Here is a 55,246-nt window from a genome sequence, read left to right as displayed (position 1 = left end):
TGCCGGTGGTCCCCGTCATCGACGCCGGTCTCACGCCCCTGCTGCAATGGATCATCGTCCCGACCCTGGCATATTGGGCTGCCACAAGAGTGCCCTTGCGCAAGCTATTCAGGGGTGAACGTGGTTCATGGTAGATATCTCGCTTCTGGGGCTCACCGCCGCGCTCTTGGCCGGTACGATATCGTTTCTGTCTCCCTGCGTGCTGCCTCTTGTGCCAGGATATGTCTCTTACGTGGCCGGGCGCACAGCCGCTGAAGGCGGGGCGGCTGCGGCCTCGCCGTCGCGCGCGGTCTGGCTGAGCCTGTGTTTTGTCCTCGGCTTCTCCACCATTTTCATGGGGCTTGGCGCATCCGCGACAGCATTGGGTCAGGCCCTTCTTCGGTGGCGGTATGAACTCAACCTCGTTGGGGGCGGCATCATCATTGTCTTCGGGCTTTTCATGATCGGGGCCGCGCGTGTTTCAGTGATGGAACGCGATTTCCGGTTCAATCTCAACATCCCCGGGGGCCAACCCGCTGCGTCCTATGTCCTCGGTCTTGCTTTCGGTTTCGGTTGGACGCCGTGTATCGGCCCGATCCTCGGCGCAATCCTGACAGCCAGTGCGGCGAGCGCCACGATGGGCGAAGGCGTCATGCTGCTTGCCGTCTATTCCGCAGGCCTCGGGATACCGTTTCTGATCGTGGCCGGATTCACCGATCAGATTGCGGGACGGTTGCGGGCCATCGGCCGGGTTGGCCGCCGCCTCCACCAGATTGCAGGCGTCGTGATGATCCTTATGGGACTGGCGATGATGACTGGACAGTTGAGCGCGCTGTCATACTGGATGCTCGATGCATTTCCGGTTCTTGGACGAATAGGGTAACAGCTCGTGCGGTTCTACGAAAAACATATACTTCCTGGCCTCACGCATCTCACCATGGGTCAGGAACAGCTTCTTCCCTACCGAAGGCGCGCGGTCTCAGGTGCGAAGGGCCGCGTGCTGGAGATCGGGATCGGCTCGGGCCTGAACCTCGCGCTCTACCCCGACGCCGTGGATCAGATCGTCGGTGTGGACCCGTCGCCGGAACTCCTTCATCGGGCCGCGCAGGCTTCTCAGGGCTTGACGCCGACAACGGAGATGATCGAGGGCGTGGCCGAAGCATTGCCGCTGGAAAATCGCAGCGTTGACTGCGTGGTTGCCACCTGGACGCTCTGCAGCGTGTCGGAACCGGAGAAGGTGCTGGCCGAGATCCGGCGCGTTCTCAAGCCGGATGGCGCCTTCCGCTTCGTCGAGCATGGAACAGCGCCCGAACCCGGTGTCCAGCGTTGGCAGCGCTGGCTCACGCCTGCCTGGAAGCATTGTGCCGGAAACTGTCACCTTGACCGCCAGACAGACACTCTGGTCGAGCAGAACGGCTTCCGCATGGAGCGGCTCGACACCGGCTACGCGAAAGGTCCGAAACCCTTTGTTTTCATGTATGAGGGGCAAGCTCGCCTTTATTGAGGCAGCTTAGAAGGAGAACAATGTCGGCTTCCAAATGGCGAGATACTGATGACAAGGTAACCAACTCTCGGCGGGAACTTATAGAAGATATCAGGGGTTACCGCATCATGAGCAAGCAGAAAAATGATAGACAAACCAATCTGACACGCGGCATCCGCGTCGAGATCGCCAGCCTTGTCTACAACCTCATCGAGGTCGTCGTATCCGTCACCGTTGGACTTCTGACCGGCAGCGCCGCACTAGTGAGTTGGGGCCTCGACAGCACGGTCGAAGCCACCTCAGCCGGGACGCTGATCTGGCGCTTGAAGGCCGAGAAGGACGGTGGCGACAAGCGCACGGTCCTGCATCGCAAGAAGGTCGCGCTCTATGTGGTCGCCTGTGCTTTCTGGATCGTCGTCGCCGCGATCCTCTACGAGGCGGTGTCCGCCTTCATCTCGCAGGAGGCACCGGGCTTCAATTGGTGGGGGATCGCGATCCTGTTTGTCTCTTTAGTGGTCAATCCGCTATTGGCCTGGGGCAAGTATCGCTACGGCAAGCGGCTCGATTCACCCGCCCTGAAATACGATGCCAAGGATACCATGATCTGCGAATACCAGACCGTGGTAGTCTTAGCCGGAATTGGTCTGACACAATGGATGGGCTGGTGGTGGGCCGATCCGGTCGCGGCGCTTCTGATCGTGCCCTACGTTGCGTGGGAGGCGTTCGAGGCCACGAAGGATGCGTGGTCGGTCGATCCGGACGAGGCCGAAGCTACTGCCGACGCCTGACGTTGCGCATGATGAACCGGTTCTCGGGCAGGGGTGGCAGCTCTCCCGTGTCCAGCTCCAAATCCTGATCCCACACATCGTAGTCGATGTCGTTCACAAGATATCTGCAAAACGCCTTCATCTGGCTGATCGCGATCCACTCGCCCGGACAGCGGTGGTTCGTGTAGTGGTCGCCGCCGCCCTGTGAAATAAAGTCGTAGGGGCTCTCGACGCGTCCCTGAAACCGTTCGGGCCGAAACTTAAGCGGCTCATCCCATGAACGCGGATCGGTGTTCGTGCCATAGAGGTCCAGCAGAACCCGGTGTCCTTTGGGAAAGCGATACCCTTGCCACTCGAAAGTACTTTTGACTCGTGCCGCGACCGCAGGAAAGAATGGATAGAGGCGACGGACCTCCTGAACGAAGGGTTCAAGCAGTCCTTCGTCGTTCCGCAGTTTCTCCTGCCATTCTAGGTACCTGTGCAGGGCGTGCGCCGTCTGAACGATGAATACCGACACCGCCACGGTCGGACGCAAGACGTTCAGCAGCTCTACGGCGGCCACCCTGGGGGTCAACAACTCCCCACCGAGATCGCGCCATGTCGCGATGACATGAAGGGCGCTTTCCTGCGTCGGCTGAAGCTCGCCATCGCGGACCTGTTGGATCATCCGTGCTGCCCATTTTTCCAGGCGGTGGCGCGCCAGACGTGCAGCCCAGTGTTTGGGGCCAAAGGCCCCGGCGTCCTGAAAAAGCGCTGTAAGCTGCGCCGTTCGGGTCGCTACCTCAGCTTCTTCAAGCAGCACCCCGGCCCAGGCGCAGGCAGCTCTTGTGAGCATTTCGCGCACTTCGTCATAGAGGACGACCTCGTTCCTCGCCTCCCAGTCCGGCGCATATTTGTCCAACATGTGAAGCGACGTGCCCTGAAGCGCGGCGATCCGCTCGGTCCCCATGAGTGACATGAACATCTTCTTGCGGTGCTGGTGGGCAGCGCCGTCCAATCCCTGAACGCCGCCTTCGCCCAGCAGGGTCTTCTGTATGCGGCCCGGCATCGAGCCCGCGCGGATCAGTTTATCCTCGGAATAGAAAACTTTCGCTGCCGCCGCGCCGGTCATGCAGATCGTCTCTTGAAGGAGGATGCGGGTTTCGAACAGGTCTGTGTCGAGTGCGCGGCAGGTCTCCGAGATGAACCCATATGGGTTGCGCAGCAGGGCCAGTGTGCTGTCAAAGCCTTTCGCAGATGGTATGCCGAACATGGGTTACACCCCCGTTGTGTTTTCCTTGCGTTCACTCTGACCAGGCTTGTCCTTCGCAGAGCGGAAGCTGTCCCAGAACAGCAGGGCCGCACCGCAGAAAATCGTTACGTCCGCGAGATTGAAGGACGGCCAGTGGTATGATCCGTAATGGAAGTCGAGAAAGTCAGGAACGGCCTGATAGCGTACGCGGTCAAGAATATTGCCGAGTGCGCCGCCGATGATCAGACCGAGAGCGGCAGCTGTCAGCCTGTCCGGCGCGCGCCATAACCAGATCAATAGCCATGCCACGATCACGCCAGCAAGCGCGATGAGACCCCACCACGGTACGAACCCGCCGAGCATACCGAAGCTGACCCCATCGTTCAGAACCCGCACGAGGTTAAGAAAGGGTAAAACCTCGACCCCGCTCTCGAGCGCCGGTGTGGTCAGGGCGAGCGCCTTGGTGCCCTGATCGAGACCGAGCGCTGCGATTGCGCAGAGCCCACCGAGAACGCGACCGTTCATGCCGTCGCCTTCAGATCGCCCCGCGCGTCGCGGATGATGGCCCAAGCGGAGTGCAGGAACAGTCCGGCGATACCGAAGGCGACGATAAGGTCGGGCCACGCGCTGCCCAGCCACGCCACGAGACCGGCGGCGATGACGACCGCCGCATTGCCGATAGCGTCGTTGCGCGAGAACAGCCAGACAGCCCGCATGTTCGCGTCGCCCTTGCGGAATCGCAGCAGCGGCAGAACGGAGACGACGTTCACGACAAGGGCGATCATACCGAGCAGGCCCATGAGACCTGCATCCGGCGTCGTCTGTTCGAAGACCCGAACGATGGTTGTGCCGAGGACGCCAAGACCGAGGAGCCCGAGGAAGATGCCTTGGATCAGAGCCGACCGTGCCCGCCAAGCGAGGCTCCAGCCGATGGCCAGCAGGCCGAGGAAGGTGATCGCGCCATCGCCGATGAAATCGAGCGCATCGGCCTTCACGGCCTGCGATCCGGAAATGAAACCGCCGATCATTTCGAGGACCCCGTATCCCACGTTCAGGATCACGACGATCCAGAGGGCACGGCGGTAGGCCGGGTCCTGATGGGCCGGATTTGGCGGAATGTCTGCATTGTCCTCGATCCGGTCGAAGCTGTAACCAGTCACCGCAACGGCCTTTTCGATGTCCGGCAGGCGCCCTTCGGGTGCAGCCAGTGTCATGATGTGGGTTGCGGCCGACACTTTCACATCGCCGGGCGCTACCCCGGCCGACTGTGCCGCCCGCTCGATCTGTGCAGCATCCTTCGCGCAATCCATGCCGGAAACCCGGTATCGAAACAATGGCGCATCTGCTATCTCGTTGTCTGTGTTGGCCATGATCGCGGCTTTCCTGCTAAAGTGGATAGAAGATTCCATATATCAGCGAGAAATGATATGGCGCAAATCGTTATGGACAACAAGACCACCACTATTGAACAGCGCGCGAAATTGCTTCGCGGCTTCGCAGATACCAGTCGTTTGACGATTTTGGACGCCTTGGCAAAAAGTCCGTTCGTCGTTCAGGAGCTCGTCGCGCACACGGGACTAACTCAGCCCAATATCTCCAATCATTTGCGATGCCTGCTGGAGTGCGGGCTTGTCGCCAGCGATCGAGATGGACGGTTTGTTCGCTACCGTATCAGCAATTCACGTATCATAACGCTATTGAGCGATGTAGATGCTCTTCTTGATGTCGTCGCAGAAGGGGTTGAGGCTTGTGACAACTATCGCGAGACGTGATTCAAGATGTCGCGGCCTTCGGCCAGGTCGTTACATCGCTCCGGTTTGGTCGTTCTTTAGATGTAGTTCTTTCGACGTGAGACACAGTCGAGATGTTACCGCGAAGGTTTTTTCAACCAATGGCGAACATCGGCCCCGCACCCAGAATATCGGATAGTCCTGCGGTGACGGGCCACGACCGAATTGCTGGCGGACTGGTCTGTTCTTGTCTAAGTAAGAACACGAAAGCCCCGGTTCGACCTCAATATTTTTCTTGAACCTATAGTAGCTTTAGGAGTTAGGACCGCAGGCGAAGAACGGCATTCGATTCAAACAGGCCATACTGCTTCAGGCTTTCCTTAATGAACGGCAGAGCGGTTTTGTTTGAGCTTAGTTTGCCTACCTAACGTTGAAGGAATAAGAATGATGCTGACAAGACGACATTTTCTCCAAACCAGCGGTGCGCTGTTTTCTACTCCAATCGCTGGCCCGCTACTGGCAGCCACCCGGCCCACCAAGGAGGAGAAGGCCGCCTGGGACGCGCAGGTCACACCTCCCGCTTTTGATCCAACTACGTCAAACCCGTGGGGCCTGCACCCGCGCTTTTTGCCCCAGCGGGTGGACGCTAAGGACGGGCTTGTTCCGGGAGACGTCCACGTTGATGCCGTAGCGCGCTACATCTATCACATCGAAGAAGGGGGAACTGCGATGCGTTACGGTGTGGCGATCGCCCGTGGTAACCTGTACGAGCCCGGCACGTATACGATCCAGCGAAAAGTGGAATGGCCAAACTGGACGCCGACCCAAAACATGATCGCACGCGATCCCGAGCTCTATGGCCCGGTTGCCGACGGTGTTGACCCTGGCCCAGAAAACCCTCTTGGCTCGCGGGCGCTTTACCTTTTTGAAGGCAACCGAGACACCTATCTTCGCATTCACGGGACGCCCGAACCAAGAAGCATCGGCGGGCGCGCGAGTTCGGGGTGTGTCCGCATGGTCATGGCACATATCAACCATCTATACCCGAACGTCAAAACTGGTTCGACGGCGTTCCTGTATTCGGCAGAAGAAAGCGTGACCCCGCGAACGTGATCTACGCCCAACCCGTCTGCACTGGTCAATTAGTCACGCCGAGCGCGTGGTGCAGATCGGGTTGCCACCTATTGAGCGGAGCGGCACCAGTGTCGTTTCTACTGGACCGCTGTGCTCATACCAGTAGCACCCATCCTCGGAACGAAGCCGAGCTGTTGTGAGGTCCTGACCAGGTGCAGCTAGGTTAACGATTTGTTCGGGAAGGTTTCCAACCGCGTCTACCGGCGCGCGGGAGTTAGCCATTGGTGCGGCACATCCGCTTGCGAGCAGCAGGGCCGCTCCAATCATCATATGTCGTGTTTGCATTCAGTCCTCTGACCTGTCCTACTTTGGTTTTCACCAACAATCTTGCATACCGGGCACAGGTCCACAAGAACCACCCTGGGGCGGTCGGAGCGCGGCATCTTCAAAAGAGTTCATAAAAAGAAACGCAATTTTTCTATTGAACCTCTAGTAACTGTAGGGGCTATGTCAGAGTTGAATCAATCTAATCCTAGGGTCAATCTATGTCTATCCATGACCACCGCCGCGACCACAAACACAAATCTGACCGCGATCGCGAGCACAGTGATTATCAAGAGCATCCGAAAGGAGTTTCCCACTCTCATGGAGAAGGTGGTACGTGCTGCGGTGCTGGAGCCGACACGGAACCAGCACAACCCATCCCCGCGACCGGACGAAGTTTCCAGGTCTCTGGTCTGGATTGTGCCGAAGAGGTGGCGATCCTGAATAGGGCTGTCGGTCCAACAGTTGGCGGGACAGAGCATCTGGCGTTTGATGTCATTAATGGACGAATGACGATTCTGGATACTGCGGATAAGATTTCAGATGATGAGGTCGCTGAGTTGGTCGCGAGCACGGGGATGAGCGCGAAACCGTGGGATGCCGACAACGCGGCCGAAAATCAGGCAGCGCATTTGGCACGTCAAAAGCGTTTTACCACGCTGAGCGGCGGGTTTTGGGCGGCAGGATTTCTCTACCATATCGTCGAAACGGGCATGGGTGGTGCGCTTGGTCTGTTTGCAGGGCATGGCACGGCGCCGATGCCCATCGCGGAAGCCGGGCTGTTTGCCGTCGCAATCCTTTTTGGCGTCTGGCTCGTTGCACCAAAGGCCTGGTCTTCAGCACGCAGAATTAGCCCTGACATGAATCTATTGATGGTGGTGGCCGTGGCGGGTGCTATCGGGCTGGGCGAATTCTTCGAGGCAGCGACAGTTGCGTTTTTCTTTTCACTGTCGCTCTACCTTGAGAGCTGGAGTGTGGGGCGGGCGCGCAATGCGGTGTCGGCCCTTCTGGATTTAGCACCGCCGACAGCCAGGATCATTCGGCCGGATGGTAGCGAGGCGAATGTTCCAGCGGCAGAAGTTGCCGTGGATGATCGTTTCATCGTGCGCGGCGGCGATCGCATCCCACTTGATGGCGAGGTCGTAGAGGGGGCCGGGGCTGTTGACCAGGCCCCGATCACTGGCGAAAGCGCACTGGTTCCGAAGGAACTCGGCGACGAGGTTTATGCCGGCACAATCAATGGTGAGGGCACACTGACGGTGCGCGCTACGAAGGCCGCCTCGGACACGGTGCTCGCGAAAATCATTCGCATGGTCGGCGATGCCCATGCCCGTCGCGCCCCGGTCGAGCAATGGGTCGCGAAGTTTGCACGCATCTACACCCCCATAGTGATGGCGCTGGCGGTCGCCCTTGCGCTGGTGCCGCCGCTCCTCCTGGGCGGTGCCTGGGACTATTGGTTCTACAATGCGTTGGTGCTGCTGGTAATCGCCTGCCCCTGTGCCCTTGTCATCTCAACACCAGTTTCGATCGTGGCAGCGCTGACCGCGTCGGCGCGAGCAGGGGTGCTTATCAAGGGGGGCGCTTATGTTGAGGCGCCAGGTCGCACCACTGCGCTGGCGATGGATAAGACGGGAACGATCACTATGGGCGAACCCGAGGTTGCAGCAGTTCACGCATTGGGCGAAGCCTCCGCGGGCGATCTCATAACGCTGGCAGCGAGTTTGGAGGCACGGTCTTCGCACCCGCTGGCACGGGCCATTCTCGCGCGCGCGCAAACTGATGGTGTTTCCATAACTGCTGCAGAGGATACACGCACCGTGCCTGGACGCGGGCTGGAAGGGCGCGCCGACGGGCGTGTAATCTGGCTCGGCTCGGATCGGTTCGCTGAGGAGAAGGGGTTTGGCAATCACATTCCGACAGATTTGAGAGATCGAATAGAAGGAGCAGGGAGCACCTTAGTTGTAGTGGGTGACGAGACTGCCGTGGTCGGCATACTAGAGCTGCGCGACCGCATCCGCCCTGATGCTAAGGGGGTCGTTGAAAAGTTGTATGCGCAGGGTGTGGAGACGATCGTGATGTTGACGGGCGACAACGAACGCACCGCGCGTGCCGTCGCGGCCGAAGTTGGGATCGACGAAGTGCGCGCCGAACTTTTGCCAGAAGATAAGGTGACGGCAATCGAAGAACTGGTGGAAATCCACGACATGGTGGCGATGATTGGTGACGGCGTGAACGACGCACCGGCCATGGCGCGGGCGCATTATGCCATTGCCATGGGGGCTGTCGGATCTGATGCGGCCATCGAGACGGCCGACATTGCGCTGATGACTGACGATATCGGCAAGGTGCCCTGGCTTATTGGTCATTCACGCCGGACCATGTCGATCATCCACCAGAATATTGGTATATCGTTGGCGACCAAAGCGCTGTTCGTCGGGCTGACCGCGTTCGGCATGGCCTCTATGTGGGGCGCCATCGCTGCGGATGTGGGCGTATCCCTGTTGGTGGTCGCCAATGCACTGCGGCTTTTGAACGGCTATCAGATCAAGGGCGGGCCTTCGGGCGGTGAACCGGTGGGCGAGAATATGGCAAAGGGAGCACTGGCGCACGGTCATTGATCCGGCATTTGCGGTTAAGTAACGCCTAAAACACATCAGACCTCACGAAAGGGGCATCAAGCAGTAATGACTACCAATTTTCCACGACGGGTCTTTATTCTAAGTGGGTTGGCTGCCTTCCTGTCAGGCTGTGCAGATAAGTTCCGGACCTACAACGGACCCAAAGTAACCCGTCTTCGCATGTACAAGGCACAGCGGTTGCTCGTCCTTGACGGGAAGGCTGGCGTTTTGCGTACATTTCCCATCGGATTGGGCTTCGCGCCCCAGGGTCACAAACAGTTCGAGGGAGACGGCCGTACGCCAGAAGGCACCTACGTGATTGACCGACGCAACCCGGACAGCCTCTTCCACCTCTCCATCGGCATCTCATATCCCAACGCGGCGGATATTGCCTTTGCTGAGTCCCAAGGAAAGTCGCCGGGTGGCGATATTTTTATTCACGGTGGGCCACGCAAGGGGATCGACCCGATGAACAAGCGTGACTGGACCGCAGGATGCATCGCCGTAACGGACCGTCAGATCGAGGAAATCTACGCAATGGTGAAAAATGGAACACCGATCGACATTTATGCTTGATGGTTAGGTAAATCGACGACGCAGCGTGATGTTGATCGCCTCGATGACGATGACTAGGCCGACGACGGCAATCGTGACGCTGGCCGCCTTGTCATACTGAAAAGAGCGGATGTAGGTCTGGATGTAAAAGCCGATCCCGCCCGCGCCGACGATGCCGAGGACCAACGACTCACGCAGGTTCAGTTCGAACCGGAAAATCGTGTCGCGGGCGATGACTGGGGCCATCTGTGGCCAAATCGCATGTCTGAGCCGCACGAGCGGTCCAGCCCCTGCACTTTCAAGTGCTGCGATGGGGGCGCGAGATACGCCGTCGATCGCCTCGGCATAGAATTTAGCGAGCATCCCAGTGGCATGAAAGGCAACTGCGATGATGCCGGGCAGCGGCCCGAGCCCGACCGCGCCCACCATGAGCATGGCCACGAGGATCAGCGGTACCGCCCGGATAAAGGCCAGCAGCGCGCGGACCGGCCCGAACACCGCACGCGAAACCATGGTTTCGGACGCGAGAATAGCCAGAGGGGTCGACAGCAGCACTGCGCCGAGGGAGCCGAGGATTGCTATTCTTAGTGTCTCTGCGCTGCCTTTTTTTGATCTCGGTCATCACTGTCGGATCGGGCGGGAACATCCGGCCGATAAAGTCGGTAATCCGTGGACCGGCCGAAGCAAGACGCGACAACTCGACATCGGTTGTGACGAGGGACCATAGGATGGCAATAGCGATCAGCGAACTGGTGACGAAGCCGCCGAAGTCGCGGGGGGCCATCATAACACCGCCCGGGGACCGAGTTCCGGCGTCGGTCCTGACCCCCGATAGAGTTCGGCAGTCGCATCGTCTTTCAACTCGGACGTTGGCACGTTAAACGCGATCCGCCCCTCTCGTATGCCGATGATGCGCCCTGCAAAACGCCGCGCCAGATCGGGTTGGTGCGAGGAGAATAGCGCTGTTGCATCACGCGCTCGCGCCGCCTTGGTCATCAACCCCAGAACCTCTCCAGCGCGGGCGGGGTCGAGGTTGCTCACTGGCTCGTCGGCGAGGATCAGCCGTGGTTCCTGCGCCAGACATCGCGCAATAGCCACGCGCTGTCGCTGTCCTCCGCTGAGACTGTCGACACGGCGTTCCGCGAGTTCTGCGATGCCGCAATCGGCGAGTGCTGTGCGGGCAATATCGAGATCGTGAGCCATTGGCGATCCCAGTACTGCTTGGAAAGGTGACATCCGCCCCAGGCGGCCGTTGAGCACGTTGCGTAGTGCCGTGGAGCGTTCTACGAGGGCGAATTCCTGAAACACGAAACCGGTATCAGGACGGCGAGCTCGGGGTGGTGGGCGGTCGGGATTGAGCGGCGCACCCAAGACAGAAACGCGCCCGCGCCATCCCTGAATCCTACCGTCGAGCAGCGCCAGCAACGTCGTTTTGCCCGCCCCGGATGGGCCCAGTAAAGCGACACACTCGCCCGCCGGGATCCGAAATGAGACTCGTTCCAACGCTGGTAGCTGTGCGCCCTTATGGACATAACTCAGATCGTCTATTTCGATAGCCATGCTCATCGTAACAGCCCGTATTTCTTTGCCATATCGCGTACGCCTTCATACGCGGTGCCGTCTGCCCTGACGTAGCCATCTGGTCCGTAAAGATAGCTCAATTTGTCGCGGTGCTTCGGTTCGTTGAGCTTCAGCATGACGTCAACAAAACGGGCTTGCAGGGCGGCATCGAGTTCTGGGCGTGCGATCACAAGGTGACTTGGAATCGGCGCGCTTTCTACGAGCCAAGTCACCTCGGCCTGCTGTTGTGGGGTCAACAACAAATCCGCATACTGACTGGCACCGGCGGCATCGACCAGACCTTCGGCCATAGCCTGCATGGCTTGCTGGTAGCCTCCCGCAAAGAACACGCGGCCGAAGAATTTCTCCGCTGCGCCAGGACCCTCAATTAGCCCGGCCTTAACGAATTCGGAAAGAGGATAAAGATAACCTGATTCAGAGATCGGGTCGGCAAAGGCGATATCGCGCCCGCGCAGGTCTGCCAGCGTATCGATACCGCTGTTGCGGCGGACAAAAATGCGTCCTGTGTAACTTGACGCGCCCCGGTAGACCTCAGACAAGAGAGGTACCGCGCCAATTTCCGCCTCCGCCAGAACGAAAGGCAACGCGCCCATGAAGGAGACGTCTGCATCTCCGTTGCGAAGTGCCTCGACAGCCGCAGCATGGTCGATGGTGACGAAGCCTTCCACGGGAACGCCAATCTGTTCGGATAGCCATCTTGTGATGGCCTCAATGTCGCCTAAGAGCTTGTCGGGATTCTCCTGCGGAATGAAAGCAAGCCGCAAGGGAGTGTCTTGTGCGATCAGCGGGGAGGCCAGCGAGATCGCGCCTGCACTGGCCAAGGCCAGCATATTTCTGCGGGTTAGGTAGAATTCCATCAGAATGCCCTCTCTTCGATCGCGTCGGCTTCGGTCTTGAACGCGGTCCAACTTGCTTCGGCGGCCTCCCAGTCGTCGTCACGGGCTGCATCGCCGACTGCGGCAAGACGCTCGGCCAAGGCATAGACTTCGGGCCGTGCGGTCAGGTTCGACATGGTGCTCGCGTCTGCGGCGAGGTCCGCAGCGACAGTATCGGTCAGCAGCAGGATGTGCTCTGCGTCACGTCGGGGCAGAAGCGTGTCGAGCGTCGATGCAAATGTCGCCAATTCGGCAAATGTCAGGCGAAAGGCGGTGTTCTCTGCGTCGAACTTCTCGTAAGGCTCGTCTGCCGACCCTACAGTCTCCAGATACGCGGTCAGTTCAGTCCGTTCCGTCTCTGATAGCCCGAGCGATTTCGTCTCATCGAACCACTCAACAACGGCGGCCAACGTCGACAGCGAACCGTCGTGAAAATAGGGGGCGGTATATGCGGTTCCCAGCAAGGACGGCGTATCCAGCGCGCCTGCGCGCGCGCCACTATATGCCGGCGAGACCGATCCAATGTCATGGGCTTGCCGATCGAGGAAATTTGCGTCAGGCACGTGGCAACTAGCGCAGGAGCGATCGCCTAGCCCAGCGAAAGGCCGATTAAAAATAGCCTCGCCTCGGTGCGCCGCGTCCGGGTTTGCCTCGGACAGCGTACCATCCGCATTCAGCTTAGAGTTTGGTAGGAAGTCGAACTCGAGCATGTATCCTACCAGCGCGTCGAGCATCAAGGGCGTCGGCTCCGCGCCGCCAAATTCATTGACGATCACGTTCCGGCTGAAGTCGCGCAGAGAGGCAAAGCGCCCATCGCGACCATAAGGCCCGGTGAAGCGCAGCCCGCGCAGGCTCGGAATGTCGATCGGGTCGTCGCGCCGGTCGTTGAAGATAGGATTAAAGAACGCGCCATGACGTCGATGGCACCGGGTTGGTGGCTGGCGCCCGGGATGAAGAGGCGCTGGTTCACATCCGAGCGATTGTGACAGGTCGAACAGGCGATCCCGAGGTTTCGCGCAGGATTTCCGAATATCTGCGGGCTGTCGAAAAGCATGTCGCCATAAGCCACCAAGGGCAGATCGGTCTCGTCGATACCTTGTTCCTCGAAGTTGAGGACAAGCAATGGCAGCGGGTCCTGATCGAAGATGTCGGAGCCAGGCGGCAAGCTTGGCGGCACCTCGATAGTGCGTCGGCTGAACACAGCGGTTTCGGGCAGGGCACTCAGTGTCTGACGTGGAGCATAGTTGGCTAAGAGGTAATTTTCCGCGAGATAGCTGGAAATGACTGCGCGCGCGGCCTCCAGCGTGTCGCGATCCGCGGAAAAGGCGCCAGCGCCGAGAAGACCAGCGGACCCCGTGCTGCTGTTAAGTTCCAGCCAAGCGAGGCCGATACGTCTTGCTGCTTCGGGGTCGGCTGCCGCGATACCATCCTCAAACGCACGGTAGAGCTCGCCTGCCGTTCGCAGAGCCTGGCGCGCCTTTGCAGGTTCTTCGGCTGCGAGAGCCCGGTCCAATTCCTCTTCGATCCTAAGCGCTACAAGACGAGTGGCCTCTGTGAAAACTGCTTGCCGGTCTTCACGTGCCACGGCGTCAAGGATACCATCCGGCTTGATACCGCTTTTGCGGTCCACCCACTCCAACGCGCCGGTCGAGAATTCCGAACCCCGGTGAGGTTCTGTCCAAGCGGTCTCGATGTCGTCCCAAGGCACTGGCGCGAGATTCCCAAGAAAAAGTGTCAGCCGATAGGCTGCCGCCTCAGGAAGCCACGGAGCCTCTTTGACAGGCGTCGTCCCCCCGGGTCCGGACAGCAGGACCGCGCTTGCAGCGGTTAGCAGCAGCCTCGAAAGATTTTTTATCACCATAGCCTCCAGCGCTAAAACTTAGACTCGTCTAACTTAGGTATTCTAGGCTAATTAGATTGTCAATTTTAGTTATTCGTTGCAATGTCCGGACATGTCGAAGCTACAATCATACGAACGCGAGGCGTTCGAGACTGTCGAGAGAGCTCCCGAAGCGCAGGCTAAGGGTTTCGCGACTGTGCGCCGAGCACATGAAAGCGAAATGGCGGAGGATTATGTGGAACTGATCGCAGAGCTGATCGAGTTGCGGGGGGAGGCTAGGCCGGTCGAAATCGCCGAGCGGCTTGGCGTGAAATCTCCAACAGTGACCAAGAACATCTCCCGACTCAAGGCTGCTGGTTTGGTGCGGCGGGAGCGTTACCGCGCAATATTTCTAACCGATGCGGGCCGAGAATTGGCCGAGGCCTGTCGCCGCCGTCATAGAGTCGTTGTCGCGTTTCTCCTCAGCCTGGGAATCGACGAAGAGACTGCAGAACGCGATGCGGAGGGGATCGAGCATCACGTCAGCACGACCACGCTGGAGGCCTTCGAACACGCCCTCCTGCAATCTCAGAGCGGCAAGTAGCGCAGCATCAAGTTCTCGCGAAATTCAGAAAAGCAAGACTCAGGAGGCGGCGGCGTCAGCAGTCAAAGGCTGGTGGGTCTGTTCTGATGGTCAACTTTAGTGCAGAAAATCGTTCGTGTCCTCTGAGCTTGGCCAGCCCGAGATAGTGTGCCCAAAATCTCTGACTGCGACGACGGTGCAGCGAAAATGTCGATCGCGGGAAAAGACGTGGGTACAACCTTTGATTTGCTCCTCTGTTCAAAGCGCATAGACAATAGTCACCACCGTCGTCATGACGATGAAGAACATGACCAAGGCGCCTATGGCGAGCGTCCGGCCCATGTCGCGGTTTGGCTTTGCCACTTTCAGACGCAATTCTTCGGCCGTTTCCGGAAACTCGAGCGCCGCGGAGTTCGAGCCTCGCACCAACTCGTATCGTGAATTCCAGCGACGCACCTCGGCCGCGTTCCACCCGTTCAAGACCAGAATGATCGCGGCGATCATCAGCATCGAGGACGGGACCCAGATCGTATAGCCACCCATGGTTTCGTCGGACAGGGGATCAAGCAACCCGGTTGCCGCCGTTTGGTAGGAGGCATAGAGGCTCACCTCTTTGAGTGTCGTCAGGGAACCCAGAAAAATGTTTGAAACGATCACCGCAAAACCAGAGATCAGCCTTGCGCCGCGCCTCGCGCCCTCAGGGGGATCTCTCGGGTCGAAGAGCATGCCGAAATACCAGATCCCTGCCAGAACCATCGCAAAATGGGCGAACATCTCGATCGCCGCGATGCGCTGCGCAAGTCCGTAAAGCAGTGGAATCTGCCAGATAAAGAGCGACGTGATGAGCGCGGCAGTGGCGGTTACCGGATGTGCCAAGAACCGCAATGCAATAGATTTTCCAAGAGCGCCGAGGTATCGACGCCACCGTCTGTTCAAACCGACTTGCAGGAATCGCCACGGCTGCGAGACCGCGATGAGCAGTGGTCCTGCAAGGCGGAGGAGAAGGTGCTCCACTTGATGCGCCGAAAAGAGGCTGTGCCCCAACGAAGCCAGAGGCGCATTCGTGGCCGCGAGAATGCAGGTCAAGCCAGCGAAGAACAGGGCTTGCCGCCAAATGGAAACCGTCCCGCGCAGCCGTGTGGATCGCGCGACGCCGCGCATGTAGATCCATGCGGCCAAGCTGACGGAAACAAGGGACACTGGCGAAATCGCGTATCCAAACGGGTCGAAAAGGAGGAAGTAGGCGATCATTGGCTCATGTCATCTTGTATTGTTGGCCTTTGGACAGATGCCGGTAAAAGTCGGGATGTTCCCACAGCGCCACCCCGGGCCAAGGACAGATCAGTGGACATCGCGAGGTATTTGCCCTGCATCCACATTGGAAACAGGTTTTCATAGAATCGTGAGAGCGGGTGGCCGGACTGACCGGCGGGCGCGATGAAATAGGAACCGGCTTCTTCCGAAAACGACATGACCGCCTGAAAATTGGTGCCCGCGCTGGTCGCGAAGGGGCGGTCATCGTCAGAAGCAAACAATGTTGCAATCAGCGTGTCGGGAGCGCCCGAAGATGGGGCTTCGAGAGACAGCAGATCGCTGATGATCCCGCTCGATCGGATTGGTGCCCACTTCATATTCGAAGCGTGTGCTTCGCCCCAGACCCAAGCGGACGGATCGGGTCCGTAGCGGTCGACAAGCCAGCCGATGGCATCATCCAAGGCCGCACGAACCTGATCCTGGCAGGTCTCGATGGGGGTGGACGGGCGGATGTCGCACCAGATTGCGCTCCCTCCGCGATCTGAAAGCACCGCAAATAGGACATCGGCATTTGGCCTGGCCCAGACCTTCGTCGCGGATGGAAATTCATCCTGAAGTATCCGTTTTTGCAACGCGCGCGCCCAGGCCCAGAACAAGAGCGGCTCCGGTGAAAAGCGATCCATGTCGCCATTCCATCGGGCAAGTTGATTCAGAATAACGCCGCGAAGCCTATCTGCGCGGTTCTCTTCGAGAGCACCTGTGGAACCCACGAACCAAAGCTCTTTTGCCATTATAGGAAGAAGCGCCCGCGCGGCAGCGCTGACCGTGTCGCGCTGCACCGCAATCGCGCCCTCGACCGAGAATATCGGCTGCCGCTCATCAAGAGCAGCCAGACGGGCGCCTCGAAACGATAAAGGAGTTTCGACCTCCCTGTCAGGCCAGCGAGCAAGGGTTTCTCGGTCGATCGCAAGAATCTCCAATCCGGCTGGTGCCAGGTTCATGCTTGCGTCCATAGCATCGTTCACATCGGCGGACCGCGCCAGACGGTCAAGCATCATCAGAAAACTGCCGGCCTTCGCAGCGGTGGGACTCACTGGCTCTTTCAGGGTTTTCAGTGACACAGATCGGAACGCCCAAGCGACGCGTTCGCTGCGACCGACGACAATGAAGGGCACACCCGGCATTGTAGCCCCAATCGCGGCTCCGGTCGGGAGTTGAATATCCGCCAGGTACCATTCAGAAGGCAGCGATAAGGGGCCACGTATATCGGCGGTGAGAATTGGTGCTCCCATAGCTGTTCTGTCTCCAGGCAACGCCCAAGCTTCGAGGCTGACCTTGGGCGAGGTCACAAACAGCTCGGGCAAAAAAGGTCGGTCTGACAAGCCGGACAGGTCACTCTGGCGACTCTCGGATTGAAGATCGTTCAGAAACGCTTGAGCAAGTCTGAGACTATCGACGGGTCTCCAGGCTGCGATCATTCTCTCATCCGCGATCAACAGATCGGGTGAGCCTCTGCCGCGCCCGCCTTCGGATACCAGACCAAGCCACGCGTTGACACCTGCGGCATATGCGTCGAGCGCCTGGGCTGTCGAAGGCTCGACTTCGAACGTCTGGTCAAGTGGCAACAAGGCTTGCGCTGCCCGCCTTGCCCGCAATAACTGGCCAAGCCTGTCCTGAGCGTGAACGAAACCAAGCGCGAAATAGGCGTCCGCAGCAGAGTCTGCAGAAATGTGCGGTATGGCCGCAGCATCTCGCAGAATATCGACTGGACCTTCGATTCCCGCAACTCTGAAGTCCTCGTCATAGTCGGGGACGGAGGCGCGCAAAAGAAAGTAGACGACACCGGATACGGCCAGTCCTGATGCAAAAACCGCCAGGAGCAAGTACAGTAATATGTTGAACAGTCGTCTCAATTCGTTGCCGGTACCAAAGTAATCTCAAGACGTGATGCGCAAGAGGATCACCGAGGCGAAAAAAAGCGAGTAGGCCGAAAGCAATACTGAAGCTTGTCGCGTACTGAAGTATATCCAGGCGGTTCCCTTTCCGCCGTTGCGCCAGATAGCCACCCCAGAGCGCCCCTCCGACAAAGCCTGCGAGCACCAGCATCACGAGTCCTCCGATTTTGATTTTTCTGAATTGAAACGTCGTCCGGCCAATCCGACGGTAAAGGCTAGGGCCCAGACCGCACAGATGAGCGCCAGCAATGTCCAATCACCGAAACGAGCGTAAGGTGTGGGCGCAAGCGCTGTCGGCAGGCTGGCATCTATGACTCCAGTTTGTCCGGTCTCGAGGCGCGCGATGATCTCTCCCTTGGCGTCGATGACCGCGGAAATCCCGGTGTTGGCCGCCCGGATCACCGGAAGGCCCTCTTCGACCGCGCGCATGCGCGCGGTGGCAAGGTGCTGCTCGGGCCCGATGCTGGTTCCGAACCAGGCATCATTCGTGGCGTTGAAAATCCAGTCGGGGCGGAAAAGATCATCGACCACGTGGCCCGGAAAAATGATCTCGTAACAGATTGCCACCGCAACCAGAGGCGCGCCCGGAATTGCCAGCGTTCGTGGCCCTGGTCCCGGCGTGAAATCACCCAAACCTTCGGCCAGGCGCTCGATCGGCAGCCAACCTTTCAGGGGCACATATTCCCCGAACGGAACAAGATGATGTTTTGCATATCCCGTTAGAATTTCGCCGCTGCCGTCATAGGCCTGAACCGTGTTGAAATATCGGGTTCCCCCATCCCTCTCTACGCGGTCAGGCACACCTGTCAAAAGGATCCTACCGTCTGGCAAAACCGTGGATAACCGCCTGCGCGCCAAGGCGTCTTCGTCCAGAAAACCGGGAAAGGCCGTTTCCGGCCACAGCAGCAGGTCGAAGCGTCCGGGTTGCGCGGACAAGCCGAGGTATTTTTCCAGCGTGCGTTCGCGGCTGCCCGGCGCCCACTTCTCGACTTGCGGCACATTGCCTTGGACGATGCGCAAAGCAATGTCCGTTGGCGGCACGTTCTGATTTAGCCGAAGCACACCGCCCCCCCCAAATTACCGTCACCGCGACGGCAAAGAGCGCCAAAACAGCTGCGCGGCTGTTTGGCGCGGCTGCGATGAACACACCTGGCAATATGCTGATAAATACCGTGACAAAGCCCAGACCGTAACTTCCGACCCATGCGGCGGGTTGGCGCAGGGGGGCATGTTCGACAAGGGCATAAGCAGCAAGGTTCCAGGGAAACCCCGTCAGGACATGACCACGCAGCCATTCCGCGGCAACCCAACACGTTGCAAGCAGAAGACCTGCCGTAATGCCGCCGACAGCACGGCGCTGCATTACGGTGGCAAATAACATCGCCGCAATAGCTGGAAAAATGGCCAGTCCGGCGGCCAGTCCCGCGACTGCTGGGATCGCAAGGGCACCGAAACGTTCGGAATCGACGTAAAAGCTTTCGGCAATCCAGGAAATTCCAAACAGGAACTGGCCCATTCCAAAGATCCAGCCGATGACGAAGGCGCGCGCGGTGGAAACCTGCATGAGCACGAGAAAGAGTGCTGAGAAGGCGACTGGAACAGCGATGATCCATGAGAACGGTGGAAGGGTTAAAACCGTTAAACCGCCCGCCATAAAGCTAATCCCTGATCGCAGGGGAAAGCAACGGCTGCAGCCAGTCAATTGCAGCCAACCCGTCATCATGGGCCAGTCTGAAGTTTAGCGGCTAACCACGGTGCTAAGAGCAGCAGCCCCACGCCACCGACCACGAACACATCCGCCATGTTGAAGGCGGGCCAATGCGTGGAGCCGACGTAGAAATCGAGGAAGTCCGTCACACCCCAAAATCGAATGCGGTCGAGGACGTTGCCGAGCGCGCCACCGATGATCGCACCATAGGCGATAGCCTCAACCCGGTTGTCAGTGCGTACCAGCATGACGGTCAACCAGCCGCAGATGGCTAGGGCCAAGGTCGCAAGGCCCCACCATGGTGCTCCACCAAGCAGTCCGAATGTCACGCCATCGTTGCGCAAGTAAATAAGATTAAAACTGGGAAAGACCGGAATTCCGGCGCTCAAATCTGTCGCATTAGCGACGACGATTGCTTTTGTCACCTGATCAACAAGAAAAGCAGTTCCAGCCGCAATGAAGCCTTGGAAATGGGACTGTTTCATCTCATCACCCCAGCCATACATCTAGGAACAACATGATCACGAGGCCGACCGCGAGACCGAAAGTCGCCCTGTTTTGATGGCCGGATCGGTGGGTTTCGGGAATGATTTCGTGGCTGATTACGTAGAGCATCGCCCCGGCGGCGAAGGCGAGGCCCCATGGCAACAGGGGCTGCGAGATGCCGATGATGCCAGCGCCAAGAAGCCCGCCTACCGGCTCGACAAGACCTGTCAGGGCGGCAACCCCCCACGCACGGCGCCTGGAATACCCCTCACCAAGCAATGAGACCGCTACGGCGAGACCCTCGGGCGCGTTTTGCAGCCCGATGCCAATCGCGAGCGGCAAGCCACCAGAGAAACCATCAGCCCCAAACCCGACACCAACGGCAAGCCCTTCGGGAAAATTGTGGATCGTGATCGCTATGATGAAGAGCCAGACGCGGCGCAGAGATGCGGCGGCGGGCCCTTCTCGCCCCGTTTTGAAATGTTCATGCGGCAGTCGTTCATTCATCAGAGCGACCGCCCCCATGCCAAGCAAGATCGCAACACAAACGATGGCTGCCGGGAGAGCACCGTTGTCGAACTGTCTTTCGGCTGCGTCGAGAGCCGGAATGATCAACGAAAAGAATGAAGCAGCGAGCATGACACCCGCCGCGAAGCCAAGCAGCAAATCGCGCGTGGCACGGGAGGGGACGCGTCCAAAGAGAACGGGGGTCGCCCCGACCGCTGTCAGCGATCCGGCGGCAAGGCTTCCAAGAAAGCCGAGAGTTATTGGGGACAAGGGTTCCAAGCGCAGAGTTCCCGCCGATACGTCAGTCAGCGGCCAAATAGCTGCTAAAGATTTCGGTCGACCCATCGCCCTGGATCAAAAAGACATCGTAGCCCTCGCGATCATCTTCCGGTCCCATGCCCGGCGAGCCATAGGGCATACCCGGCACCGCCACCCCCACTGCATCTGGACGCTCATCCAACAAACGCTGGATGTCTGATGCCGGTACATGACCTTCGATCACGTAGCCGCCGACCAAAGCCGTATGGCAGGATACCATGCGCTGAGGCACGCCGGTGTCGAGTTTGAATCGCACAAGAGATCCCCCGAACATGTCCTCGCCTATCGGCGCGAATCCGCTTTCCTCAAGATGCTTCATCCAAGACAGACAACAGCCGCAGCCGTTTGTCTTCCGGACATCAATCTGGATCGCATCGGCGACAGCTTGCGCCGCGGAAAACAAGGCCAGCGTGACTGCAAGAGCGGGAGCCAGTCGTTTCATGGATTAAAGCCTTTCGGTTGTTGTCTGTACAAATTCGCTGGTGAGCCTCTCGGCCAGTAGCGAGCGAGCCTCAGCCAATCGCTCAAGTGCAGCCGGGCCAACCGCATCCCGGTCGGCCGCCTCTACCAGTCGGTCGTCTGAGAGAGGATCCGTCGGGCGACCATCGACCAGAACCTCATAATGCAGATTTGGGCCGGTCGCGGTGCCGGTAGCACCGACGCGACCGATCATGTCTCCGGCCATCACGCGCTGCCCTTGTTCGAGTGTGTCCGGCACCTCGCTGAGATGTGCGTATCGTGTCAGGGTGTCGGAACCATGCGATATCTCCACCACCCGGCCATATCCACCACGACGTCCGATGAAGCTCACGCGTCCAGGCGCCGTTGCTTTTACAGGCGTACCGCGGGCCGCAGCAAAGTCGACGCCGGTGTGCATGCGTACATTCCCATAGACCGGGTGCGTGCGACGGCCGAAGACGGAACTCAGCCGCGCTCCTTCCACCGGTTGGGCAAAGACACGCAGGACCTCTCCATCCACATAGATCGTCGCTTGACCGCTGCCGTCATCCGGCCAGACGATCTCATAGACCGATCCAGCAAGGTCCAATGCGGCAAAGGCAAGCTCGGGCTGGCCAATCCTTTTGTTTCCTTCTCGCGCCTCGCGCCAAAGGAGACGCATCCTCTCACCCCCGGAGAGTTCACGTCGAAAATCGATTGTGCCGCCCAGCATCTGTGCCAGATCGACCGCGAAGCGTGCAGGTATCTTTGCCTTGTCCAACGCTGCGGAGATCGAACTTTCAACCACCGCCTCGCTTGCGAAAATCACCACTTCAGGGTCTGGTTCCAATACGCGCGTAAGAAGTTCTTCACCAAAAACCGTTTCGATCCGCACTCCATCGTCAATGGCCAGTTCTACGCGCTTCGGATTGCCGTCCGCGTTTGAGATCACGGTGATCTCATGGCCTGGGCGCAATCGGCGCAGATCATATTCCACTCCAAGTGCGAGAGCGATCTCCGCACGGGCGGGTGCGGCAACGCCGGCGTTCGCTAAAACTGCATCCAACGTCTCACCCGACGCGATTTGACGCGTCCAAGTCACCAAGGGCGGTTCAATTTCTGGCAAGGCGGTTTCGGTGACGTCAGGCTGCAAGAGAGGGACGTTTAGGATTTTGCGCGCTCCGTCGACTTGTGTGGTTTTGGGAACTGTCATGACGCTATCAGCAAGTCGCGGTTCCAAAACTGCAGCAGGCGCCCATTGCGTTGCTTCGGCAATCGATTGGGGCACCGGTTCTTTGGACCACCACTCTAAGGTGGCGATGGCAGTCATCGAAAAGGCGCCAACCAGGGCCACCGAGGCAACTCTTATTCTCATGTTGTGATCTCTACATCTTCTGTCAACGCACGTCGGATCTTCGGTACTGCGAATTCTCTTGGCTCGTGGTGGTCAATCATGGTGACGAACTCACCGTTGGCGCCAAAAAGGAATATGCTTGCCGTATGGTTCATCGTGTAGTCACCTCCCTCGGTCGGGACGCGCTCATACGAAGCCCGAAACCCTTCTGTAGCGCGGGTAATCTGGTTTTCCGTTCCGGTCCAACCCCGAATGGCCGGATGAAAATAGCCGACATATTCGGCCATGGCCTCGACCGTGTCACGCGCCGGATCGACCGTGATGAAGACCACGTTCATCTGCGCGGCTTCGTCTCCGAGATCTTCAAGCCAGCCTGAGATATCCGATAACGTCGTGGGGCAGACATCCGGGCAGTAGGTGAACCCGAAGAACACCATGGTCGGCCGTCCGATCAGGGTTTCTGGGCCCACTTCATGGCCTTCGTGATCGGTCAGTCGGAAATCCATCACCGTTAGGGGGAGCGGCCTTTGGCCAGTAGGTTTCGGAGCGCCGGGACCATCCACGCGCCACCAGCCGATACCAAGCATCATAGCCAGAGCGCCTGCACCGTATTGGAACAATTGCCGACGCTGCATCAGCTTTCCGGCCCGCGCGCGGCGATCCCCAGAATTGGGACCTCAACAGTCACTTCGCCACCGTCCGAGAAAGTCAGTGTCAGCGGGAAGGTCTCGCCTTCGATCATCGGGTCTTGCAGCTTCATGAGCATGGCGTGCAGCCCGCCCGGCTCCAATGCCACGCTTTCGCCCGGCCCAATCGTGATGTCGCCTGCAGGTGACATTGAACTGACGCCTGCAGCGTTGGTTTTCGTCTCATGGATCTCGGGCATCGTGGCCAGTGGTGTTGTAAGTCCGGTCAGCGTGACTGTGTCTTCATTTGCGTTATGTATAGTGAAATATGCCGCGCCCGGTCGGTTTATACCAATCGAAGCACGGGACCACGCGTTTACTACGATGACGTCCTCCGAACCGGCAAATGTCGGAGTCGACATGCCCGAGAGCAGCAAAAAAAAGAGTCAAGCCCTTGATATAAGGTAGCTCTATCATGACAGATTCTCCTTTATCTATCCGAGCATCAACTTTGGCTGACCGCAATTTCTGCAGCGACCAGTCGCCGCAGTTCGGCCTCACCGAACGGGTCTAATGGCTTGGCGTTGACGAAGAACGTGGGCGTTTGTCGCACGCCTACCGCTTCGACATCAGCGCGGTCCTGATTGAGCACTGCCACGACACCGGGGGCCAGCATCTGTGTTCGAGCAGCTTCGACATCCAGACCACCGCTTGCGGCAATCTCAAGGATCAAACCCGGTGCTGGAGTGCCATGGGACGCCCATCGTGGCTGCTCGCGCAGGACCGCTTCCAGCACGGGTTCGAACACATCCTGCATCCGCGCAGCTTCGAGAACACGGATCGCTTCCACTGAAGCTTTCCCGTGAAAGGCAGTATATCGAATGACGACACGGACCGCACCACCGTGCTCAGTCATGATATCCTTGACCACGGGATAGAAGGCGCGGCAGGCCTCGCAAGCTGGATCGAAAAACTCGACAATCGTGACAGGTGCCGTTTCGGGGCCAAGGATCGGGGAATAGGACCGGATCAGCACATCGTTCACTTCGGGCGCGACAGGGACTGCCTCTGCCATGGGTTGGGGGCGGGTGGCATACCAAGCCGCGCCGCCAAAACCTGCGGCACCAACAGCCAGAACGGATAGAACGAGGCCGCGTCGATTCATGTTTGTTTTTCCTTCAGTGAAAGGGCCGACAGCACCCCGATAATCGTGAAGGCGACAAGCGCCATCAGCGGAATCGGAATCCCGAAGACCAACTGGTTGTCGTCGGTACAAGAGGGGCCAGTCGCCGTGCAGGGCTGGATCGCCTCGGGGATCAGACCGACATAGAGGCCGATGTGATACATCGCCACCGCCGCCCCCCCAAGCGCCAGTGCAACGCCATAGCGCCCCACGCGGGAATCCTGCCACCACAACCCGAGCCCAAGAACGATGGCCAAGGGGAACATGAAGGCGCGCTGGAACCAGCAAAGGATGCAAGGCGTTTGACCAAGCACCTCGCCAATAAAGAGCACGGCAAGCGATGAGATAAGCGCAATGATCCACGCTAGGCCAAGGGCTGTTTCTCCAGAGAGTCGGGGCATGACGATCAGATCCTCTCTTTCAGATCGGCGAGGATCTCTTCGGCGGGCGTGCCATAGGGCCAGGAATCCGCGAAGCCTGCCTGCGTGTCGAAAAGGAAAAGGTGTGACGTGTGACCCATCGTGTATCCACCCGGCGCAGTAGCCTCCTCGATCCGCTCAAAGAAAATTGGGAAAGTCTCGGATGTTGCGGCGATCTGCTCCGGCGTGCCGGTCAGCCCGATGATTCCTGCGTCGAACATGGGCACGTACTCTGCTAAAGCCGTCGGCGTATCTCGCTCGGGATCGATCGTTATGAAAATCGGCTGAACCATTGCCGCCTCATCGCCCAAGCCCTCCATCACGGCCGCGACTTCGGACAGTGTTGTCGGACAGACGTCGGGGCAATTGGTGAAGCCGAAGAAGACCAACATCCAGCGACCTTTGAAATCTTCCTCCGTTTGGACCATCCCGCGATGATCGGTCAGTTCGAAATCAGCAAAAAACGGTGGTTCACTCTCTGTGCGGGCAAGGTCGGCACGGTAGTCCACCCACAGCAACAGCCAGATGAGAACGAACGCCGCCACGCCCGCCAACACCTTCGATACCTTCTGAAAACCTGGAAGCCTCACACCGCTACGCCCGAACTTGATTCTATATTTTGGAGGTGTCTACAACTTCTAGCAGCTGTAGGTTCAAGCGCGATTGTCGCTAATTGGCTGGCAATCACGGACCTGTGAGGAGGTGGTGAATCTTGTGATGTCTGCCACTTAAAGCTACACCCTCTGTAGCTAATGTGGAGGGCCTGAAATGTTGACCATTGGGACGCTTGCAAAAAAGACCGGTACAAAAGTGCAGACAGTCCGGTATTATGAGCAGATCGGGCTCATGCCAGAACCCGGCAGAACTGAAGGCGGCCAGCGACGATATGGTGATGCCGAGCTTGACCGCCTGTCGTTCGTCCGGCACGCGCGGCAACTGGGGTTCTCGTTGGATGCGATCCGCGAACTGCTCGACCTCAGCGATCACCCGGGAAAATCTTGCGCGGAGGCCGATGCGATTGCCCGCCGGCAGCTTAAGCAAGTTGAGCATCGACTGGCTCGCCTGGAGGCGCTGCGCACGGAATTGAAACGTATGGTGCATGAGTGCAGTGGCGGGCAGACCGCTGACTGCCGTGTGTTAGAGGTGTTGAGAGACCACTCCGAATGCCTGACAAACCATGAAGAGATCGGCGGCTAAGATGCCCGTTGCGTTTGTCTATCCGATCGCGGCGCTCTTGCCGCGCCGCGTGGGGTGTGACCGCTCTTCGCGTCAAAGAGACAGACACTGTTGTTCAACTTGCATGATCTCGATGTCGCTGCGCGCGCTCTTCATGATGCAGAGGGCAAGACCCCGGCCTTCGACCGCGTGCTCAAGGCCAAGGCCAACTTGTCGCGCATGTGGTACGCGGACTGACTGAAAAGAATCGGGCAGCCGTGTCTGGTCGGTCTGGGCACGGCTCTGAGTTCGCGCGCATCTTTGGCGACGAAGTCATCTTGTGCAGACTGGGATCCCATCTTCCAGTCCCGGAAAATCGCCGCAGGTTCCGATCTCCGTTGCTGAACGCTAAAAGCTGACTTGTCGCGGCTGGCCTCTGGGCGATACGACGGGCGACAAACATTGGCGCAGACAAGGGACGTATTGAATGTTCGAAATCTCCGGTGTCGGGATCATTGAAGAGGTTGCCGGTTGGGTTCGTATTTGTGCTCTATCGTATTGCGCCGCTCTGCCGGGTGTCGAATTCGCTTGAACCTATAGCAGCTAGAGGAACTATGTTGCACAAAGGTTGGAAAGACCGACTACCTGCGCCTCTCGAAGCCGCGTAACGCGAACGCCTCTCGTTCAAAAGGAATACCGCATGTTTTTTCATCGGCCCGCGTGTGACGGATCAGCCAGTTAATCTGATCGCATGGCGACAGGTGCAAGTCAGGACCCGCCGATATTGGATGAGACGGAGATGTAGAAAGATTGTGTATGCTGCACATTGCAGGACATCAACCTCCCCAGACCACTTTGCCATCGCCGTCCCAAAGGTGGCTCATTCTATCTGTCTCAATCGTAGTCGCTCTTACCGCAACGTCGCTTCGCGCCCACACCGACGGCGCACCTCTAGAGCCCCATGACTTCTGGACAACCTGGTCTCTACCGCCTTCCGTCATTTTGCCTTTAGCAAGTGTCGTGGCATTGTACTCACGGGGCGTTCTTCTTGCATGGACGAAGGCCGGCCTAGGCCGCGGCGTCCGAACTTGGCAGACGGGTTCGTTCTGCATAGGCATACTGGCCCTGATTGCAGCCTTAGTGTGGCCTCTCGATGCGTTGGGCGAAAGTCTCTTCGCTGCTCACATGGGCCAGCACATCGTCTTGATGGGGCTGGCAGCGCCATTCCTTGTGCTGGGCCATCCTGTTCCGACTATGATGCGCACGTTGCCAAGGACATGGCAAAGGGGGCTCGCGTCACTCGCCTCATCTGAGGCCTGGCGAACGGGATGGAACTGGCTCACCGCAACCAGCATCGCATCCCTTCAGCAACTGGTCGTGTTTATCTTATGGCACGCGCCACCAGCGATTGCCGTTTCCCTGGAAAACGACCTCGTGCATTCGATCATGCACGGCTCGATCTTTGCTTCTGCATTAGTCTTCTGGACAGCGATAACACGCAAGCACAGTAGCGGACCGGGCGCCGGCGTTCTGGGACTGCTGATTACCTTTAAGTTCTCACTGATCACCGGAGCCTTGCTCGCTTTCGCTCCAGAAGCGTTCTATACGAGCTACGGTATCCGCTCCATGGCTTGGGGCTTGTCGCCGCTCGAAGACCAGCAGCTGGCCGGACTGCTGATGATGACGGTCGGTTCCATGATGTACGTCGTGGCGACAGTCATTCTAGTGGGCGTCTGGCTGGGGGTATCGGAAAAAACCGGAATGACGCCAAACGGATTCGGCTCGAAGGCCACGCGCAAGGGTCCCACTTGATGAAGAAATTTCGAACGAGCAGAACATTTCCAGCGATCTTCGCACTTTCCGCTTGCGAAGGTCCTCAATCTGCGTTCGACGCGGCCGGTGCTGAGGCTGCGCGGGTTCTCACACTTTTTTGGGTAATGCTTATTGGCGCCGTGGCGATCTGGGCTGTCGTTGTCGCCATCGGTTACTACGCTACAAAGACGCGGCCCGGACAACACAGCGAAAAAGCCGGCCTACGGCTCATCATCTGGGGAGGATGCGTCTTTCCGACCGTCGTGCTGGCGATGCTGCTGTTCTGGGGGCTCAGGATGATGCCTGATCTGCGCCCCCCGGTGACGGCCCTACCATCGCCGTCTCGGGTGAACGATTCTGGTGGCGCGTCGCCTACGGCGTCGAGGGCGAACCCGGCGTGGTGCGCAACCTCCCGATAGGCGGGGTCCCTAGCGCCAACGAGATCTGGATCCCGCTGGGGAAACGTACGGAAATTCTCCTCGGCAGCCCGGACGTTATCCATTCGTTTTGGGTGCCGCCGCTTGCGGGCAAGATGGACGCGATACCCGGACGGGTGAATCGGCTCATCCTCGAACCGACAGAAGTCGGCGTCTTCAACGGTGCTTGTGCGGAGTTCTGTGGTACGGCTCACGCGCAAATGGGTTTTCGTGTGGTCGTGGTGCCTGAAACCGAATTCACGGAGTATGTGAGGGCGCAGGCCCAGCCTGCAGCAGTGCCCGAGAGCGAGGGCCTCGATCTATTCATTCGGAACGGATGTGCAGCCTGCCATGCGATCCGGGGCACACCGCCCGACGGGGTAGTAGGGCCCGACCTTACGCACCTCGCCAGCCGACGTACGATTGGAGCTGGCATTGTTCCAACCACTGTCGAGAATATCGCCGACTTCGTTGCCTCGCCGGACCATTTCAAGCCAGGCATCGAGATGCCGGCCTTTGGCATGCTGCCGAAAGACGAGATCGCTCAAATTGCTGCTTGGCTAGGGAGTCTGGAATGACCGAACGCGAGAACACCGCAGCAGATGGACCGGATCAGGAGGACGAGGAGGTTCGTCGCGGCCAGGAGGAGCGGCTCCGCAAGGTCTGGGCTGCACCAAAAGGTTGGCGCTACTGGTCGGCGGTGAACAACACTGAGGTCGGTATCTGGTACACGGCTGCGGCATTCGGGTTCATGTTATTCGCTGGAGTATTGGCGCTGACAATGCGGGTGCAGCTCGCGGTGCCAGAGAACGACTTTCTCACGGCAACCTTCTACAATCAGGTTTATACCCTTCACGGCACGGTGATGATGTTTCTTTTCGCCGTTCCGATCTTCGAGGCAGTGGCCATAATTCTGCTTCCTGAAATGCTTGGCGCTCGTGATTTGCCCTTTCCTCGCCTGTCGGCATTCGGATTCTGGTGTTTCATGATCGGCGGCGTGTTCGTCGCAGGATCCATTTTCTTCGATGCCGCGCCGAACGCAGGCTGGTTCATGTACCCGCCACTCACTACGGACGAGCGGTACACGCCGGGCTATGGCCCGGACATCTGGCTGCTGGGTCTGTCGTTCATCGAGATTGCCTCGCTTGCCGCGGCGGTTGAATTGATCGTGGGAACGCTGAAATGCCGCCCGCCCGGCATGCGGCTAAACCTGATGCCGCTCTACGCCTGGTACGTACTCGTCGTTGCCGGTATGATCCTCTTCGCTTTCCCGCCACTGATCGCAGGTGACATCCTTTTTGAGCTCGAGCGGATGTTCGATTGGCCATTTTTCGACCCTAGCCGCGGCGGCGATCCTGTCCTCTGGCAGCACCTGTTTTGGATCTTCGGCCATCCGGAGGTCTACATTGTCTTTCTCCCGGCAATCGCGCTGGTTGCGATGATCGTGCCGACCTTCGCCCAGCGTCCGATCCTCGGCTATTCGTGGATCGTGCTCGCGGCCGTGGGCACCGGTTTCATCTCCTTCGGGCTCTGGGTGCACCACATGTACACCACGGGCCTCCCTGCGATCTCGCTCGGTTTCTTCTCAGCCGCCTCAGAGGCAGTTGCGATTCCGACCGGTGTGCAGATTTTTGTGTTTTTGGCAACGCTCCTGACCGGCCGCGTGATCTTTTCCGTTCCGATGCTCTTTGTCGCGGGAGCGCTCGCCACCTTTGTCATCGGTGGGTTGACTGGCGTCATGGTGGCGTTGGCGCCTTTTGATTGGCAGGCCCACGACACCTACTTCGTGGTTGCTCACCTGCACTATGTGCTGATCGGGGGGATGCTGTTCCCCTTGATGGCCGGAGTTTACTATTACTGGCCGATCATCGGCGCGCGGAAGCTATCGGATCGGCTGGGCCGGATCGCGTTCTGGCTGATGTTCGTGGGCTTCAATGTCGCATTCTTGCCGATGCACTGGGCTGGACTAATGGGAATGCCACGCCGCGTCTGGACCTACCCGGAGGCACTTGGCGTTGGCATATCAAATCTGGTCTCCTCGGTCGGCGCCTTCGTGTTCGCCTCCGGTGTGTTGGTGATCGTCTGGGACGTGATTCGGCCCCGCAGCAGGGAGCCATACGCCAAGCGAAATCCGTGGACCGCCGGCACGCTGGAGTGGCTGGCAAGAATGCCCTCAGAGAGTTGGGGTGTGCGCTCGGTGCCGATAATCTCTTCTCGCTATCCCCTCTGGGAACAGCCGAACTTCGTCGACGATGTCGACAAGGGCCGGTTCTACCTGCCCGACGCCGAGGAGATGAAGCGCGAGACTTTGGTCACAACAGTTCTCGACGGCAAACCATTGCATTGCCTACGCGTACCTGGCCCCAGCTTCATGCCGATGATCGCAGCCATCATGACCGGCGCAGTGTTCATCTTCGCCACGTTCCACTGGTGGACCCTCACCATTACCGCGATGGTCCTGTCCATCGCGTCTATTATTATTTGGCTCTGGCGCGGCACCGCCCAGATTCCTGAGAAAGCCGAAAAGGATGTCGGCCTCGGCCTGAAACTGCCACTCTACAAGTCGGGTCCGGATTCGATTGGCTGGTGGGCGATGTTTATCACCATGACGGGCGACGCCACGGCCTTCGTCGGCCTGATCTTCGGATACTTCTACTTCTTCACTATCCATGCCGATTTTCCACCACCGACAGCGGTCGGACCTGGTGTGTTCTGGCCAAGCATCGCACTCCTGCTGTTCGCGAGCGCTTGGACGGCAGCCCTCTTCGCACGGATATTGAACCGCGCTGGACGGGTCGGACCGGCACGTGGCCTAATGGCTGCCGGCAGCGTGGCCTCGCTCGCTGCCAGCGCGACACTGCTTTGGGGACCGTTCACCAACGGCCTCGACCCGTCCGCCCACGTCTATCCGGCGACTGTTTGGGTGTTAGCAATCTGGACAGCCGTCCACGGTGGGGTGGGCGGCCTGATGCTCGGCTACTGCTTGGCTCGTTCCTATGCCGACCGGATGACCCCCGAATACGATATCGATATCTCGAACGTGGCGCTATATTGGCATTTTGCCGGAGGTACCGCTCTGGTCACTGTGGCGACGCTCGCGTATTTTCCGATGTTGATGTGAGATCGGCCATGCAGATATTTGGCAGAACAAAGGACAATCTTTGGACACTGATCGCAGCACCAGTGATTTGGGGAATTCACTTTCTCTTCAGCTACTTTCTCGCAGCCTTTCGGTGTGCCCCAAATGCCGATATTTTCGAATCGATCGGAAGCACACGCGTTGCTATCGGTTTCGTGACGCTCGTCTCGCTTTGCCTGATTGCACTCGTAATTCGCCGCGCATGGCACGAATGGCTAACCGGAGGCGGGGGTTTCCGGAATGACCAAGACACGCCGGAAGGGCGTGAAAGCTTTCTCGAATTCTCCACGCTGCTTTTGGCCGGACTTTCATTCGCTGCGGTAGTCTTCGAAACCATGCCCATTCTGGTCATTGGAGACTGTAGATGAACTGCAGACCTTATCGCTCATTATCGCACAGTTGGGATGCAGCTTCATGCGGCTAAAGCTCGTTCTGACCTGGAAATGGATGGCCGGAATCGTTGGCCTCGGCATCGCGGGGGCGCTCCTGATCAGTTGGTCGGGACTGGTTTCGATCGCCGCCTCATCCGGCCACTGGAGCGTGACGCGCTGGTTTCTCGGCTGGACAATGGAGAATGCGGTCGAGAGCCAGTCGTTGCTTGTCTCAAAGCCGGAGGGTCTCGACCTCGATGACCCCACATTGGTTCTTCGCTCGGCCGCCCACTATGCGACGGCCTGCTCCATATGTCACGGCGCCCCAGGTGTCCCGCAATCTCCAGTAGTTCAGGCGATGACTCCGAGCCCGCCTCGTCTCGAGGAAAAAGTCTCTGAATGGAGCGACGAGGAGTTGTTCTGGATCGTCAAGTACGGGATAAAGTATTCGGGCATGCCTGCTTGGCCAACGCAAGATCGCGACGATGAGGTCTGGGCACAGGTCGCCTTCTTGCGGGCACTTCCCGGCATGACGCTAGGCCAGTACGCCGAGTTGGCCTTGCGCGGTGAGCCGACGGGCATTGATTTCGCGCAAGGCGCCGAATCCGCCGCTGCACCAGACGGCGTTGTTGAAAACGCGCTCGCGGATTGTGCCCTTTGCCACGGACGCGATGGCTTGGGTCAAGTAGACGAAGAGGCGGAGAACGCATTTCCTGCCATCGCCGGTCAGCCCGCGCCGTATCTATATGCCACGCTGCGCGCGTTCGCACTCGGAAAGCGACGAAGCGGCTTCATGGAGCTCCCCGCGAGCCGCTATGAACCGAAGGTGCTTGAAGCGCTTGCGCGCTATTTCTCGGAGCAACCGAATCCGGCTCTGGCAACAGTCGCAGGTTCCGGAGCGGAGTTTCGAAGCGCAACCACTGACCTTCCCACCGATAGCAATGCCGTGGACAGCCCTCTCGTTGCCAGAAGTCCAGAACCATTCGTACCGCCGTTGTCCTCCTGGCAGGACGAAGCCGGAATCCTGGAAAGAGAAGATGATGTTTCTAATCCCATGACCCCGACAGCAGCGCCCGCGGGTCTCGTCACTCCAAGGGAAGGATTGCTCGAATTTGGAAGACGCATCGCTGTCGAGGGAGTCAGACCGTTAAAAATTCCTGCCTGCCAAAGCTGCCACGGCCGGTTAGCGCGGGGAAATAACCCCTATTACCCCTATCTTGAGGGCCAGCCCGAATGGTATCTTTCGGAGCAACTCAGCCTTTGGCAACAGAGGAAGCGGGGCGGCACTGTATATTCACACATTATGTCCGAAATCGTGCAAAACATGAGCGATAATCAAATTGCAGCAGTTGCCGCCTGGTACGCTGAACAACCTCACGTGCGCAGGCGCAAGTAAAGTGGCCGGAGCGCTCCAAAGACCCTTAGGGTGCGACAGCGTCAGTAGTTCGCAAGTCCAATGGAATAGGTACAGATGTCACGGTCTTGCAATGCCAGCTTCCGTTTCGTGACAACACATCAAAAGGCGGAGCCTGAACCGTCGTTGCGGAACGGCGACATCGCCTAGATGCAGATTGGGAACCAAATAACCGCTTGCGCGTTCTTGTTGAACTGAAATTAGTATTTTTGGACTTCGCGAATGGTACAGCGGCAGGACGCATCGGAAAGAAGCACACTCTGGATCGTCCTGGGTCTCAACATCGGGCTGGCAGTCGCTTTCTTCGCATCGGGTGCATTCGGCGATTCAAGTGCGCTTATCGCCAATGGCCTCGACAACCTGTCGGACAGTTTCGTCTACGCGATTAGCCTCCTTGCGCTGTCCCGTTCCGCTAAGTGGAAACGCGGAGCGGCGAATGTTTCGGGCGGCCTACTGATCCTCTTCGCCCTTGGCATCCTTTATGACGCCTGGCGCCGCTACGTCGACGGATCGGATCCTCTTGGCACAATCATGATTGTCATGGCGCTGATAGCGGCGGCCATCAACGCGCTTTGCGTCTGGCTGTTGGCGCGGATTCGCGATCCGGACGTAAACATCCGAGCGGCGAATACGTTCAGCTGGAACGACTTCGCGGCTAATCTCGGAATCGTCGTCGGAGGCGGGGTCGTGGCCTGGCTCGGAACTAACTGGCCGGACCTTGTCGTGGGCGTGATCGTCGCCGGTATCGCGGCCTGGGGTGGAGTCGGAATCCTGAGAGACGCACATGGTGAACACCACAAGGCGGTGCACGATGACGGTAAGGCAAGTGAGGACATCGCCTGAAATCGGGGCTTGAAGCTACAGTGACCGTAGCAACTACATTTCCTTGGAAGCGATCCGACGAGAAACCAGCACTCCAAGTATTGAAAAATCCAAATTGTGGCTGCTGCACCGCTTGCGCGGAAACTCGCTGCTCAGCGCAATGAAAGGAACTTGAACACCCGTCTTTCGGTTTCCACGCTAGTAACCAAAACAAGGAGTAAGATCATGCAAGTTCACGAAATCATGACCAGCAATCCAACATGTTGTAGTACCGACACTACGATTCAGGAGGCCGCAAAGCTGATGGATGAAAAGTCGGTCGGCGCGATTCCCGTGATCAATGACGCCGGTGAGCCGGTCGGCATCATTACGGACCGCGACATCTGCTGTGGTGCCGTCGCAGAGGGAAAGGCAGCCGACACGCCGGTTTCTGACGTCATGTCGGATGACCTCCTGACAGTCTCACCTGATGAGGACGTTAAAAGCTGTTGCAGCAAGATGGAAGAAAAACAGGTGCGCCGCAGCGTGGTTACAGACGAAAGCGGCAAATGCTGTGGGATCGTGGCTCAAGCGGACGTGGCACGGGAAGCCGACGGCGCGGAAACAGCCGAATTGGTGCAGGAAGTGTCGCAGCCAGAGAAGAGTTCTGGCTGCTGCTGACCCAATGGCGCATGGGATCCCGAGTGACCGAACTTGTTGCGAATAAGTCCGGTCTGGCTGCACATGTTGAAAGGAAGTCAAAACGCGGCGCTTGACCGCGTTTTGATCTGCCGAACAGATAGGAAATTGCCTGATGGCCCACGATCACGCCCATATCGACCCCGAGTCCGGCGACCGTCGAGTCTCCATCTCCATCTGGGCCAACGGTCTTCTGACCGTCGCGCAGATTGTCGGCGGCATCCTATCCGGCAGCCTCGCACTGATCGCGGATGCTCTGCACAATTTCTCGGATATGGCATCGTTGGTGATCGCCTTTGCCGCTCGGAAAATCGCGCGGCGGCCTGCGGACGCGCGCATGACCTTCGGCTATGGGCGGATAGAAATTGTCGCAGCGCTCATCAACTACACGACCCTTATCCTGATCGGCTTCTACCTGATCTACGAGGGTGGCATGCGCATGATCGACCCGCCCGAGGTACAGGGTTGGACGGTGGTGATCCTAGGCGGTGTGGCACTAGTCGTCGACACGTTGACGGCGGTGCTCACCTATTCGATGCAGAAGGGCAGTGCGAACATCCGTGCGCTCTTCCTGCACAACCTATCGGACGCTTTGGCCTCTGTCGCGGTCATCATCGGCGGCTCGCTTATCCTACTCTACGACATGCGATGGGTTGACCCGGCGATCACCATCGGCATCGCTCTCTACATCCTTTACCTCGCCTTCACCGAGATCGGCGGTCCGATTCGGACGCTGATGCTCGGCAGTCCGCCGGACATCGATAATGAAGCCGTCGTTGAGGCGATGCGGCGTGTGGATGGCGTGGCGGAAGTTCATCACGTGCATCTGTGGCAGATGCAGGAGCACGAAGCGGCTTTGGACTGCCACGTCGTGCTGACAGCGGACGGCTGGCGTCAAATCGAAAAAATCAAGACGGCAATCAAGGACCGTCTGAAGGACGATTTTAGCATCGGTCATTCGAGTTTGGAATTTGAGCACGAAGACCGAGCCCATGAGAACGCCGACCTTTACGGTCACGGCAAGCCGGAAGAAGACGAGAAAAACCATGTTAACCAAGACACTGGCTGATCATGACGAGATGATTGCCCTTGTCGGCGAAGGCAAGCTGAGCGAAAGCGATCTGAAACGGATGCACGTCCTGCTTCAGCAGCGTCTGCAAGAGACAAGCAAGCTAGGGCCGAGACCTCAATCTCACGAGGTTCGAAGCCGGCGCATAGTCGCGTTTGGCTCTGTGAATCTGGCCTACTAGGTCAGATAAGAAGATGGTTCCGCGGAGAGGGGTGAGCTTAGCCGGAGCCAATCAATCGGCAAGCTGGATCGTGATCTAGTCCTCCCGCTTCTAAGAACGATTAAGAGGAGGAAGACCTTAAATGGACCCAAAGTTTTCGAAATCCGACGCTACGTGGGGATATATCCTTTCCGCCCAAGGTAGGCCGTCCGCCAAACGACAGCGACAAGAAATTTCGCTGCATGGGGTAATTGAACAGGTTAGGTGTGACCAGTTTGAAGGGCAAACTACGCGTCCTCGAAAGCATCTCATCCAACGAGAGCAACTGCTGCTGTCGGTAAATCAAGGGGATAAGGTCGTTGTGACGGTACCAGAATGCTTGGGATTGTCAGAACGTGACGTGAACTGGTTCTTGACAGAACTCGCCATTCGCGGCGTGCTTCTGTTGGTCCATTCCGGAACGATTGTTGTTGATCCGGGTGGATCGACAAGGGACTTAGCTGCTGCAGCTGGCCGATTTCACAGCAAACTGCGGGCATGACACTGGAACGCGGAGAAACCGCTCAACAGCAATTTCCGCCAGCTTGAGATCCCTCCAGTCGGCGGAGGGTCCAGAATAAGCGCTAAATATTCAGTGCAATAAAAGATACTTATGGACATCACTGATCAAACGCTGCTGCTTGCATTTGGCCTCGGCTTGCTCGGTTTTGTCGAACCCTGCACAATCGGTGCCCATATGCTGTTTCTGGGAAGTCAGAGGACCCGACCGATGGGTCAGCGGCTCAGCGCAGCGTTAATCTTTCTTTTGGCAAGGCTCGCCGTCATGGGCGGGTTTGGCGGTATGATCGTTGTGCTTGGTCAGCGCCTTATCGGGTTGCAGACAGGCGCATGGCTCATTTTCGGTGCGATCTATCTTGGCCTTGGGGTAACGATCCTTGCGGGTTGGGACAAACCAATGCGTCACCGCATCGGGGTCGCGCCGGATCGCTGGAAAATGGCCTCAAGCCCGATGCTTCAAGGGCTGGCGTTCGGACTGAACATACCAGCTTGTGCTGCGCCGATCCTTTTTGGACTTATGGGCACGGCAACAGCGATTGGATCAGCCAGTATGGGTTTTTTTGATGATGGCAGTCTTCGCTCTTGCGCTGTCGCTCCCGTTGATCCCGCTCTCCGTTATCCCTGGTCTTGCACGCCCCCTCGACCGGGTTGCCGTATGGCTGCGGCCTCGACGCTGGTTGCTGGGCGTGATCTTTGTTGGCCTCGGTATCTGGTCGATATGGTTTGGATTGTTTGTTGAGCCTGTGGATTGGAGTGGGACATGACCCCCCGCCGCCGCTTCTGGCATGTGGCAGGCGCAGGCACTGCATTCCAGGCTGGTTCGGCTGCGGTGGACAGTGGAACAGTCATGTCTGCGCTGGTCTTTCAGTTGACAGGCAGCACTATCGCCGCAGGCGCAGTTTCCACAATTCTGCGGCTCGGTTGGCTTCTGCCCCAACTTTTCGTCGGCTATCTCGCCGGTCGCGGTGCGTCCTCAATGCCATTCTACATCGTGGGCGCGTTCGGAAGGACCGCTGCTATTGCTCTGCTCGCAATCGTTCTGTGGACCGGCGCGGTCGCTGGTTGGAGTGATGCCGCGCTTGGTGCTGCGACCCTTGGGCTTTGGGTTCTCTACGCTTTCCTTAGCGGGATCGTGGGCGTTCCTTACAATGACATTGTTGCGCGGTCCGTTTCGTCGGAACGCCGGAGCCGGATGCTCTCGGTCCGTTTTTTCGGCGGCGGCCTCGTAGCACTTCTTATAGCTGTGGTGGCGGACAGGCTTCTGCGAACGCTTGATTTTCCGATTTCCTATGCTGCGGTGCTTGGGATTGCAGCGCTCCTGATGTTGCTCTCGTCCCTCATTTTCACTGCAATGGGAGAGCCTGAGCAGAAAGCACCTTCAAAAGCGGCCACAAGCTTCATGGCCTATTTGCGCGAAGGTGTAATGACGTTCCGGGACGATCCGGTGTTCCGCCGTTTCGTCTTTGCGCAATGGTGCGGAGGCGCTGTTCTCATAGCCGCTCTGTGGCTGATTTAGCGTTTTAGGCAGAAATTTTTGGGGTAAACGGGACCCCTTACGCCTTCATCGCTGCGATCATTGCTGGAATGCCCATGATGTTCATGACGCGGGTCATATTGTAGGCGTGGACATGCAGCGCCATCTCGGTGGCGACGTTTTTTTAGCCGCCGCATTTTGAAGTGGGTGGCCCCCATCCATAATTTGATCGTGCCGTAGGGATGCTCAACGGTCATACTGCGAACAGCCAGTTGGGTTGGGTCTCCATCCAGCCGTTCCTGGACCCGCTCAAGCACACCCTCTTTCTCCCATCGACGCACGCGCCGCTCTTTTGAGGTCGTGCATTTGTCTTTGATGACACAGTCGGCGCAGGCTCTCGACCAATACGATCTAATGGCTTTGCCGTCTTGCTGGCCGGTAAATCTGTACGTTAGGTTCTCACCCGCCGGGCAGATATACACATCCTTTTCGCTGTCATAGGCGAAGTCAGCCTTGTCAAACTGACCGCGTGCAGCGGCGTTTGATGTCATGGGTTTGGGAACGACAACTGAGATACCCGCGTCTTCGCTCGCAACGATTTCCTCGCTTTTATAGTAACCCTTGTCTGCGATTGCTGTGAGCTGACCTGTCGTCATGACATCTTTTGCTGCCGCAGCCATCATCGACAAGGCATCCCGGTCAAACCCAAGCATTGTTACCTCGTGCGCGACGATCAGATGATGATCTGCTTCAACGACCGTTTGGACATTGTAGCCAACAATACGCGGCATGCGTGCTGTGGTCGCCATCGAGCGCGCATCAGGATCACTCAACGAGACCTGCGTCTCGCCCGTCTGATCCATGCGCTGCTCGATTGATCTTTAGCGCACCGCCTCCTTTTGCAGGTGGTCCAGCTTTCTCAAAGTGCGTTCCATGCGGGCCTCTGGCAGCACCGTGCCGGTTTGCTCCAACACTTCATCCGCACGATCCAACTCACCCAAATAGCGCTCAATTGCCTTGTCAATCTTGCCCAGCTTCTGGCGCAGCTTACCACGTGTGTAGTTCTTGGCTTTGGCATTCACAGCCTTGAATCGGCTGCCATCAATCGCAACCACATCCCCATCGAGCAAGTTCATGTTGCGGCATAGCGCGACAAACTGCTGGCACACCTTCCGGATCGCGGAACCGTTATCTTTCCGAAAGTCGGCAATCGTCTTGAAGTCCGGCTTTAACCGACCCGTCAGCCAGATGAGGTCCAGGTTGCGGCCACACTCGCGCTCCAACCGTCGCGACGACTGCGCTTGATTAAGGTATCCGTAGAGATAAATCCGCAGCATCAACCCCGGGTGATAACCCGGCCGACCCGTGGCAGCAGCCTGCGTGTTGAAGCCAAGCGTCGCCAAATCAAGCAGGTCTGCAAAGGCATCAATCGCACGAACAGGGCTGTTCTCATCAACATAATCGTCCAGACATTAGGGCAGCAACATCGTCTGCTGACGGTTTTGACCCTCGATAAACTGCGTCATCATCAACCTCCGTACCGAATAGGGAAATTATACCATCAGTCCGCTCAAAATGGGGGAGTTTTCACACAGCCTCTCCGCTTAGCGGACCAACACAATATGCGGACACCCCCAAATAGAAGGCGGGCTCGAAAGCCCGCCTTCTGCGTTACTTGATGTGAAATCTTATTCCCAGCCGACCGAGTTGAAGATCTTCTGCGCGGTGCCGATGTTCTCGGCCACGTCCGACAGGTTCACTTCATCGGCTTTGAACTCACCCAACTGCTTGACGCTGTCGGCCAGTTCCACGCCTTCCACGGTGGGGAATTCATCGTTGCCCGCCGAGAAATAGACCTGCGCCTGATCAGAGGCGAGATACTCAAGGAATTTCACCGCGTTCTCACGGTTCGGGGCGTTCTTGGCCACGCCGCCGCCCGAGAGGTTCATATGCGTGCCGTTGCCTTCTTGGTCCGGCCAGATCAGGCCGATCTTGCCGATATCGGCGCTCACGCCGTCGACGTCGGTGCGGATCGCGCGGGCGAAGTAGTAGCTGTTGGACACAGCGATGTCGCACTCACCCGAAACGATGCCGCGCAGCTGGTCGGTGTCGCCGCCTTGGGGTGCGCGCGCCATGTTGTCGACCACGCCCTGTGCCCAGTCGGTCGCGGCTTCTTCGCCCTCATGGGTCACGATGGAGGCCAGCAGCGTCTGGTTGTAGGTGTTGGTCGAGGACCGGATGCAGACCTGACCTTTGTAGGCCGGATCGGCGAGGTCCATGTAGGTCGCTGGCGGATTGTCCATCGTCTCTTTGTTGTAGAAGATGATCCGCGCGCGTTGGGACAGACCGAACCACTGGTTGTCGTCGTCCTGCAGGTTGCCGGGGATGCGCTCTTCGAGCGTGTCGCTCTCGACCGCTTGCAGCAGGTCCATGTCTTTGGCGCGCTTGAGGCGGCTGGTGTCCGCGGTAAGCAGGACGTCGGCGGGGGAGTTCGCGCCTTCGGCTTCCATACGGGCCAGCAGTTCGTCGGCTTTGCCTTCGATGCGGTTGATGGTGATGCCGGTTGCTTCGGTAAAGTCGGAGTAGAGCCGCTCATCGGTGTCATAGTGACGCGAAGAGTAGAGGTTCAACTCGCCATCGGCCAGCGCGGGTAGTGCCAGCGCCATCAGCGCGGCGGCGGCAGTCGATGTTTTGCATAAGGTCATATCAGGGTCCTGTTCCATTTGGGATAACTTGACTGAAATAGTAAGAAACAGATTTCAAACGTCACTGCAACCAATTCCGATAAAATCGGTCAGAAGGCCCGGCACCATTTCCCGACGCAGACCATCAGCCATTGAGCGCACCGAGAGGCCGGGCGATGAGGGCGGAACAAACATCTCGACTTGTCTGGCTGCGCAATAGGACACTCCGTGGCTGCCTCAAACGTAAGACTTCAAAAATTGCGTCGGAGGGCCGAGCGCTAAAGCGAAAGAAGTCACTGGGGGGGGTTGTCATTTCGAGGCCAGCGAAGCTGCGCATTGCTGTGACGTCATAGAGCGTGTCCTCGGCCATCGGATCGTTCAGGGCATACCGATTCTGGAGGAAGTAGATGCGCAGCATCATTTCCAACGGATTCGGTGAACGCCCGCCTTTCGATCCGGTCTTCGGATAGTGCGGTGTGATTAACCCCATCAGCCGCCCCCGGGGTACTACTGCGTCCATCTCGGACAGGGACACCTCCCGCCCGCGTTTGCTTCTTCTTCATCGCATCGCGAAGGCCGTGAAATGCAGGTTGCTTCAGCATCAGCAAGGTTCCTTGCAGGGGATGCCAAAGTTAACAAGTTCACGTTGGAAAAGGGAGGTTTTTCAGATTTCCCTCAAGATAGTTTGACTTTCGAGTAAGACTTCGAAGGTTCTACATTTTGATGCCTCTTCGGGTCTAAATTACCTGCGCTCTCCAGCATAGAAATTGCCAGAGAGGCTCAAGAAAATCGCCATATCTTGGGTCCTGCCCTTACTTTGCCTCGTCTGCGGAGTCCGCATTGATTTGGCCAAATCCGGCGGCGCCAATCGTTTCGTAGAGGTGGAGCTGGGTTTCGAGGAAGTCGATATGTCCTTCCTCATCAGAAATAAGGTCTTCGAATAGATTCTTGCTGACGTAATCGCCAACCTTCTCGCAATGCTCCCGGGCCTCAATATAAAGAGTCCGCGCATCGTGCTCCCCTGAAAGATCGGCCTCCAAGGTCTCTTTCAAGTTCTGACCAATGCGCAGCGGATCAAGCTTTTGCAGGTTTGGGTGTCCTTCCAGAAAAATGATCCGTTCGATCAGCCTGTCGGCGTGGTTCATTTCTTCAATGCTTTCCTCCCGGGACTTAGCTGCGATTTTGCCGAACCCCCAATCCTCCTGGAGCCTGTAGTGCAGCCAATACTGACTGACGGCGGTGAGTTCACTCCGCAGCGCGTTGTTGAGGTACTCTATGACTTTGGTGTCGCCCTTCATCCGCTTTCCCCTGAGTTGTAGCGCGCTGTAGGCCGCGCAGTTGCATGGGTACTTCCATAGTATCGCAACTTGCCAACGTGGCAATGAAAAGTGGCAGACAGCCGCCACAATCGGGTCGCTTCCCCAAAGCGCGGTAGACTTTGCCCGGCGTAATGAGTGTCTGAGCATCTGCGGCGCGCATCCAGTCGACAGCCGCATGGATTTCATGGTCGGTGATGCCCGTACAATGGCAAATAATCATTGGAAACCGCCATAATACGTCGCGTTAGCGGCCATATGTGCCCGGTTTGTCTCTGTTCGGTTATTCGGCCTAGGTTCAAGTTTATCTACCTGCCACCCGGCGACGCTCAGATCATTCCTTTCGCGGACGAACTTAACAGCAGATGCGGGAAGGTTGGTTTGCGCGGTGGTGGCGGGAACCGCCATGCGTGTGGGTTTCAACGGGTAGAACCTCTTTCAGTGCCTATAGCTAGTTTGTTGAACCTTGGACGTTCCTGGGAGGCCTGCGTTGCGCGCCAGGCGAAGGAAGGCTTGCCCCAGTGGCAGCGCCACCTGAACGGCGACCCATGCCGCAGCACCTGTCATCAGAGTGCTCGCAAAAAGGAGCGCGTCCTCGCGGTCCTGACTGGCGGCCGCCGCAATCATATTGGCGAAGGCGCTCTCGTCGCCCCCAAAGCACTCGCAGCCAAGGCTATGACGCATGACTGGCCTACGTGCCCCGCTAAGGAGCATCTGCATCAGAGCATCCCAGTCTTCGGCGGCTTTCTTTCCTTCACGCTCGCCCAATACAAAGGTGAAATCCCGTCCGATCATTTCTCGGTCAGCCCTGCCTTTGCACCAAGCGCGCAGATAGACGATCGCCGCCAATTCGATGGAAGGCAGTTCCTGCAAAAGGCCGATTGGAGCCGCGCCGCGCTGCGTCCCAGAGGTTGGAGCGATCTCCGGTAATTCAGAGCGCAACTTCATTTGGTCGACTTGAACTTGCTCACGCGGGTAATGCGCAGAGTGTAGACCTGACCCTCGTCCACGATCCCACCTTCCTTCAGAGCACTGACATTGTAGGCCGGTAATTGCGAGGTGTCAGCGAGGACTATTTTGTATAAGGTTTTTGGTGCAGTCATGGTGTGCCCTTGATACGATCCAGAAGATATTCCAGCGGGAGGTCGCTCGGGAAAATTCCATCCATGGCAAGTTTGACGAGTTCGCAACGATAAAGACGAGGCTCGCGGTCTTGCTTGCCAACTCTCTTAGCATGGCGAAAAGACCCGAGAATGCCGTTCGGAATACTGAATAAAAACATCAATGTGCCTCTCAGGATTTTTAGAATCAGACCTGTCTGACAGGTGCCTAGAGCACCTCTAGAGAAGCTGACTGAAAGCATCAGGTAAGTCAATTGGGGATGGCTGACTGAATTACTAAGGTATAACAGTTGCAATCGTGACAGGCTTCGAAGTATCTGCGGATGTTGTGTCCGTCCTTGACGCGGAAGCTGACGCGACAATTACACTGCTATCTGAGCTGAAAGGTGAAGCTACCGAGAACGCAAGCGCTTTGGACAATGCTCTGAGCAAGCAGGAAGAAGGCATTGCTGACCTACGCACAGAGATTGAGGCAAACGCAGAGTTGATGTCCGCACTGGAGGCCGAAGGTTATTCGGTTGACCAAGTGGTCGCCGTCAACTCCGCCAATTCTGGCGAAATTACCTTGGTGGTAGACGACAGCCAATGATGCTGGCTTATCACTTGTGGCATCAGAGGGTGTCTGCGCCACGCTGTATCATGCAGCGTGGCGTGTTCAATCTTGAGCCACAGCAGCCCGGTCACCGATCAAATACGGTGCAAGCCTGCTTTTCTTCGGCCCTGACAGCCGAATACTTGCGGGCGTCCGCAGAAGCTCCTTGAACATTTCGGGGTCCTCTACTGCATCCAACAGCAACTGCCTTGCGCTATCATTTGTCAAATTACGCAGTGCCTTCCGAGCGCGTTCTGTGAAGATGTTGGCGGTTTGGATGCTACCACCCATCGACCCGCCCCCCATGCTGCCGCCATGCCGTGCTGCGGCAATCCTGACGACCATTTCGACCATCTTGTTCGCGGGGCTGTCCATGACATTGCCCACGTCTGCGGCAGGCTTCGCGTCCACCTTGGCCAATTGAACGGCGATCCGACGCAGGCGCGCGACTTCTCCGCTATTGAACACCTGAGCCATGGCAGAGTGCATTTGCTTATCCTGCATCAGGCTCTTCAGGTTTTAAAGAAAAAGCTTCAACGCGAAGGCGTTTTCCGCCAAATGAAGCTCAAGCAGCACTTCGAAAAGCCTTCTGAGAAGAAAGTTCGCCAACAGGCCGAAGCGATCCGCCGGGCTCGCAAAGCGGCGCGCAAGCGTTTGGAGCGTGAAGGCGTGATGTAGGTCTACGGAAACACATCACTCAGAAAATTGCCCTTCGGCGTGAGTTCCCATCTAAAACAAATGGCTTTTCCCGACTGGGCTCAGTAGTTGACCTGCTCGTAGCCATATTTGCCCTCGTAATCCCGCCACTCGACGAATACCGAACGGTGGCGGATGCTCGGACAATTGTCGCCCCACCTCTCCAGCCCCACATGATCTTTCGGCAAGGTTCCGATCGATGAACGCTGCCAAGAGAAGTCTCCTTGAACGCCATAAGTTCCAAGTACAACGACCGCGCTCCGCTCGCAGCCCCCCTCGCTGCCTGCCTCATATTGTCGAGCGTTCCGCACATCAAAGATCCGTATCGAGCGCACGAAGTTAAACTCCGGACCGCTGATGTCGATGTCGGCGCGATTTTGACCAAGCATAATAGAAAATTCATTGCTCCTATCACCCGTTTCAACCCTTTCCGCCGGGAACACGCCTGTCGGTGGTAGGTCGACTTCCTGAGATGGGGCAACGGTGATCGTCTGGAGCAGCTGATGACGCGGTCTATCGAACAGAATGTCGAAGATACGGCCGCCATTTTCACCAGTGCCATTGAGTTCATGGGATGCTCTCATCGGACAACGCCATATCTGCAACGGAGGTTCTACTGGCCAGGGTGTTATTCTTCGAATGAATTCCGCGCGGGCGCGTGAGCATGGCACTGATGCGGGCCAACCCCCTGAAAGACAGAGGAGAATTGCGCAATCGATCGGATAGGTTTGCGCCCTAACCCGCTCGGCCGTTCCGAAGAAAGACGTGGAGCCAAGAGCGACAAGGACGACGAAACGAGTAAGAGTTTTGGGCATGAATACTCTCCTACAGTTTTGGCAGGTTGACGGTCTCTCTAGATATTTTATATTATTACGCCAATAGTATATTTTTGAAAGCCCTGCTCCGATGACTATTAAGGCCTGCTAATTTGGGTATGCTCGCCGCCACTCGAAAGCGCTTCGAGGTACTCGATCACTTTCACCGGTGTCGACGATTTTGCCTCTGCCAGCACTTCGGGATGAAGCGGCGGCTCGATAGAACCGGCAGGTACCTGCTCGTCCAGCCAGAGCACCGACAACTCAGAGGAATTCCACAGGTATACCCATCCAACCGTGCGCTCCCGATCATTTCCAGACAATCGGGCTATGGGCTCTGCTTCTTCTTTCAACAGTCTCACCGCTTTCTTCATTCCAGTTTCCAACCACCAAGCAGGATTTCGATCACGTCAGACATTCTCTGGCCCATTAGATGGCGATCGAATCACACTGCCTGTAGTTGCACTGTCGTGAGCCGCGAATTCACGATACCAAGCGAACGCCAGCGAAATAGAACGAAACGAACACCGGTACGCCCTTGATAAAGAATGGAAAATATTTTGTTCCTCCGCTGGATGACGGAAGTGACTTCAAGGAGTTGTTCAGACGGTTGAGCGCAGCGGGAGCGGGTCGGCCTATTGACAAAGATGGGATACCCTTGGGGCCGTGGACAGCCGAGCTTCTTGCCACCGCAATCACTCAGATCGAAGCCAACCGGTCCGGGATCGAACTGCGAACGGTGCAGCTTTGGTACCAAGACAACGAGAAAGGAATCAGCACCGAGAACATTCGATGGCTAGCAAGGGTGTTTGGGTGTGATGATCCGAAGGCGACCAGCGAATGGCAGACGGAACTAAGTGCGGCCCGGGCACGATTGGTAGCCAGGAGGCGAGCGCTGCGTGCGGGGTCAGACGGCCACGATGCGCATAGTCCTCCAGATACGGTTCAGAACGCGGCAATCGATGTTGATACCGTGGTTCCGTCACCGCTGGCGCACAAAGGTGAGGTTATCTCGCCGAGTCGGGGATTTAGCTTGGCGAGAACAACGGAGGCCGTGTTCAACCGGGGATCCCCTTTGGATTTGTCGGCGTCGGTGTTCGCAGGGGCAGTGGCCCTTGGATTTTCCTCTTACTTTTTGGGCATTCACAGCATTGTTTTTCCGCAGGCGAATGGCGTGATTAAGCAGGTTGGGTACTTATGGGCACCGAACTGGACACTCCTCTTCATGGTGCTCATGCCGCTATACTTTGTATTCGTGCGCGACTTAGTGGTCTTTTGGAGGGGTACAAGGCGGTCACTGTTAAGTCCTGAAGGTGAAGGAATCGCGAATGACGACATGTGGGTGCGAAAAGTCGCGACCTTTTCGGTGACGTATTGGGCGGCCTTTCTTGTTTGTTTACCTATAGCTACGGTTCTTCAGTGGATCGATAGGTGTTTAGGCCCATTACTGACCCGCGATACCGGCAACTACCCGGTGGAATGGGCTCGGATGGCGATTGAGCGCCCGCACGTCATTTCAATACCGGAGGCGGTCGCGTTCACCGGGTTCGCCTATCTCTACATGGGTGTGGTATTTTTTCTCTTCTTTGCAGGACTCATTTTGCTCTTCACAATAGCGCACGATTCTTGGGAACTTGGACGAAAGTCTGAATCGTGGGTAGATCGAGAATATCAATGTCAGCCTAATCAAGTCGGTCTCAAAATCATGCGTGGGATTTTTCGGTGCTGTATTTTGGGACTCTTGATTGCCATATGCATGAAGCTCCAAAGCACTTTTATGCTATCAAGTGAATCGACCATAACGGGTTGGTTGGCTAGCGATTTTCTGTCAGTCTTGGGAAATCATGAGAAGGCAAGCGACTGGCTCGAATACAGCATGCCAACAAACTATAGCAGCCTGCTGATCGTATTGGCGACCTGCACTGTGTTTCTCTATGGGCTTATTCGAGTCCACGCCGCGTTGCGTCAGCAAGGGGAAATTGGACATGGTCGAAATCAGAGAGAATTTAGAATCATGTTGGCGCGCGTCGCCCTACTGGTCATCGTCTACGTGCTGATCGGTGCGATTGCCGGTTTCTCGATCTTGCTGTGCATCGGGCTGCTGTCAGCAATCTACGGTCTGGTTTATCCAAGCATTGATACATGGCGGGCGACTGACCAAGGAGAAAAACAAAGTGTATCATAGCTGGCTGGACCGTTGGGATGAGCGACGAGCAGAGCGCGGGGACGAAGTAAAGAAGCCGACAGACTTCGCTCTGGAAACTGAACTTGCCTTTCCTGGCTCCGGGCGTCCGGCAGGTATCGAGGCCTTTTGTAAACTTGCAGAACAGGCGGTCGAGGACCCAACCTATTTCGATGATCCGGGTAACAACGACTTGGTCGTCGAACGCGAAGGAGAGTGGGTCAAATTTCCTTCAGGAATTTCTACTGACGTCGCAGAGAACAATCTCGTCTGGGCGAAAGTAACAGAAAGCAGATTATTCGATAAAGCTTTGGTTGTGTTTCACCATTGGAATGCAAGCGCGCGGTATCAACAGATCGCCAACTTTTTCTCTCGGCGCGGGATTACAGTTGTCGAGATGGCACTGCCGTATCACTTCGAGCGCAGTCGATCCGGCGCTGAATATGCCGATTACATGCTCAGCCCTAATCTCGGAAGGACGGTTCAATCCTTCAGACAAGCAGTGCGGGACGGTCGAATGCTCATTAGATGGCTGAAAGGGCAAGGTTATAAAGAGATTTCTGTACTCGGAATGAGTCTGGGTTCCTGGGTTGCCGGGTTGATTGCTGCCCATGACAAAACTGTTTCAAAAGCTGCGCTATTCCTCACAGCCGGAAGCCTTGCTGACATGGTGTGGACCGGGCGCGCAACGCGAACGATTTGCGAGAGCCTCCAACCCGCGATAGAATTGGGCGATCTCAGAAGGGCTTGGGGACCACTAAACTTGGTGAACCATGCGCATCATCTTGCGCGGGACAATCTCGAACTAAAAGTAGTATTGGCCAAACGAGACAAGGTGGTGCTGCCGGAGCTTTCTGAAAGGCTGATACAAGGGCTGAAGGACGCTGGGGCCGAGCCCAGCATATTGAAACTGAATTGTGGCCACTATTCGCTGTCCATGCCGCCCTACATTGTGTCGGCCGGCCAAAGCGTGGCTCGCTTATTGAAACCCGGCCCCTAAGCCGCTGACGACGGGACTCGAACGGGTTCTCGGCTGAATTTCGCTCGTAGTCCAGTTATCGAATTCGGAACCCGCGCGACTCGGACCAAAAGTTTCGCCCCGAAGTTATCGGTGAAGCGAGCCCAAGAAGCGCCCATATTCCTCGCTGACTTCGCGCGCTTCCTCGAAGGCGCGAGCACGCTCCTCGTCGAGGCAGCGAAAATAAACCTGTACGTCACGGAAGTAGAGTTCGAAGTCATGACGGAGGATGTCCATAAATTCCGTGGCAACCTTTGGATCTCTTGGAACAAATGGCCGAGGCGGGGGGATGCATGGACCGGCGAGCGCCGGACAACCGACGAGCGACAGCAGAACGAATGTGCGCATCAAAGGTACGATGCGCAACCGAAGGTAGCAAAAGCCGCTTAAATCCTTGAACGAGTGCATGTTACGTGCCTAAAGGTATCGGATCAACGTATACCGCGAAAATTATAATACACTATTGCGGTCATCAGTATACTATCGTAACCCTAGGCATCAAGTAGGAGTGCCCGGGTGTTGCGTCTTTGGAGAAAGCGTGAGCCGGGCCATGAACTGGGACATCGAAGCACCAAATGTGGTTACGGAAGCCAGGTTCCGCGAACTCGTGGAAAGCGGCTATAGCGCAGAAATCCTGTGCCAGGAGTCGGCACATAAGAAAGGCCCCAGCTATTACGGGGTCTGGATCATGCGCGTTGTCTCTGATGACGGGGTGGAAAAGCTCCTCGTCACCGCCCGCACGCGGACGACCTACAACGATATCAAGATCCGCGAGTTCAAGACGATCTCCGGCGTGGTGTCCTTCTTCATTGGCCTTGGCTTTGCGCATGTCGACCTGCCGCTTGAGGCGGGTACAAGCCGCACGCATAAGCTCGCCCCGCCAGACAAAGCCCCATCAGACTTGGGCACTGGCAACTAACCTCGTCTGTCTCTGGCTGGTCGCAGCACCTGCCTCAGCGCAAATGGTCCTGATCATGGAGAGCGACGGCTCTCTGACCCCGTCGCGGTCTCAGAGCGGTTTTGCCCGGAACTACAATGACGGCGTTGGTCAGGGATCGGCGTCCGATGGTTTGGCCATTCTTGGTGAGACTGAAACAGCTTCCGAACCTGACGCGCTGAGGCTTGCGGCACTCGCCCAGCCAGCACCCCTGCCCCGCGCAGACGTTCTCTTGGGCATCGAGGCAACAGCCCTGCGCTATGTCGGCCATCCCGGCCTGCGCCGCGCGGGACTGTCCGTCACGGATTGGCTGGCTCTCTACCGGGCCAATATCGAGGTGGAAAGCGCCTACAGGCAGAATGCCGTCTCGAGCGCGGGCGCCGTTGGTCTGGGCCAATTGATGCCTGCTACTGCCCGAGATCTCGGTGTGGATCCTCATGACGCGCTGCAGAACCTCGACGGCTCCGCCCGCTACCTGACAATGATGCTGGAAAGCTTCGGCGATCCGCATTTGGCGCTGGCAGCCTACAACGCCGGGCCGGACGCCGTACGCCAGTACGGTGGCATTCCCCCTTACAGAGAAACCCAGAACCACGTGGCCCGCGTCATGGCTGTCGTGGCCCGATTGGAAGGATCAAATTCATGATGTCCCAACCTTTTTGGAAATCATTCCTCAAAACACTTATCGGCAATGTCACGAGAGCGCGCAGCGCGGCAGTGCATTGGCGATACCGCTTTTTCCAAACAAGTTGGATTTCAAACCTCTTTGTCGCCTCACTGGCGCTATTCCTGCTCATTGCCGAGCCCGCCCTTGCCCAAAGCATCGATCTCTCCCCGATCCAAAGCTTGTTGCAGGGCATTGTCGATGCGCTGACCGGCCCGCTCGGCGTCGTGATCGCCACACTCGCGGTCCTTGGCGTTTTCTTGAGCTGGTTCTTCAACATCATCGATCTGCGCCAGGCGCTCTGGGTCCTCGTCGGGATCGCCGGTGTTGCGGCTGCCCCCACCATCGTTGCCGCGGTCTTCGCCGGTGGCTGAGCGCGCGCCTCTCTTCCTCGGCCTCGTGCGCCCGCCCAAGCTTCTGGGCCTGCCCATCATGTATGCGATGGTCTGGCTCTTCGGCTCGGTGCTCTTGTTCGTCTGGGTCCAGCACATCGCGGTACTGGCTGTCGCGGCCCTTCTCTACCCGGTGCTTTGGAAGGCCGCAGATTGGGACCCGCGTTTCATCGACGTGATGATGACAGCCCTGCAGGAGACACCGCCCACGCGCAACAGGTCCATCCATGGCGGGGACAGCTATGCCCCGTGATGCTGCGCTCGATGCCCGCACAATGACGCCAGACTGGTATGCGCGCGAGACCCGGCTTGCGCATATGCTGCCCTATGTGAGCCTCGTCGACGACCAGACCGTGCGGACCCGGGTGAACGAACTCTTCCGGTGCATTCGCCTTGAGGGGATCAACAGCTACACGACGGACGATGCCTATCTCGACAAGGTGACGGCGCTTTTTGCTCGCATCGTCGCGCAACTCGGGCCAGAATTCAGCTACTACGTCCACATGGTCTCCAAGGCGATCAAACCGGATCTGGACCCGATCCGTGAGGACAGCTTCGCGGGCGAGGTGGACCGGCGCTGGCGCGCGAAACTCGAGACCAGCGGGCTCCGCGACAAAACACTGACGCTCACCGTCATTCACCGCCCGCCCCCGAAAAGCCTCTTGCCGTTCCTGAGCCGCAGCGCGCCGGACCGACTGAAGGAGGAGACCCGCAAACGCCTGCAGCGCCTCGGTGAGGCCGTGAACGTCTTCCTCTCGGGGCTTACCGAGCTCAAGCCGCGCATGCTGTCAGCCGGATCGGGTGAGTTGGTGGGATTTTTGGGCGCGCTCAACACGGGCACCGAGCTGCCGCTCTACCCTGCCAATACCTACGGCTTCCTGTCCTTCAACGTCGCCAATACCCGCGTGACGTTTCACGGCGACCATTTCGAGCTTTCCGAGGGCGTCGTGGGCCACCGCTACGGCAAGAGCTTCACCATCGGAGAATACTCGGAAGGCACCTCCTGCACCATGTTCGACATGCTGAACCTGCCGGTCGACATGATCGTGACGCACTCCTTCACGCCGATCAATTCGAACCTCATGGCGGGCCGCATCAAGCGGCAAAAGCGCCAGATGCAGGCCAGCCAGGACGCAGCCCTCTCGCTCCTGGAGGCCCTCGACATCGCCGCCGATGATCTCGAGGCCAAGCGCCAAAGCTTCGGCGAGCATCACATGGTCGTGACGCTATTTTGCGACACGCTCGAAGAACTGCAAACCCTCAGCGCCGAGATCGTGAACGCCGCCGCAACCGAAGGCGTGAAGATGATTGGCGAGCGGGTCGCGGCCAAGGCGCATTACCTCAGCCAGCACCCCGGCAACCAGCCAAAGCGCGTCCGCGCCAGCGCCGTCACCAACCGCAACTTCGCGGATTTTGCGGCCTTCCACCGGACACAGCTCGGCAAACCTGCAGCACTTACCCCCTGGGGCCGGGTCGTCACATATTTGCCCACGCCGGAGCAGAGCGCCTACCGGTTTTCCTATCACGAGCAGGGATCGCCCGATAAAGAACCGACCAGCGGCCATACCCTGATCATGGGGCGGCCCGGGTCCGGCAAATCGGTGCTGTCGGCCTTTCTGATGACCCAGGCCCGTCGCGCGGGCGCCCGGATCTTCGTCTTCGATTACCGTCTTGGCATGGAGATGGCGGTGCGCGCCAATGGCGGGCGCTACGCCTCCCTGAACGCCGGCCAGCCCACGGGTCTCAACCCGCTCTGGACAGAGACCGATGCGCGCGGCACCGCCTGGCTCTCGGATTGGCTCACAACCCTGCTCTACCGCGCCGACAAGCCCCTGACCCCGGCGCAGACCCACCGCATCCAGGAGGTCGTGCGCCAGAATGCCCAGGCCACCAATCCGGCCCTGCGGAACTGGCGGGATTTCGCGTCGCTTTTTGTGTCCACCGATGATGGCGGCGATCTGCACCAGCGCCTGCTCGAGTGGACCGAAGACGGCCGATATGGCTGGATATTCGGGCAGTCGCTGGAAGATACCTTCTCGCTCAAAGGCGATGTGGTGGGCTTCGATCTCACCGGCATTCTCGACAGCGAGGCCGACAAGGAGCGGATGGCGGTTCTCTCCTATCTTTTCCGCCGGGTCGAACGCGAGATCGAGGATCGCCGCCCCACCATCATCGTGATCGACGAGGCCTGGAAGGCCCTCGATAATGCGTATTTCGCCGAGCGTCTGTCCAACTGGCTGGTGACCGCACGCAAGCAGAACACCGTCGCGGTGATGATGACGCAATACGCGAGCCAGCTCGAGCGCACCCGGACCGGCAAGACCATCATCGAGGCGGTGCCGACGCAGATCCTGCTGCCCAATATCCGCGCCAATGCCTCGGACTACGCCATGCTGAACCTCACGGAGAAGGAACTCGACGTCCTTCTCAACACAGGCAGCAGCAGCCGCTTGGCGCTGATCCGCGACGATCAGGGCTCGATCGTGGTCGATGCCGATCTCAGTGCCCTTGGGCCCAACCTCACCATCCTCGGCGGCATGGAGAAAGGCGAGGCGCTCGTCGGTGCCGATTACCGCGACCGCCCAGACTTCTGGAGGCTTTCATGATTCGTACCCTGTTTCTTCTCACCGCGCTCGGCGGTTTGGCCTCCTGCGCCCAGTACCAGGAACCGCAGGCGAACTGCTTCACATTCCTCGCGTCCACGGCACCTGTCGCGCCTGATTGCACCTTTACGCCTCTAGATGCGCCGGAGGGTGACATTGAAGTCTAGCCTGCCTCACATCCTGGCACTTTGCCTGCTGCCCGGTCTCGCCTTGTCTCAAGGCGTGCCGACCAATGACAGTGGGCTGACCGCGCGTGACATCGTCGAGACTGGCGATCGCGAGGCTGACTTGGCCGTTCAGACGGACAAGCTTGCCGTGCGCGAACTCATTGCCGAGATCGAACGGGAGCAGCTGGAAACCCTGCAACGCATCCTCGATGCCCAGACCAGCTTCGGCGGTCAGGGCTTGCCAGCTATGGTCTCGGGGCTGGAAAGCGGCAGCGGGGATCCGGCCCGGTCAGTCGAGGCGGTCTATGGCACGGGCGAGATCGATCCCAATCCCGGCGGTGCGCAGATGTTCGGGGATACGTCTGAGACCATCGAGCAGCTCATCATCCGCGTGGCTCAGGAGACCAGCGGCTTTGCGGGAGTTGGCCGCGCAGGGCTCTCACCCGTCCAGTGGCGCGCGTTGCTGCAAGCGCTCATCTGGCAGGAAAGCCGGTTCACCATTGGGGCACGGTCTCCCGTCGGCGCCTATGGTCTCACCCAGATCATGCCGGGCACCGCCAGCGATCTCGGCATCAACCCGGAATACTATGACAGCCCCTATCTGCAGGTGCATGGCGGCGCGCGCTATCTCGCGACCCAGCTCAACACATTCGATGGCAACATCATCAACGCCCTCGCGGCCTATAACGCCGGACCCGGCCGGGTCTTCGAGTATGGCGGCGTGCCCCCCTTCCGCGAGACACAGCACTACGTGTCGGTCATCCCTGAACGCTACAATCTCTATCTAAGCCGTGTCGGCGGGATCGAAGCGCTTGGCACGATCGATCCGGCGCTTCTGGCCAATGCCAGCCTCTCAATCACGGGTCATGGGGCGGCCTTCTATGGCAACAACTCGCCCGCCGCGATCAGGCAAGCCGCCCTGCGTATTGCGGATATCGTCGAACGGATTTCCGAAACCGAGGACGTGCAGGAGAGCGTCGCACTCAACACCTATGCCCGCGCCGAACTGGTGCGTCTCGTGGCCGCCCGCATCCGGCTTCAGGCCGCCCGCACCCGCGTGCTCTCCGCCGAAGAGCTGGCCCAGGCCAGCGCCCGCATGGCCGAAGGCGCGTTCATGGATTTTACGATCAGGGAGATTGAATGATGAGACGGAAGTTTCTGAGAGCGGCCTTGGCCACAACGCTTGGAATTGGCCTGCATCTGGGAGCCCTCTCCCCTGCCGCAGCGCAGGGCGTGCCCGTCGTCGATACCCAGAACATCACGCAAAATATCCAGCAGCTCCGGCAGATGATCGAGGACGAGATTCTGCAAAACGAGCAGCTGACGCAGCTCCGCGAACAGCTCGGCCTTCTCACGGACCAACTCGCGGAGCTGCAAAGAACCTACGAGGCCCTCACCCGCCTCGCCGAGCTTCCAGAAATCATCCGGACGGAAATGGAAGACGAGTTGAACGGTCTGCTCGACCAAGAGTTCGGGGACATCCTCGCCACGATTGAGGCGATCAAGACTGGGGATTTCTCCGGCCTGTCCGGTTCTGGCGCAGGCGAGATCGAAACCCAGATGGACCGGGTGCTGGCCGATCTCGGATTTGACGATGACACCCTCTCGGAAATGGCCACGAGCGGCAATCCCGGGGCCAACCGCGTGGCGACGCAGGCCACCACCGGTGCCCTTGTATCGGCGGCGGCCCAGAACAGCTATGAGGATGCCGGCCAATCGCTCGAGCGGGTCGACCGCCTTGTCGGACTCATCGACGACATGGACGAACTAAAGGAAAGCATCGATCTCAACACGCGCGTGACCGCGGAGCTCGCCATTGCGCTGGTCGCCATGTGGCAACTCGAAGCCATCCAGACCGTGGGCGATGGCACCGGCGGCGTGATCGATGCCGCCACCATCGCCGAAGAACAGCGCTTCATGGATTTCACCTTGCCGGACCTCCGGGCAGACTAAGGCGTTTCGAAATTGATCCCCAAAAAACAAATATCGGTTTTCGCTGTTGATTGTCACTGAGAACTGACCCGGTAGCCCCATAAATTGTCACTGAGAATTGACCCATGTGAACACACTTCCCCGACGGTTTTGGTTGGGGGGATTTGGAGTGATCGACATGGGATTTTTGAG

Annotated in this window: 60 protein-coding genes and 3 pseudogenes (1 of these 63 cut by a window edge); 32 read left to right on the top strand and 31 right to left on the bottom strand. The window is 58.1% G+C overall.

Features of this window, described 5'->3' with window-relative positions; genetic code table 11:
- The 4 genes from FCK22_RS14605 to FCK22_RS14590 all read left to right on the top strand — a co-directional run.
- Positions 1-134 carry the 3' portion of a hypothetical protein gene (locus FCK22_RS14605; protein ID WP_067264422.1) on the top strand. Its footprint begins 367 nt before the window's first position, so 134 of the gene's 501 nt are visible here — the last part of the coding sequence; the start codon falls outside the window, past its left edge; its stop codon occupies positions 132-134.
- Entirely contained in the window at positions 128-862 is a 735-nt protein-coding gene (locus FCK22_RS14600; RefSeq protein WP_009824512.1) for a cytochrome c biogenesis protein CcdA, read from the top strand. Before FCK22_RS14605 ends, FCK22_RS14600 begins: the two co-directional genes overlap by 7 nt.
- Positions 863-916: 54 nt before the next feature.
- Positions 917-1,483 (top strand): class I SAM-dependent methyltransferase, encoded by a 567-nt coding sequence (locus FCK22_RS14595; protein WP_067264420.1) that lies wholly within the window; start codon positions 917-919, stop codon positions 1,481-1,483.
- A gap of 107 nt (positions 1,484-1,590) precedes the next feature.
- The gene (locus tag FCK22_RS14590) at positions 1,591-2,250 is read left to right on the top strand and encodes a cation diffusion facilitator family transporter (RefSeq protein WP_197470885.1); all 660 of its coding nucleotides are present in this window, start codon (positions 1,591-1,593) and stop codon (positions 2,248-2,250) included.
- On the opposite strand, the gene FCK22_RS14585 is transcribed toward FCK22_RS14590, so the two are convergent.
- From FCK22_RS14585 to FCK22_RS14575, 3 genes are all read right to left on the bottom strand, one after another.
- Positions 2,234-3,340, bottom strand: a complete 1,107-nt coding sequence (locus FCK22_RS14585) for a cytochrome P450 (RefSeq protein WP_248646536.1) — start codon at positions 3,338-3,340, stop codon at positions 2,234-2,236. The two genes, FCK22_RS14590 and FCK22_RS14585, sit on opposite strands and share 17 nt — an antisense overlap.
- 144 nt (positions 3,341-3,484) lie before the next feature.
- Complete coding sequence (gene lspA / locus FCK22_RS14580) at positions 3,485-3,985, bottom strand: signal peptidase II (protein ID WP_035714444.1); 501 nt, start codon at positions 3,983-3,985, stop codon at positions 3,485-3,487.
- Positions 3,982-4,830 carry a cation transporter gene (locus tag FCK22_RS14575; RefSeq protein ID WP_067264414.1) on the bottom strand — a complete coding sequence of 283 codons (849 nt, stop codon included), beginning with the start codon at positions 4,828-4,830 and terminating at the stop codon, positions 3,982-3,984. The genes lspA (FCK22_RS14580) and FCK22_RS14575 overlap by 4 nt, the downstream gene beginning before the upstream one ends.
- A 72-nt stretch (positions 4,831-4,902) precedes the next feature.
- Here FCK22_RS14575 and FCK22_RS14570 point away from each other — a divergent pair, with 72 nt between their 5' ends.
- From FCK22_RS14570 to FCK22_RS14550, 4 genes are all read left to right on the top strand, one after another.
- Entirely contained in the window at positions 4,903-5,232 is a 330-nt protein-coding gene (locus FCK22_RS14570; RefSeq protein WP_231886347.1) for a metalloregulator ArsR/SmtB family transcription factor, read from the top strand.
- Between the two features lie 405 nt (positions 5,233-5,637).
- On the top strand, positions 5,638-6,303 hold the full coding sequence (locus tag FCK22_RS14565; protein ID WP_067264455.1) for a L,D-transpeptidase: 666 nt from the start codon (positions 5,638-5,640) through the stop codon (positions 6,301-6,303).
- 716 nt (positions 6,304-7,019) lie between these two features.
- Complete coding sequence (locus FCK22_RS14555) at positions 7,020-9,206, top strand: cation-translocating P-type ATPase (RefSeq protein ID WP_067264400.1); 2,187 nt, start codon at positions 7,020-7,022, stop codon at positions 9,204-9,206.
- Between the two features lie 66 nt (positions 9,207-9,272).
- Complete coding sequence (locus tag FCK22_RS14550) at positions 9,273-9,782, top strand: L,D-transpeptidase family protein (RefSeq protein ID WP_067264398.1); 510 nt, start codon at positions 9,273-9,275, stop codon at positions 9,780-9,782.
- 3 nt (positions 9,783-9,785) lie between these two features.
- On the opposite strand, the gene FCK22_RS14545 is transcribed toward FCK22_RS14550, so the two are convergent.
- From FCK22_RS14545 to FCK22_RS19355, 5 genes are all read right to left on the bottom strand, one after another.
- Entirely contained in the window at positions 9,786-10,316 is a 531-nt protein-coding gene (locus FCK22_RS14545) for an ABC transporter permease subunit (protein ID WP_248646533.1), read from the bottom strand.
- A 228-nt stretch (positions 10,317-10,544) separates the two neighbouring features.
- Positions 10,545-11,327 carry an ATP-binding cassette domain-containing protein gene (locus tag FCK22_RS14540; RefSeq protein WP_067264396.1) on the bottom strand — a complete coding sequence of 261 codons (783 nt, stop codon included), beginning with the start codon at positions 11,325-11,327 and terminating at the stop codon, positions 10,545-10,547.
- Entirely contained in the window at positions 11,324-12,199 is an 876-nt protein-coding gene (locus tag FCK22_RS14535; RefSeq protein ID WP_067264393.1) for a phosphate/phosphite/phosphonate ABC transporter substrate-binding protein, read from the bottom strand. The genes FCK22_RS14540 and FCK22_RS14535 overlap by 4 nt, the downstream gene beginning before the upstream one ends.
- Positions 12,199-12,927 (bottom strand): cytochrome c peroxidase, encoded by a 729-nt coding sequence (locus FCK22_RS19360; protein ID WP_248646538.1) that lies wholly within the window; start codon positions 12,925-12,927, stop codon positions 12,199-12,201. Before FCK22_RS19360 ends, FCK22_RS14535 begins: the two co-directional genes overlap by 1 nt.
- A gap of 62 nt (positions 12,928-12,989) precedes the next feature.
- On the bottom strand, positions 12,990-14,078 hold the full coding sequence (locus tag FCK22_RS19355) for a hypothetical protein (protein ID WP_248646531.1): 1,089 nt from the start codon (positions 14,076-14,078) through the stop codon (positions 12,990-12,992).
- A gap of 91 nt (positions 14,079-14,169) precedes the next feature.
- On the opposite strand from FCK22_RS19355, the gene mntR reads away from it, so the two are divergent.
- A complete protein-coding gene (gene mntR, locus FCK22_RS14525; RefSeq protein ID WP_067264388.1) occupies positions 14,170-14,640 on the top strand; it encodes a manganese-binding transcriptional regulator MntR in 471 nt (156 codons plus the stop codon).
- A 237-nt stretch (positions 14,641-14,877) separates the two neighbouring features.
- Here mntR and FCK22_RS14520 read toward each other — a convergent pair whose 3' ends face one another.
- The 12 genes and pseudogenes from FCK22_RS14520 to FCK22_RS14465 all read right to left on the bottom strand — a co-directional run bounded on the left by FCK22_RS14520 (position 14,878) and on the right by FCK22_RS14465 (position 25,421).
- Positions 14,878-15,870, bottom strand: coding sequence for a cytochrome c oxidase assembly protein (locus FCK22_RS14520; RefSeq protein ID WP_067264385.1), 993 nt, complete (start codon positions 15,868-15,870; stop codon positions 14,878-14,880).
- Entirely contained in the window at positions 15,867-17,786 is a 1,920-nt protein-coding gene (locus FCK22_RS14515; RefSeq protein WP_093744242.1) for a penicillin acylase family protein, read from the bottom strand. The genes FCK22_RS14520 and FCK22_RS14515 overlap by 4 nt, the downstream gene beginning before the upstream one ends.
- Before the next feature lie 192 nt (positions 17,787-17,978).
- A pseudogene (lnt, locus tag FCK22_RS19600) lies at positions 17,979-19,551 on the bottom strand (apolipoprotein N-acyltransferase).
- Positions 19,548-20,021, bottom strand: coding sequence for a signal peptidase II (gene lspA / locus FCK22_RS14505; RefSeq protein ID WP_067264375.1), 474 nt, complete (start codon positions 20,019-20,021; stop codon positions 19,548-19,550). Before lspA (FCK22_RS14505) ends, lnt begins: the two are co-directional and overlap by 4 nt.
- Positions 20,022-20,025: 4 nt before the next feature.
- Positions 20,026-20,808: a ZIP family metal transporter gene (locus tag FCK22_RS14500; RefSeq protein WP_067264372.1), complete on the bottom strand. Its 783-nt coding sequence runs from the start codon at positions 20,806-20,808 to the stop codon at positions 20,026-20,028.
- Between the two features lie 22 nt (positions 20,809-20,830).
- Positions 20,831-21,289, bottom strand: coding sequence for a DUF411 domain-containing protein (locus FCK22_RS14495; protein ID WP_067264369.1), 459 nt, complete (start codon positions 21,287-21,289; stop codon positions 20,831-20,833).
- A gap of 3 nt (positions 21,290-21,292) precedes the next feature.
- Positions 21,293-22,660: a M23 family metallopeptidase gene (locus tag FCK22_RS14490; RefSeq protein ID WP_136720529.1), complete on the bottom strand. Its 1,368-nt coding sequence runs from the start codon at positions 22,658-22,660 to the stop codon at positions 21,293-21,295.
- On the bottom strand, positions 22,657-23,274 hold the full coding sequence (locus tag FCK22_RS14485; protein ID WP_067264364.1) for an SCO family protein: 618 nt from the start codon (positions 23,272-23,274) through the stop codon (positions 22,657-22,659). The genes FCK22_RS14490 and FCK22_RS14485 overlap by 4 nt, the downstream gene beginning before the upstream one ends.
- Positions 23,274-23,687, bottom strand: a complete 414-nt coding sequence (locus FCK22_RS14480) for a copper chaperone PCu(A)C (protein ID WP_136720528.1) — start codon at positions 23,685-23,687, stop codon at positions 23,274-23,276. Before FCK22_RS14480 ends, FCK22_RS14485 begins: the two co-directional genes overlap by 1 nt.
- Before the next feature lie 83 nt (positions 23,688-23,770).
- Complete coding sequence (locus FCK22_RS14475; RefSeq protein WP_067263745.1) at positions 23,771-24,430, bottom strand: thioredoxin domain-containing protein; 660 nt, start codon at positions 24,428-24,430, stop codon at positions 23,771-23,773.
- Complete coding sequence (locus tag FCK22_RS14470; RefSeq protein ID WP_067263748.1) at positions 24,427-24,849, bottom strand: disulfide bond formation protein B; 423 nt, start codon at positions 24,847-24,849, stop codon at positions 24,427-24,429. Before FCK22_RS14470 ends, FCK22_RS14475 begins: the two co-directional genes overlap by 4 nt.
- Positions 24,850-24,854: 5 nt before the next feature.
- Positions 24,855-25,421, bottom strand: coding sequence for an SCO family protein (locus FCK22_RS14465; protein ID WP_067263755.1), 567 nt, complete (start codon positions 25,419-25,421; stop codon positions 24,855-24,857).
- Positions 25,422-25,635: 214 nt separating this feature from the next.
- On the opposite strand from FCK22_RS14465, the gene FCK22_RS14460 reads away from it, so the two are divergent.
- The 11 genes from FCK22_RS14460 to FCK22_RS14410 all read left to right on the top strand — a co-directional run bounded on the left by FCK22_RS14460 (position 25,636) and on the right by FCK22_RS14410 (position 37,977).
- Positions 25,636-26,064 (top strand): helix-turn-helix domain-containing protein, encoded by a 429-nt coding sequence (locus FCK22_RS14460; protein WP_067263750.1) that lies wholly within the window; start codon positions 25,636-25,638, stop codon positions 26,062-26,064.
- A gap of 774 nt (positions 26,065-26,838) precedes the next feature.
- A complete protein-coding gene (locus tag FCK22_RS14455; protein WP_067263753.1) occupies positions 26,839-27,834 on the top strand; it encodes a cytochrome c oxidase assembly protein in 996 nt (331 codons plus the stop codon).
- Positions 27,835-28,231: 397 nt separating this feature from the next.
- Complete coding sequence (locus FCK22_RS19340) at positions 28,232-28,828, top strand: c-type cytochrome (RefSeq protein ID WP_248646527.1); 597 nt, start codon at positions 28,232-28,234, stop codon at positions 28,826-28,828.
- The gene (ctaD, locus tag FCK22_RS14445) at positions 28,825-31,371 is read left to right on the top strand and encodes a cytochrome c oxidase subunit I (protein ID WP_093743702.1); all 2,547 of its coding nucleotides are present in this window, start codon (positions 28,825-28,827) and stop codon (positions 31,369-31,371) included. The genes FCK22_RS19340 and ctaD overlap by 4 nt, the downstream gene beginning before the upstream one ends.
- An 8-nt stretch (positions 31,372-31,379) precedes the next feature.
- On the top strand, positions 31,380-31,757 hold the full coding sequence (locus tag FCK22_RS14440; protein ID WP_136720527.1) for a hypothetical protein: 378 nt from the start codon (positions 31,380-31,382) through the stop codon (positions 31,755-31,757).
- A gap of 46 nt (positions 31,758-31,803) precedes the next feature.
- Positions 31,804-33,156: a c-type cytochrome gene (locus tag FCK22_RS14435; RefSeq protein ID WP_093743704.1), complete on the top strand. Its 1,353-nt coding sequence runs from the start codon at positions 31,804-31,806 to the stop codon at positions 33,154-33,156.
- A 240-nt stretch (positions 33,157-33,396) separates the two neighbouring features.
- Entirely contained in the window at positions 33,397-34,017 is a 621-nt protein-coding gene (locus FCK22_RS14430) for a cation transporter (protein ID WP_093743705.1), read from the top strand.
- Between the two features lie 204 nt (positions 34,018-34,221).
- A complete protein-coding gene (locus FCK22_RS14425) occupies positions 34,222-34,656 on the top strand; it encodes a CBS domain-containing protein (protein ID WP_067631023.1) in 435 nt (144 codons plus the stop codon).
- 133 nt (positions 34,657-34,789) lie between these two features.
- The gene (locus FCK22_RS14420) at positions 34,790-35,743 is read left to right on the top strand and encodes a cation diffusion facilitator family transporter (protein ID WP_093743706.1); all 954 of its coding nucleotides are present in this window, start codon (positions 34,790-34,792) and stop codon (positions 35,741-35,743) included.
- Between the two features lie 812 nt (positions 35,744-36,555).
- A complete protein-coding gene (locus tag FCK22_RS14415) occupies positions 36,556-37,200 on the top strand; it encodes a hypothetical protein (RefSeq protein ID WP_231886324.1) in 645 nt (214 codons plus the stop codon).
- A 21-nt stretch (positions 37,201-37,221) separates the two neighbouring features.
- Complete coding sequence (locus tag FCK22_RS14410) at positions 37,222-37,977, top strand: hypothetical protein (RefSeq protein WP_093743708.1); 756 nt, start codon at positions 37,222-37,224, stop codon at positions 37,975-37,977.
- Positions 37,978-38,014: 37 nt separating this feature from the next.
- Here the strand turns inward: FCK22_RS14410 and FCK22_RS14405 are convergent.
- The 7 genes and pseudogenes from FCK22_RS14405 to FCK22_RS18965 form a co-directional block, all read right to left on the bottom strand.
- Positions 38,015-39,404: pseudogene (locus FCK22_RS14405) on the bottom strand (IS1182 family transposase).
- 219 nt (positions 39,405-39,623) lie between these two features.
- The gene (locus tag FCK22_RS14400) at positions 39,624-40,640 is read right to left on the bottom strand and encodes a Fe(3+) ABC transporter substrate-binding protein (RefSeq protein WP_067261087.1); all 1,017 of its coding nucleotides are present in this window, start codon (positions 40,638-40,640) and stop codon (positions 39,624-39,626) included.
- A 289-nt stretch (positions 40,641-40,929) separates the two neighbouring features.
- Positions 40,930-41,182 (bottom strand): annotated as a pseudogene (locus tag FCK22_RS19335) (transposase); the annotation flags it as partial.
- A gap of 249 nt (positions 41,183-41,431) precedes the next feature.
- Positions 41,432-41,917, bottom strand: coding sequence for a bacterioferritin (gene bfr / locus FCK22_RS14390; RefSeq protein ID WP_067261091.1), 486 nt, complete (start codon positions 41,915-41,917; stop codon positions 41,432-41,434).
- Complete coding sequence (locus FCK22_RS14385; RefSeq protein WP_082851923.1) at positions 41,865-42,158, bottom strand: (2Fe-2S)-binding protein; 294 nt, start codon at positions 42,156-42,158, stop codon at positions 41,865-41,867. The genes bfr and FCK22_RS14385 overlap by 53 nt, the downstream gene beginning before the upstream one ends.
- Positions 42,159-42,373: 215 nt before the next feature.
- Positions 42,374-42,883, bottom strand: a complete 510-nt coding sequence (locus tag FCK22_RS14380; RefSeq protein WP_067261093.1) for a hypothetical protein — start codon at positions 42,881-42,883, stop codon at positions 42,374-42,376.
- Positions 42,880-43,038 carry a hypothetical protein gene (locus FCK22_RS18965; RefSeq protein WP_156505593.1) on the bottom strand — a complete coding sequence of 53 codons (159 nt, stop codon included), beginning with the start codon at positions 43,036-43,038 and terminating at the stop codon, positions 42,880-42,882. The genes FCK22_RS14380 and FCK22_RS18965 overlap by 4 nt, the downstream gene beginning before the upstream one ends.
- Before the next feature lie 316 nt (positions 43,039-43,354).
- Between FCK22_RS18965 and FCK22_RS14375 the strand changes: the two genes are divergently transcribed.
- Positions 43,355-43,645 carry a hypothetical protein gene (locus tag FCK22_RS14375; protein ID WP_093743709.1) on the top strand — a complete coding sequence of 97 codons (291 nt, stop codon included), beginning with the start codon at positions 43,355-43,357 and terminating at the stop codon, positions 43,643-43,645.
- 66 nt (positions 43,646-43,711) lie between these two features.
- Here the strand turns inward: FCK22_RS14375 and FCK22_RS14370 are convergent, their stop codons facing one another.
- Complete coding sequence (locus FCK22_RS14370; protein ID WP_136720525.1) at positions 43,712-44,125, bottom strand: hypothetical protein; 414 nt, start codon at positions 44,123-44,125, stop codon at positions 43,712-43,714.
- Between the two features lie 6 nt (positions 44,126-44,131).
- Between FCK22_RS14370 and rpsU the strand changes: the two genes are divergently transcribed.
- On the top strand, positions 44,132-44,326 hold the full coding sequence (gene rpsU, locus FCK22_RS14365) for a 30S ribosomal protein S21 (RefSeq protein ID WP_067261102.1): 195 nt from the start codon (positions 44,132-44,134) through the stop codon (positions 44,324-44,326).
- An 80-nt stretch (positions 44,327-44,406) separates the two neighbouring features.
- Here rpsU and FCK22_RS14360 read toward each other — a convergent pair whose 3' ends face one another.
- The gene (locus tag FCK22_RS14360; protein ID WP_067261103.1) at positions 44,407-44,928 is read right to left on the bottom strand and encodes a hypothetical protein; all 522 of its coding nucleotides are present in this window, start codon (positions 44,926-44,928) and stop codon (positions 44,407-44,409) included.
- A 329-nt stretch (positions 44,929-45,257) separates the two neighbouring features.
- Positions 45,258-45,533: a hypothetical protein gene (locus FCK22_RS14355; RefSeq protein WP_136720524.1), complete on the bottom strand. Its 276-nt coding sequence runs from the start codon at positions 45,531-45,533 to the stop codon at positions 45,258-45,260.
- 164 nt (positions 45,534-45,697) lie between these two features.
- On the opposite strand from FCK22_RS14355, the gene FCK22_RS14350 reads away from it, so the two are divergent.
- Together FCK22_RS14350 and FCK22_RS14345 are read left to right on the top strand one after the other, a co-directional pair.
- A complete protein-coding gene (locus FCK22_RS14350; protein ID WP_093743711.1) occupies positions 45,698-47,344 on the top strand; it encodes a hypothetical protein in 1,647 nt (548 codons plus the stop codon).
- Entirely contained in the window at positions 47,334-48,341 is a 1,008-nt protein-coding gene (locus tag FCK22_RS14345; RefSeq protein WP_067261105.1) for a dienelactone hydrolase-related enzyme, read from the top strand. The genes FCK22_RS14350 and FCK22_RS14345 overlap by 11 nt, the downstream gene beginning before the upstream one ends.
- Before the next feature lie 105 nt (positions 48,342-48,446).
- Here the strand turns inward: FCK22_RS14345 and FCK22_RS14340 are convergent, their stop codons facing one another.
- Entirely contained in the window at positions 48,447-48,767 is a 321-nt protein-coding gene (locus FCK22_RS14340; RefSeq protein WP_231886268.1) for a hypothetical protein, read from the bottom strand.
- A gap of 142 nt (positions 48,768-48,909) precedes the next feature.
- Here FCK22_RS14340 and FCK22_RS14335 point away from each other — a divergent pair, with 142 nt between their 5' ends.
- The 8 genes from FCK22_RS14335 to FCK22_RS14305 all read left to right on the top strand — a co-directional run bounded on the left by FCK22_RS14335 (position 48,910) and on the right by FCK22_RS14305 (position 55,075).
- The gene (locus FCK22_RS14335; protein ID WP_047997960.1) at positions 48,910-49,278 is read left to right on the top strand and encodes a hypothetical protein; all 369 of its coding nucleotides are present in this window, start codon (positions 48,910-48,912) and stop codon (positions 49,276-49,278) included.
- A gap of 43 nt (positions 49,279-49,321) precedes the next feature.
- Positions 49,322-49,942, top strand: a complete 621-nt coding sequence (locus FCK22_RS14330) for a lytic transglycosylase domain-containing protein (protein WP_067261108.1) — start codon at positions 49,322-49,324, stop codon at positions 49,940-49,942.
- 107 nt (positions 49,943-50,049) lie between these two features.
- The gene (locus tag FCK22_RS14325; protein ID WP_027246639.1) at positions 50,050-50,334 is read left to right on the top strand and encodes a TrbC/VirB2 family protein; all 285 of its coding nucleotides are present in this window, start codon (positions 50,050-50,052) and stop codon (positions 50,332-50,334) included.
- Entirely contained in the window at positions 50,327-50,605 is a 279-nt protein-coding gene (locus FCK22_RS14320; protein WP_025042451.1) for a VirB3 family type IV secretion system protein, read from the top strand. Before FCK22_RS14325 ends, FCK22_RS14320 begins: the two co-directional genes overlap by 8 nt.
- Positions 50,595-52,958, top strand: a complete 2,364-nt coding sequence (locus FCK22_RS14315; RefSeq protein WP_067261110.1) for a type IV secretion system DNA-binding domain-containing protein — start codon at positions 50,595-50,597, stop codon at positions 52,956-52,958. Before FCK22_RS14320 ends, FCK22_RS14315 begins: the two co-directional genes overlap by 11 nt.
- Positions 52,955-53,122, top strand: coding sequence for a hypothetical protein (locus FCK22_RS19105; RefSeq protein WP_167356448.1), 168 nt, complete (start codon positions 52,955-52,957; stop codon positions 53,120-53,122). The genes FCK22_RS14315 and FCK22_RS19105 overlap by 4 nt, the downstream gene beginning before the upstream one ends.
- A 55-nt stretch (positions 53,123-53,177) precedes the next feature.
- Positions 53,178-54,266: a lytic transglycosylase domain-containing protein gene (locus FCK22_RS14310; RefSeq protein ID WP_067261112.1), complete on the top strand. Its 1,089-nt coding sequence runs from the start codon at positions 53,178-53,180 to the stop codon at positions 54,264-54,266.
- Positions 54,266-55,075 (top strand): type IV secretion system protein, encoded by an 810-nt coding sequence (locus FCK22_RS14305; protein WP_067261123.1) that lies wholly within the window; start codon positions 54,266-54,268, stop codon positions 55,073-55,075. The genes FCK22_RS14310 and FCK22_RS14305 overlap by 1 nt, the downstream gene beginning before the upstream one ends.
- Positions 55,076-55,246: the final 171 nt, after the last annotated feature.

Source organism: Sulfitobacter sp. 15WGC, from assembly GCF_005068605.1.
Taxonomy (GTDB): domain Bacteria; phylum Pseudomonadota; class Alphaproteobacteria; order Rhodobacterales; family Rhodobacteraceae; genus Sulfitobacter; species Sulfitobacter faviae.
The sequence above is the reverse complement of the archived record's forward strand: the minus strand, read 5'-3'. Positions and strand labels throughout refer to the sequence as shown.

Bases quoted from the DNA above. Each gene is read 5' to 3' on its own strand.
- FCK22_RS14600 (WP_009824512.1), top strand. From the start codon at position 128: ATGGTAGATATCTCGCTTCTGGGGCTCACCGCCGCGCTCTTGGCCGGT.
- FCK22_RS14595 (WP_067264420.1), top strand. From the start codon at position 917: ATGGGTCAGGAACAGCTTCTTCCCTACCGAAGGCGCGCGGTCTCAGGT.
- FCK22_RS14590 (WP_197470885.1), top strand. From the start codon at position 1,591: ATGAGCAAGCAGAAAAATGATAGACAAACCAATCTGACACGCGGCATC.
- FCK22_RS14585 (WP_248646536.1), bottom strand. From the start codon at position 3,340: ATGACCGGCGCGGCGGCAGCGAAAGTTTTCTATTCCGAGGATAAACTG.
- lspA (WP_035714444.1), bottom strand. From the start codon at position 3,985: ATGAACGGTCGCGTTCTCGGTGGGCTCTGCGCAATCGCAGCGCTCGGT.
- FCK22_RS14575 (WP_067264414.1), bottom strand. From the start codon at position 4,830: ATGGCCAACACAGACAACGAGATAGCAGATGCGCCATTGTTTCGATAC.
- FCK22_RS14570 (WP_231886347.1), top strand. From the start codon at position 4,903: ATGGACAACAAGACCACCACTATTGAACAGCGCGCGAAATTGCTTCGC.
- FCK22_RS14565 (WP_067264455.1), top strand. From the start codon at position 5,638: ATGCTGACAAGACGACATTTTCTCCAAACCAGCGGTGCGCTGTTTTCT.
- FCK22_RS14550 (WP_067264398.1), top strand. From the start codon at position 9,273: ATGACTACCAATTTTCCACGACGGGTCTTTATTCTAAGTGGGTTGGCT.
- FCK22_RS14540 (WP_067264396.1), bottom strand. From the start codon at position 11,327: ATGAGCATGGCTATCGAAATAGACGATCTGAGTTATGTCCATAAGGGC.
- FCK22_RS14535 (WP_067264393.1), bottom strand. From the start codon at position 12,199: ATGGAATTCTACCTAACCCGCAGAAATATGCTGGCCTTGGCCAGTGCA.
- FCK22_RS19360 (WP_248646538.1), bottom strand. From the start codon at position 12,927: ATGCTCGAGTTCGACTTCCTACCAAACTCTAAGCTGAATGCGGATGGT.
- FCK22_RS19355 (WP_248646531.1), bottom strand. From the start codon at position 14,078: ATGGTGATAAAAAATCTTTCGAGGCTGCTGCTAACCGCTGCAAGCGCG.
- mntR (WP_067264388.1), top strand. From the start codon at position 14,170: ATGTCGAAGCTACAATCATACGAACGCGAGGCGTTCGAGACTGTCGAG.
- FCK22_RS14520 (WP_067264385.1), bottom strand. From the start codon at position 15,870: ATGATCGCCTACTTCCTCCTTTTCGACCCGTTTGGATACGCGATTTCG.
- lspA (WP_067264375.1), bottom strand. From the start codon at position 20,021: ATGAAACAGTCCCATTTCCAAGGCTTCATTGCGGCTGGAACTGCTTTT.
- FCK22_RS14495 (WP_067264369.1), bottom strand. From the start codon at position 21,289: ATGAAACGACTGGCTCCCGCTCTTGCAGTCACGCTGGCCTTGTTTTCC.
- FCK22_RS14490 (WP_136720529.1), bottom strand. From the start codon at position 22,660: ATGAGAATAAGAGTTGCCTCGGTGGCCCTGGTTGGCGCCTTTTCGATG.
- FCK22_RS14485 (WP_067264364.1), bottom strand. From the start codon at position 23,274: ATGCAGCGTCGGCAATTGTTCCAATACGGTGCAGGCGCTCTGGCTATG.
- FCK22_RS14480 (WP_136720528.1), bottom strand. From the start codon at position 23,687: ATGTCGACTCCGACATTTGCCGGTTCGGAGGACGTCATCGTAGTAAAC.
- FCK22_RS14475 (WP_067263745.1), bottom strand. From the start codon at position 24,430: ATGAATCGACGCGGCCTCGTTCTATCCGTTCTGGCTGTTGGTGCCGCA.
- FCK22_RS14470 (WP_067263748.1), bottom strand. From the start codon at position 24,849: ATGCCCCGACTCTCTGGAGAAACAGCCCTTGGCCTAGCGTGGATCATT.
- FCK22_RS14460 (WP_067263750.1), top strand. From the start codon at position 25,636: ATGTTGACCATTGGGACGCTTGCAAAAAAGACCGGTACAAAAGTGCAG.
- FCK22_RS14455 (WP_067263753.1), top strand. From the start codon at position 26,839: ATGCTGCACATTGCAGGACATCAACCTCCCCAGACCACTTTGCCATCG.
- ctaD (WP_093743702.1), top strand. From the start codon at position 28,825: ATGACCGAACGCGAGAACACCGCAGCAGATGGACCGGATCAGGAGGAC.
- FCK22_RS14440 (WP_136720527.1), top strand. From the start codon at position 31,380: ATGCAGATATTTGGCAGAACAAAGGACAATCTTTGGACACTGATCGCA.
- FCK22_RS14435 (WP_093743704.1), top strand. From the start codon at position 31,804: ATGCGGCTAAAGCTCGTTCTGACCTGGAAATGGATGGCCGGAATCGTT.
- FCK22_RS14430 (WP_093743705.1), top strand. From the start codon at position 33,397: ATGGTACAGCGGCAGGACGCATCGGAAAGAAGCACACTCTGGATCGTC.
- FCK22_RS14425 (WP_067631023.1), top strand. From the start codon at position 34,222: ATGCAAGTTCACGAAATCATGACCAGCAATCCAACATGTTGTAGTACC.
- FCK22_RS14420 (WP_093743706.1), top strand. From the start codon at position 34,790: ATGGCCCACGATCACGCCCATATCGACCCCGAGTCCGGCGACCGTCGA.
- FCK22_RS14415 (WP_231886324.1), top strand. From the start codon at position 36,556: ATGGACATCACTGATCAAACGCTGCTGCTTGCATTTGGCCTCGGCTTG.
- FCK22_RS14410 (WP_093743708.1), top strand. From the start codon at position 37,222: ATGACCCCCCGCCGCCGCTTCTGGCATGTGGCAGGCGCAGGCACTGCA.
- FCK22_RS14400 (WP_067261087.1), bottom strand. From the start codon at position 40,640: ATGACCTTATGCAAAACATCGACTGCCGCCGCCGCGCTGATGGCGCTG.
- bfr (WP_067261091.1), bottom strand. From the start codon at position 41,917: ATGAAGGGCGACACCAAAGTCATAGAGTACCTCAACAACGCGCTGCGG.
- FCK22_RS14385 (WP_082851923.1), bottom strand. From the start codon at position 42,158: ATGATTATTTGCCATTGTACGGGCATCACCGACCATGAAATCCATGCG.
- FCK22_RS14380 (WP_067261093.1), bottom strand. From the start codon at position 42,883: ATGAAGTTGCGCTCTGAATTACCGGAGATCGCTCCAACCTCTGGGACG.
- FCK22_RS18965 (WP_156505593.1), bottom strand. From the start codon at position 43,038: ATGACTGCACCAAAAACCTTATACAAAATAGTCCTCGCTGACACCTCG.
- FCK22_RS14370 (WP_136720525.1), bottom strand. From the start codon at position 44,125: ATGGCTCAGGTGTTCAATAGCGGAGAAGTCGCGCGCCTGCGTCGGATC.
- FCK22_RS14360 (WP_067261103.1), bottom strand. From the start codon at position 44,928: ATGAGAGCATCCCATGAACTCAATGGCACTGGTGAAAATGGCGGCCGT.
- FCK22_RS14355 (WP_136720524.1), bottom strand. From the start codon at position 45,533: ATGAAGAAAGCGGTGAGACTGTTGAAAGAAGAAGCAGAGCCCATAGCC.
- FCK22_RS14340 (WP_231886268.1), bottom strand. From the start codon at position 48,767: ATGCACTCGTTCAAGGATTTAAGCGGCTTTTGCTACCTTCGGTTGCGC.
- FCK22_RS14335 (WP_047997960.1), top strand. From the start codon at position 48,910: ATGAACTGGGACATCGAAGCACCAAATGTGGTTACGGAAGCCAGGTTC.
- FCK22_RS14330 (WP_067261108.1), top strand. From the start codon at position 49,322: ATGGTCCTGATCATGGAGAGCGACGGCTCTCTGACCCCGTCGCGGTCT.
- FCK22_RS14315 (WP_067261110.1), top strand. From the start codon at position 50,595: ATGCCCCGTGATGCTGCGCTCGATGCCCGCACAATGACGCCAGACTGG.
- FCK22_RS19105 (WP_167356448.1), top strand. From the start codon at position 52,955: ATGATTCGTACCCTGTTTCTTCTCACCGCGCTCGGCGGTTTGGCCTCC.
- FCK22_RS14305 (WP_067261123.1), top strand. From the start codon at position 54,266: ATGAGACGGAAGTTTCTGAGAGCGGCCTTGGCCACAACGCTTGGAATT.